Origin of the sequence: Streptomyces sp. T028, from assembly GCF_048159505.1 — a bacterium.
In the GTDB taxonomy this organism is placed as follows: domain Bacteria; phylum Actinomycetota; class Actinomycetes; order Streptomycetales; family Streptomycetaceae; genus Streptomyces.
Map to the genome: position 1 here is coordinate 270,180 of NZ_JBLRVZ010000012.1, position 56,876 is coordinate 327,055.

The 56,876-nt window shown below is 70.7% G+C and carries 48 protein-coding genes and 3 pseudogenes (1 of these 51 only partly in view); 32 read left to right on the top strand and 19 right to left on the bottom strand.

Translation table 11 applies throughout. The features are described from left to right. A protein-coding gene (pspAB, locus tag ACLZN2_RS13590) for a PspA-associated protein PspAB (protein WP_416978683.1) crosses the window boundary here: on the top strand, positions 1 to 125 show its final stretch. 460 nt of this gene lie to the left of the window's left edge; 125 of the gene's 585 nt are visible here — the last part of the coding sequence; the start codon falls outside the window, past its left edge; the stop codon is at positions 123 to 125. A 63-nt stretch (positions 126 to 188) separates the two neighbouring features. On the opposite strand, the gene ACLZN2_RS13595 is transcribed toward pspAB, so the two are convergent. The 3 genes from ACLZN2_RS13595 to ACLZN2_RS13605 form a co-directional block, all read right to left on the bottom strand. Next, positions 189 to 455 (bottom strand): hypothetical protein, encoded by a 267-nt coding sequence (locus ACLZN2_RS13595; protein ID WP_416978684.1) that lies wholly within the window; start codon positions 453 to 455, stop codon positions 189 to 191. Positions 456 to 569: 114 nt separating this feature from the next. Then, positions 570 to 1,946 (bottom strand): DUF2252 domain-containing protein, encoded by a 1,377-nt coding sequence (locus ACLZN2_RS13600; RefSeq protein WP_416978685.1) that lies wholly within the window; start codon positions 1,944 to 1,946, stop codon positions 570 to 572. Positions 1,947 to 2,126: 180 nt separating this feature from the next. Continuing rightward, a complete protein-coding gene (locus ACLZN2_RS13605) occupies positions 2,127 to 2,441 on the bottom strand; it encodes a hypothetical protein (protein ID WP_403817473.1) in 315 nt (104 codons plus the stop codon). A gap of 240 nt (positions 2,442 to 2,681) precedes the next feature. On the opposite strand from ACLZN2_RS13605, the gene ACLZN2_RS13610 reads away from it, so the two are divergent. From ACLZN2_RS13610 to ACLZN2_RS13620, 3 genes are all read left to right on the top strand, one after another. Further along, positions 2,682 to 3,041, top strand: a complete 360-nt coding sequence (locus ACLZN2_RS13610) for an arsenate reductase family protein (RefSeq protein ID WP_416978686.1) — start codon at positions 2,682 to 2,684, stop codon at positions 3,039 to 3,041. 66 nt (positions 3,042 to 3,107) lie between these two features. Continuing rightward, complete coding sequence (locus tag ACLZN2_RS13615) at positions 3,108 to 3,989, top strand: hypothetical protein (protein ID WP_416978687.1); 882 nt, start codon at positions 3,108 to 3,110, stop codon at positions 3,987 to 3,989. 122 nt (positions 3,990 to 4,111) lie between these two features. Next, positions 4,112 to 4,801 carry a hypothetical protein gene (locus tag ACLZN2_RS13620; protein ID WP_416978688.1) on the top strand — a complete coding sequence of 230 codons (690 nt, stop codon included), beginning with the start codon at positions 4,112 to 4,114 and terminating at the stop codon, positions 4,799 to 4,801. A gap of 3 nt (positions 4,802 to 4,804) precedes the next feature. Here ACLZN2_RS13620 and ACLZN2_RS13625 read toward each other — a convergent pair whose 3' ends face one another. Next, positions 4,805 to 5,659: an alpha/beta fold hydrolase gene (locus ACLZN2_RS13625; protein WP_416978689.1), complete on the bottom strand. Its 855-nt coding sequence runs from the start codon at positions 5,657 to 5,659 to the stop codon at positions 4,805 to 4,807. A gap of 178 nt (positions 5,660 to 5,837) precedes the next feature. Between ACLZN2_RS13625 and ACLZN2_RS13630 the strand changes: the two genes are divergently transcribed. The 6 genes from ACLZN2_RS13630 to ACLZN2_RS13655 all read left to right on the top strand — a co-directional run bounded on the left by ACLZN2_RS13630 (position 5,838) and on the right by ACLZN2_RS13655 (position 13,224). Continuing rightward, a complete protein-coding gene (locus ACLZN2_RS13630) occupies positions 5,838 to 6,305 on the top strand; it encodes a MarR family winged helix-turn-helix transcriptional regulator (protein WP_416978690.1) in 468 nt (155 codons plus the stop codon). Between the two features lie 237 nt (positions 6,306 to 6,542). After that, entirely contained in the window at positions 6,543 to 7,574 is a 1,032-nt protein-coding gene (glnII, locus tag ACLZN2_RS13635; protein WP_416978691.1) for a glutamine synthetase, read from the top strand. A gap of 71 nt (positions 7,575 to 7,645) precedes the next feature. Beyond that, entirely contained in the window at positions 7,646 to 9,484 is a 1,839-nt protein-coding gene (locus tag ACLZN2_RS13640) for a hypothetical protein (RefSeq protein WP_416978692.1), read from the top strand. 285 nt (positions 9,485 to 9,769) lie between these two features. Next, complete coding sequence (locus ACLZN2_RS13645; RefSeq protein WP_416978693.1) at positions 9,770 to 10,336, top strand: winged helix-turn-helix domain-containing protein; 567 nt, start codon at positions 9,770 to 9,772, stop codon at positions 10,334 to 10,336. 60 nt (positions 10,337 to 10,396) lie between these two features. Then, on the top strand, positions 10,397 to 11,416 hold the full coding sequence (locus ACLZN2_RS13650) for an NAD-dependent epimerase/dehydratase family protein (RefSeq protein ID WP_416978694.1): 1,020 nt from the start codon (positions 10,397 to 10,399) through the stop codon (positions 11,414 to 11,416). A 248-nt stretch (positions 11,417 to 11,664) separates the two neighbouring features. After that, positions 11,665 to 13,224 carry a DUF1996 domain-containing protein gene (locus ACLZN2_RS13655; protein ID WP_416978695.1) on the top strand — a complete coding sequence of 520 codons (1,560 nt, stop codon included), beginning with the start codon at positions 11,665 to 11,667 and terminating at the stop codon, positions 13,222 to 13,224. A 90-nt stretch (positions 13,225 to 13,314) separates the two neighbouring features. Here the strand turns inward: ACLZN2_RS13655 and ACLZN2_RS13660 are convergent, their stop codons facing one another. Beyond that, a complete protein-coding gene (locus ACLZN2_RS13660) occupies positions 13,315 to 13,764 on the bottom strand; it encodes a hypothetical protein (protein ID WP_416978696.1) in 450 nt (149 codons plus the stop codon). 98 nt (positions 13,765 to 13,862) lie between these two features. Between ACLZN2_RS13660 and ACLZN2_RS13665 the strand changes: the two genes are divergently transcribed. The 3 genes from ACLZN2_RS13665 to ACLZN2_RS13675 all read left to right on the top strand — a co-directional run bounded on the left by ACLZN2_RS13665 (position 13,863) and on the right by ACLZN2_RS13675 (position 17,130). Continuing rightward, entirely contained in the window at positions 13,863 to 14,357 is a 495-nt protein-coding gene (locus tag ACLZN2_RS13665; protein ID WP_416978697.1) for a tetratricopeptide repeat protein, read from the top strand. A 56-nt stretch (positions 14,358 to 14,413) separates the two neighbouring features. After that, complete coding sequence (locus ACLZN2_RS13670) at positions 14,414 to 16,360, top strand: hypothetical protein (RefSeq protein WP_416978698.1); 1,947 nt, start codon at positions 14,414 to 14,416, stop codon at positions 16,358 to 16,360. 80 nt (positions 16,361 to 16,440) lie between these two features. Continuing rightward, a complete protein-coding gene (locus ACLZN2_RS13675; protein ID WP_416978699.1) occupies positions 16,441 to 17,130 on the top strand; it encodes a TetR/AcrR family transcriptional regulator in 690 nt (229 codons plus the stop codon). 6 nt (positions 17,131 to 17,136) lie between these two features. Here the strand turns inward: ACLZN2_RS13675 and ACLZN2_RS13680 are convergent, their stop codons facing one another. From ACLZN2_RS13680 to pulA, 3 genes and pseudogenes are all read right to left on the bottom strand, one after another. After that, a complete protein-coding gene (locus ACLZN2_RS13680; protein WP_416978700.1) occupies positions 17,137 to 17,502 on the bottom strand; it encodes a 5-carboxymethyl-2-hydroxymuconate Delta-isomerase in 366 nt (121 codons plus the stop codon). 32 nt (positions 17,503 to 17,534) lie between these two features. Further along, positions 17,535 to 18,794 (bottom strand): annotated as a pseudogene (locus ACLZN2_RS13685) (PP2C family protein-serine/threonine phosphatase); the annotation flags it as partial. 98 nt (positions 18,795 to 18,892) lie between these two features. After that, the gene (gene pulA / locus ACLZN2_RS13690) at positions 18,893 to 24,253 is read right to left on the bottom strand and encodes a pullulanase-type alpha-1,6-glucosidase (RefSeq protein WP_416978701.1); all 5,361 of its coding nucleotides are present in this window, start codon (positions 24,251 to 24,253) and stop codon (positions 18,893 to 18,895) included. A gap of 190 nt (positions 24,254 to 24,443) precedes the next feature. Between pulA and ACLZN2_RS13695 the strand changes: the two genes are divergently transcribed. Continuing rightward, positions 24,444 to 26,510, top strand: a complete 2,067-nt coding sequence (locus ACLZN2_RS13695; protein ID WP_416978702.1) for a carbohydrate-binding module family 20 domain-containing protein — start codon at positions 24,444 to 24,446, stop codon at positions 26,508 to 26,510. 10 nt (positions 26,511 to 26,520) lie between these two features. Here ACLZN2_RS13695 and ACLZN2_RS13700 read toward each other — a convergent pair whose 3' ends face one another. The 5 genes and pseudogenes from ACLZN2_RS13700 to ACLZN2_RS13720 all read right to left on the bottom strand — a co-directional run bounded on the left by ACLZN2_RS13700 (position 26,521) and on the right by ACLZN2_RS13720 (position 33,448). Continuing rightward, entirely contained in the window at positions 26,521 to 27,900 is a 1,380-nt protein-coding gene (locus ACLZN2_RS13700) for an alpha-amylase (RefSeq protein ID WP_416978703.1), read from the bottom strand. Positions 27,901 to 28,121: 221 nt separating this feature from the next. Then, positions 28,122 to 29,868: pseudogene (locus ACLZN2_RS13705) on the bottom strand (glycoside hydrolase family 13 protein). Positions 29,869 to 30,107: 239 nt separating this feature from the next. Then, on the bottom strand, positions 30,108 to 31,031 hold the full coding sequence (locus ACLZN2_RS13710; RefSeq protein ID WP_416978704.1) for a sugar ABC transporter permease: 924 nt from the start codon (positions 31,029 to 31,031) through the stop codon (positions 30,108 to 30,110). Between the two features lie 14 nt (positions 31,032 to 31,045). Next, positions 31,046 to 32,050, bottom strand: coding sequence for a carbohydrate ABC transporter permease (locus tag ACLZN2_RS13715; RefSeq protein ID WP_416978705.1), 1,005 nt, complete (start codon positions 32,048 to 32,050; stop codon positions 31,046 to 31,048). Between the two features lie 123 nt (positions 32,051 to 32,173). Continuing rightward, a complete protein-coding gene (locus ACLZN2_RS13720) occupies positions 32,174 to 33,448 on the bottom strand; it encodes an extracellular solute-binding protein (RefSeq protein WP_416978706.1) in 1,275 nt (424 codons plus the stop codon). A 393-nt stretch (positions 33,449 to 33,841) separates the two neighbouring features. On the opposite strand from ACLZN2_RS13720, the gene ACLZN2_RS13725 reads away from it, so the two are divergent. Together ACLZN2_RS13725 and ACLZN2_RS13730 are read left to right on the top strand one after the other, a co-directional pair. Then, positions 33,842 to 34,876, top strand: coding sequence for a LacI family DNA-binding transcriptional regulator (locus ACLZN2_RS13725; protein ID WP_416978707.1), 1,035 nt, complete (start codon positions 33,842 to 33,844; stop codon positions 34,874 to 34,876). A gap of 148 nt (positions 34,877 to 35,024) precedes the next feature. Then, a complete protein-coding gene (locus ACLZN2_RS13730; RefSeq protein WP_416978708.1) occupies positions 35,025 to 35,885 on the top strand; it encodes a phosphatase PAP2 family protein in 861 nt (286 codons plus the stop codon). A 184-nt stretch (positions 35,886 to 36,069) separates the two neighbouring features. Here the strand turns inward: ACLZN2_RS13730 and ACLZN2_RS13735 are convergent, their stop codons facing one another. Continuing rightward, entirely contained in the window at positions 36,070 to 39,075 is a 3,006-nt protein-coding gene (locus tag ACLZN2_RS13735) for a bifunctional [glutamine synthetase] adenylyltransferase/[glutamine synthetase]-adenylyl-L-tyrosine phosphorylase (RefSeq protein WP_416978709.1), read from the bottom strand. Between the two features lie 141 nt (positions 39,076 to 39,216). On the opposite strand from ACLZN2_RS13735, the gene ACLZN2_RS13740 reads away from it, so the two are divergent. After that, a complete protein-coding gene (locus ACLZN2_RS13740) occupies positions 39,217 to 39,750 on the top strand; it encodes a pyridoxamine 5'-phosphate oxidase family protein (protein ID WP_416978710.1) in 534 nt (177 codons plus the stop codon). A gap of 36 nt (positions 39,751 to 39,786) precedes the next feature. Next, positions 39,787 to 40,233, top strand: coding sequence for a VOC family protein (locus ACLZN2_RS13745; RefSeq protein ID WP_416978711.1), 447 nt, complete (start codon positions 39,787 to 39,789; stop codon positions 40,231 to 40,233). A gap of 31 nt (positions 40,234 to 40,264) precedes the next feature. On the opposite strand, the gene ACLZN2_RS13750 is transcribed toward ACLZN2_RS13745, so the two are convergent. Beyond that, positions 40,265 to 41,347 (bottom strand): S8 family peptidase, encoded by a 1,083-nt coding sequence (locus ACLZN2_RS13750; RefSeq protein WP_416978712.1) that lies wholly within the window; start codon positions 41,345 to 41,347, stop codon positions 40,265 to 40,267. A 73-nt stretch (positions 41,348 to 41,420) separates the two neighbouring features. Then, positions 41,421 to 42,782: a type I glutamate--ammonia ligase gene (gene glnA, locus ACLZN2_RS13755; protein ID WP_416978713.1), complete on the bottom strand. Its 1,362-nt coding sequence runs from the start codon at positions 42,780 to 42,782 to the stop codon at positions 41,421 to 41,423. A gap of 381 nt (positions 42,783 to 43,163) precedes the next feature. On the opposite strand from glnA, the gene ACLZN2_RS13760 reads away from it, so the two are divergent. Both ACLZN2_RS13760 and ACLZN2_RS13765 read left to right on the top strand, forming a co-directional pair. Next, positions 43,164 to 44,354 (top strand): globin domain-containing protein, encoded by a 1,191-nt coding sequence (locus ACLZN2_RS13760; RefSeq protein WP_416978714.1) that lies wholly within the window; start codon positions 43,164 to 43,166, stop codon positions 44,352 to 44,354. A gap of 68 nt (positions 44,355 to 44,422) precedes the next feature. Then, complete coding sequence (locus tag ACLZN2_RS13765) at positions 44,423 to 44,947, top strand: GNAT family N-acetyltransferase (protein ID WP_416978715.1); 525 nt, start codon at positions 44,423 to 44,425, stop codon at positions 44,945 to 44,947. A 31-nt stretch (positions 44,948 to 44,978) separates the two neighbouring features. On the opposite strand, the gene ACLZN2_RS13770 is transcribed toward ACLZN2_RS13765, so the two are convergent. Then, positions 44,979 to 45,413, bottom strand: a complete 435-nt coding sequence (locus ACLZN2_RS13770) for an RrF2 family transcriptional regulator (protein WP_416978716.1) — start codon at positions 45,411 to 45,413, stop codon at positions 44,979 to 44,981. Between the two features lie 159 nt (positions 45,414 to 45,572). Between ACLZN2_RS13770 and ACLZN2_RS13775 the strand changes: the two genes are divergently transcribed. The 7 genes from ACLZN2_RS13775 to ACLZN2_RS13805 all read left to right on the top strand — a co-directional run bounded on the left by ACLZN2_RS13775 (position 45,573) and on the right by ACLZN2_RS13805 (position 53,307). Next, positions 45,573 to 46,238, top strand: a complete 666-nt coding sequence (locus ACLZN2_RS13775) for a DUF3105 domain-containing protein (protein ID WP_416978717.1) — start codon at positions 45,573 to 45,575, stop codon at positions 46,236 to 46,238. Further along, complete coding sequence (locus ACLZN2_RS13780; RefSeq protein ID WP_416978718.1) at positions 46,235 to 46,861, top strand: DUF305 domain-containing protein; 627 nt, start codon at positions 46,235 to 46,237, stop codon at positions 46,859 to 46,861. The genes ACLZN2_RS13775 and ACLZN2_RS13780 overlap by 4 nt, the downstream gene beginning before the upstream one ends. Before the next feature lie 32 nt (positions 46,862 to 46,893). Next, positions 46,894 to 47,871 (top strand): hypothetical protein, encoded by a 978-nt coding sequence (locus ACLZN2_RS13785; RefSeq protein WP_416978719.1) that lies wholly within the window; start codon positions 46,894 to 46,896, stop codon positions 47,869 to 47,871. A 110-nt stretch (positions 47,872 to 47,981) separates the two neighbouring features. Beyond that, positions 47,982 to 49,922 carry a S53 family peptidase gene (locus tag ACLZN2_RS13790; protein WP_416978720.1) on the top strand — a complete coding sequence of 647 codons (1,941 nt, stop codon included), beginning with the start codon at positions 47,982 to 47,984 and terminating at the stop codon, positions 49,920 to 49,922. 97 nt (positions 49,923 to 50,019) lie between these two features. Then, the gene (locus ACLZN2_RS13795; protein ID WP_416978825.1) at positions 50,020 to 52,050 is read left to right on the top strand and encodes an NAD(+) synthase; all 2,031 of its coding nucleotides are present in this window, start codon (positions 50,020 to 50,022) and stop codon (positions 52,048 to 52,050) included. 59 nt (positions 52,051 to 52,109) lie between these two features. Further along, on the top strand, positions 52,110 to 52,649 hold the full coding sequence (locus ACLZN2_RS13800; protein ID WP_416978721.1) for an AAA family ATPase: 540 nt from the start codon (positions 52,110 to 52,112) through the stop codon (positions 52,647 to 52,649). A 16-nt stretch (positions 52,650 to 52,665) separates the two neighbouring features. Further along, complete coding sequence (locus ACLZN2_RS13805) at positions 52,666 to 53,307, top strand: HAD family hydrolase (RefSeq protein ID WP_416978722.1); 642 nt, start codon at positions 52,666 to 52,668, stop codon at positions 53,305 to 53,307. A gap of 76 nt (positions 53,308 to 53,383) precedes the next feature. Here ACLZN2_RS13805 and ACLZN2_RS13810 read toward each other — a convergent pair whose 3' ends face one another. Together ACLZN2_RS13810 and ACLZN2_RS13815 are read right to left on the bottom strand one after the other, a co-directional pair. Beyond that, positions 53,384 to 53,851 carry an NUDIX hydrolase gene (locus ACLZN2_RS13810; protein ID WP_416978723.1) on the bottom strand — a complete coding sequence of 156 codons (468 nt, stop codon included), beginning with the start codon at positions 53,849 to 53,851 and terminating at the stop codon, positions 53,384 to 53,386. Then, a complete protein-coding gene (locus tag ACLZN2_RS13815) occupies positions 53,838 to 54,104 on the bottom strand; it encodes a hypothetical protein (RefSeq protein ID WP_416978724.1) in 267 nt (88 codons plus the stop codon). Before ACLZN2_RS13815 ends, ACLZN2_RS13810 begins: the two co-directional genes overlap by 14 nt. Between ACLZN2_RS13815 and ACLZN2_RS13820 the strand changes: the two are divergent. The 5 genes and pseudogenes from ACLZN2_RS13820 to tgmC all read left to right on the top strand — a co-directional run. Continuing rightward, positions 54,090 to 54,176, top strand: a pseudogene (locus ACLZN2_RS13820) (hypothetical protein); the annotation flags it as partial. The gene ACLZN2_RS13815 and the pseudogene ACLZN2_RS13820 overlap by 15 nt on opposite strands. Further along, the gene (locus tag ACLZN2_RS13825; RefSeq protein WP_416978725.1) at positions 54,173 to 54,370 is read left to right on the top strand and encodes a hypothetical protein; all 198 of its coding nucleotides are present in this window, start codon (positions 54,173 to 54,175) and stop codon (positions 54,368 to 54,370) included. The pseudogene ACLZN2_RS13820 and the gene ACLZN2_RS13825, both read left to right, overlap by 4 nt. Before the next feature lie 545 nt (positions 54,371 to 54,915). Beyond that, entirely contained in the window at positions 54,916 to 55,434 is a 519-nt protein-coding gene (locus ACLZN2_RS13830; RefSeq protein ID WP_416978826.1) for a hypothetical protein, read from the top strand. Next, positions 55,335 to 55,745, top strand: a complete 411-nt coding sequence (locus tag ACLZN2_RS13835) for a hypothetical protein (RefSeq protein WP_416978726.1) — start codon at positions 55,335 to 55,337, stop codon at positions 55,743 to 55,745. Before ACLZN2_RS13830 ends, ACLZN2_RS13835 begins: the two co-directional genes overlap by 100 nt. Continuing rightward, a complete protein-coding gene (gene tgmC / locus ACLZN2_RS13840; protein WP_416978727.1) occupies positions 55,742 to 56,869 on the top strand; it encodes an ATP-grasp peptide maturase system methyltransferase in 1,128 nt (375 codons plus the stop codon). The genes ACLZN2_RS13835 and tgmC overlap by 4 nt, the downstream gene beginning before the upstream one ends. Positions 56,870 to 56,876 lie beyond the last annotated feature (7 nt).

Below are 56,876 nucleotides of genomic sequence, written 5' to 3' on the forward strand. Positions count from 1 at the left end.
GGGGGGGGGGCCCCCCCCGCGACAACGGGCTCGAACTCCAGGTGAAGGCGGCCCTGACGAACGATCTGCGGATCGAGCAGGATCTGGGCCGCTGGTTCCCGGTGTGGGGGGCGCCCGGCCTGTGATCAGGGCGGCCGGACCGTGCACCGGTCGGTCCATGAACCGGCTGGACCGTGAACCGGCCGGTCCTACTTGCCGCGCTCGCGTTCGTAGCGGCGTTCCCACTTGGTCTGGAGGTCTCGGCGGGCCCGGTAGGCCTTGTAGGTGGTCGGGGCGGGGCCCGGGGCCGGGGTGGAGGACGAGGTGGACGAGGTCGACGAGGTCGACGAGGAGGTCGCGCCTCGGCCGTACTGGACGTAGACGTAGAGCAGGGCCACGGCGGCGAGCCAGTAGAGGGGGTTTCCGAATCCCAGGACGACCAGGACGAAGGTCCCGGTGATGACTATGGTGCCCATGTCGTCCAGCGTAGGGAGACGGTCACTCACCGTGCATCTCCTTTTCCCCACGGGACGTTTCCGCACGGGCCGTTTCCGCACGGGCCGTTTCCGCACGGGACGCGGTGCCGGTCCTCACACGTCGGGTGCCGCGGTGATCACCCCCGCCGCGATCGCCGCGCGCAACGCCGCGTGGTCGGCGGTGGTCTGGTCGGCGTAGGCCTGGGCGAAGTCGGCGATCGCGTGGTCGAAGGTGTCGCCGGAGCCGAGGTATCCGGCGATGGCGATCCGGTCGCCGGAGCGGGCGTGGGCGCGGGCCAGGGCGGTACCGCAGAGCCGGGCGTACGCCGTGAGGTCGGTGGGGGTCATGCCGGCGACGTCGGCGGAGCCCTTCATGTCGCGCAGCCGGCGCCAGTAGTAGGCGCGGCCCTGGGGGCCGGTCATCCAGCCGAGGAAGATGTCGCTTGCGGCCTGGAGAAGGCGCTGTCCGGCGACGACCCGGTGGCCGGGGTGGGCGTACGGCCCGGTCGGCAGATGGGCCTCCAGGACGGAGGCGCGGGCCTCCTTGATCTGCAGGAACAGCGGGTCGTCGGCGTCGCGCCCGTTGAGCAGCACGATGAAGCAGCGCAGGCCGACGCTGCCGACGCCGACGACCTTGCGGGCGGCGTCGACGTAGCGGTAGCGGTCGAGGAGCAGCCGACGCTCCTCGGAGAGGGTGGAACGGTAGTCGCTGAAGATCTTGCGCAGGGCGGCGGAGTCGGAGACACCGGCGGGTTCGAGGAGCGGCGGGTCGTGGATGATGCGGTGGCGTCCGTCGACGACTTCGGTGAGTTTGCCGAGGGCCTGGAGGCTGGTGCGGCGGCGGGCCCGGGTGAGGCTGGCCTCGGCGCGCCGGCGGTGGCGGGCGGAGCGCAGCAGGGGCAGCAGCCGCTCGGCGTCGATGTGCTCGTACCAGACGGCCAGCTCGCCGAGCCTGGCCAGCCTCAGCATCGCGTTGCGGTAGGCGGCGACGGCCTCCACGGTGGCGGTGCGTGCCCTGGGCTCGGCGTGGCCGTTCTCGCGGGCGGCCACGGCGACGGAGGCGGCGAGCCGTTGCACGTCCCATTCGAAGGGCCCGGGGAACGTCTCGTCGAAGTCGTTCAGATCGAACAGCAGCGCCCGCTCGGGGGAGGCGTACAGCCCGAAGTTGAGCAGATGGGCGTCGCCGCAGAGCTGGACGGTCAGTCCGGTGTGCGGCCGGCCGGCCAGGTCGGCGGCCATCACGGCGGCGCCGCCGCGCAGGAAGGCGAAGGGCGAGGCGGCCATCCGGCCGTAGCGTACGGGCAGCAGTTCGGTCAGCCGGTCCCTGCCCTGCCGTTCCAGTACGGCGACGGGATCGGCCCGGTCGACCGGCGGCAGCCAGCCGGCGTGCGAGGACCGGGGGGCGCGCTTACGGGCCTCCTTGCCACGCCGGGCCCGCTCCTCGGGGGAGCCGGGTGCGCCGGATGCGCCGGGAGCCCCGGGGGTGCTCATCCGCCTCGTCTCCGCATCACGCCGGCCTCCCGCCTCGAACGCACCGCCGTCAAGCCCTTGTTCGCAGTCAAGGACGGGTGGCGGAGGTGTGCACGCCGAATCCGGCGAACGGGTGACACGCGGGGCGGGGCCAGGGGACGCGCCGGGTGCCGTCCGCGCGGACGGCACCCGGCATCCCGCTCAGCGGTTGTAGCGCAGGAACGCCCTGACCATGTGGCACGTCGTGTCCGACGGCGGGTGGACACCGATCAGCTCCGCCGTGCTGCGGATCTTCTCGTTGCGGGCCTGGTTAGGCAGGTAGACGCCGAGGTCGAGCAGCGCTATGGCGAGGCGCATCGCCTTGAGCCGGCGGTTGTGCGCCACGTACCACTCCCGGGGCCGTCCGGCCGGCAACGGCCGCTTGGCCACGGGCACATAGGGCAGGTCGAGCTGAACGGATCGCTTCGCGGTGGACTGGGTCGGCAACGGCTTCGGCTTCAGTGCGGCAGCGGGCACGGGCATCCTCCTGTCGCGGTCGGAACCCCACCGGAATCTCCGGCGGAACTCTCGAACACTGCATCCATTCTACGGCCCCCCACTGACAATCAGGAGGGCGCACAGCCAGGCAAATGCCCAGGTGGGCAACGAAATTGGCGCTGTGTCACAGCAGGTTCAAGAGGTACGCGCGAGGCGCCATGTATTCGAACAGAGCCACGGCTCCGGGCGCCTCTCCCAAGGGCCACTACCGTGGGAGCCATGGAGATCTGGATCAACCCGGCCTGCTCGAAGTGCCGCAGCGCGCTGACGCTGCTCGACGCCGAGGGCGCCGACTACACCGTCCGCCGTTATCTGGAGGACGTGCCGAGCGAGGACGAGATCAGGGACGTACTGGACCGGCTCGGGCTCGAACCGTGGGACATCACTCGGACCCAGGAGGCCGAGGCCAAGGAGCTGGGGCTGAAGGAGTGGGCGCGGGACTCCGCGTCGCGCGAGCGCTGGATCGCGGCGCTCGCCGGGCATCCCCGGCTGATCCAGCGGCCGATCATCACCGCCGAGGACGGTACGGCCGTGGTGGCGCGCACGGACGAGGCCGTACGGGACGCTCTGTCCCGTTAGTCGGCTGGGCAGCGGTTCGTCCGGTGGCGGGAGTCGGGGCGCGTACCGCTGTTACCCTCCGCGGCCATGACCTCCGGTGATCAAGGAAACCCGCACGCGCAGCAGGGGCCGTACGCCCAGCAGCCCCCGTACGCCCAGGCGCCATACGCCCAGCAGGTCCCGTACGTCCAACCCGGCCCGTACGTCCAACCCGGCCCGTACGCCCAGCCGGGGCGTCGGCGGACGCGGCGGGCGGTGGGTGCCGGGGTGGCTGTCGTGCTCGTCGGTGCGATCGCGGCCGGTGCGGCGATGGTCGGGGGCGGCGACGACGAGCGGCCCTCGGCGGCCTCGGGCACGGCCGTCTCGGACACCTCGACTCCGGGCGTTCCCTCCGTCGACGTCACCCTCCCCTCCGACGCGCCCAGTTCCCTCCCCTCCCTGCTCGCCCGACCGGTGATCCGGCCGGAGCAGGCGTTCCCCGCCACGAGCGTCCGGCTCTCGGACGGTTCCCGGTACTCCCGCGTGGACCTGGCCACCACCACCGACTGCGCCCGGGGCATGTCCCCGGAGCTGGCCCACCTGATCGAACAGGGCGGGGAGTGCTCCCGGCTGACGGCGGCCCTGTTCACGGACGTCGACCGGCTCTCGCAGATCACGGTCACCGTGCTGAGCTTCGCGCGGGTCGAGGACGCCTCGCGGGTGTTCATGATGGCCTCGATGGACCCGGTGACGTACCAGGTCATCTCCCTCGACCCGCCCCCGGAGGCGGGACTGCCGACCGTGCCGCCGGGTTCGGCCGGGGTCTTCCGCCGGGTGATGACGGTCCGCTCGGTGGTGTTCGCGAGCGGGCAGTGGGGCGACGGCAAGGAGACCCCGGAGGCCGAACTCACCGCCCAGACCGAGGGGTTGCTCCGGCACGTCAACGACACGGTCGTGGCGTACGAGGAGGGGAGGGCGGGGAACCGCTGAGCCGCCCCCGAGCCGGAGTGTGACGCGCGCCACTCCAGCCGACTCCTGCGACCCCTGAGTAACTTCGTTCGGGATCTCGTACATAGCGGCGTACGCTCCCCTACCTCTTTCAGGAGGCGCGCATGTCGCGCAGGAGAACCTTCGGCACGAAGAAGAAGATCGCGCTGCTCGTCAGCGCGGCGGCGGTGGCGGGCGGTGGTGCCTTCGCCATGGCGAGCAGCTCGAACGCCTCGCAGACGCCCCAGAAGGCGCAGACGCTGTCCGCCGCGAACTCGACGGTCTGTCAGGGGCTCGCCACCGCCCTCGGCAACAACCAGAAGTTCATCGACGGCCAACGGGCCACTCCGGACGCGCAGTCGGCGGCCCGGATCGCCAACCGCGAGGCGGTCATCGCGCAGATCAAGGTCCAGCAGCAGGCGTCGGGGTGCGTCGTTGGGGAGTCGGCTCAGGACTCCCAGTCGACGCAGCCCACCCAGCAGACCCAGCCGGCCCAGCCTTCGCAGGCGGCCTCGACCCCCGCAGCCGGCAACGGGAACACGGGCAACGGCGGTGCCGCCGCCTCCGGTCAGCAGGTCTGCAACGGCTCGACCGTCACCCTCTCCGGCGAGGCCGGCGCCCCGGCGGCGTCCAGCAACCAGTTCCCGGCGGGTACGAAGCTGAAGGTCACCAACCTGGACAACAACAAGTCCATCACCGTCGAGGTGACCTCGGTCTCCGGCAGCTGTGCGCTGCTGAACAACGCGGCCTTCGAGCAGGTCCGTGAGCCCGGCAAGTTCCTGATCCGCCGGGCCGTCATCGAGAAGGTGGGGTGAGGTTCAGACGCCGAGAAACGAGATGAGGCGGCGGCCCATTCCGGAGGGCGCGGCGACCGGCAGCTGATGGTGGGACACGTCCGGCAGGACGACGGTCTCCACGTGCGGCAGCCACTCGTCCGCCCGGGCCGCCACTTCGCACGGGTCATGGGTCCTGCTGTTCGCGGCCACGAACAGCAGGACCCGCGCACGCAGACCCCGCAGCGCCTCCGGTGTCGGGCGCGGACCGGTCACCGGCCGTCCCGCGGGGAAGCCGGCGGCCGTCTCCTGGAGCCGCAGCCAGTCGGGGTCGAGGCCCGCTCCCCCGCTCTCCCAGTCCAGGAAGGCCCACACCCGGCGTGGGGTGGGCCGCAGCAGCATCGGCAGGGCGCGCAGCAGATACGCCGTCTCGAACCCGGCGAAGCACTGGGTCGGGTCGAGGAGGAACAGACGGCTTACACGATCGGGGGCGCGCAGGGCGTGATGCAGGGCGATCCACGCGCCGTAGGAGTGTCCGCCCAGGTCCACGGGCGCCGTCGGCTCGATCCCCAGCCCCGCCAGCACCGCGTCCAGCCAGTCCCCCAGGTCTCCCACGGTCCGCACCCCGCGCGCTTCGGTACGTCCCGCGGCCCCGACCAGGTCGACGGCGTACACCCGCCGGACCCGGGCGAGGTCGGCCGCCTGCGCGAACCAGGAAGCCGAGGTCGCGCCGCCGCCCCCGGGCAGGAGCAGCAGCGGGGGCGCGTCGCGCGGGCCGCAGACATTGACGTACGTCCCGCCGAACGGCGTGGGGACGGTGACCGCCTCCCGGTCTGCGGGCCACTTGGCCATGACCTTGTCGTAGGCGGCCTGGAAGGCTCCGTCGTCGTATGTGCCCATGCGCTCCCCCTGTTTTGCAGGGTGCCGCTGCGCCCACCCTCCCCCACTCTCGGCTTCGCTCGAGCGGGGGGACCCCCATCGCCCCAGCGGCACGACTGCCCGCAGCTGCGCCTTGCCCCACTATTATCTCGCTCAGCAAGATACTTGGCGGGCGAGACGAAAACCGCAAGGGGGCGGCATGCCGACGAAGGAACAGGAACCGGAACCGGAAAGCGAGCTGGAGACCGTCCATCTGCTGCGCGCGGTGGCCGTCGGGCTCGGGCTGCACAGCGCGCGGTTCGCGAGCCGCAACGGTATGCACCCGACGGACGTACGGGCCCTGATCGTCCTCATGGACGCGCGACGGGCGGCCGAGGAGATGACGGCGGGGCGGCTCGGGGCCGCGCTCGGGCTGAACTCGGCGGGGGCCACGGCCCTGGTGGACCGGCTGGAGCGGGCCGGGCATGTCCGCCGGGTGCGCGGCGCCACCGACCGCCGCAAGGTCGTCATCGAGGTGGACGAACGCGCGGTCGCCCTGGGCCAGGCGTTCTTCGGCCCGCTCATCGGCCGGGTGGTGGAGCTGCTGCGGGAGTACGACGAGCGGGAGCGGGCCGCGATCCGGGGGTTCCTGGAGGGGGTGCGCAGGGCGGCGGAGGAGGCCGGATGACGGCGGGGTGACGGCCGGCGTGCCCGCCGCGGCGTGTCTCACAGGGTGAGCCGTCGTGCCTCACACCGTGAGCCGTGCCACAGAACCACCAGGTAACACGGGGTTCACATTTGAGCAATGACCGGGAAATCGCCTGTTGACAAGCTGCCGGTCAACACCGACGGCGCCCCAGTGCCGCAGCGCCGCAGCGTCAAAGCACCCGCAAGTGCGTCAGACACACCCCGGAGGAAGTGGCCCGTGACCTTCAAGGCTGAGTACATCTGGATCGACGGCACCCAGCCGACGGCGAAGCTCCGTTCCAAGACGAAGATCATCACGGGTGAGCCCGTCGGTCTGGACGCGCTGCCGATCTGGGGCTTCGACGGGTCCTCCACGAACCAGGCCGAGGGCCACGCCTCGGACCGCGTCCTCAAGCCGGTCTTCACCTGCCCCGACCCGATCCGCGGCGGCGACGACATCCTCGTCCTGTGCGAGGTCCTCAACATCGACATGACGCCGCACGAGTCCAACACCCGTGCCGCGCTCACCGAGGTCGCCACCAAGTTCGCCGCGCAGGAGCCGATCTTCGGCATCGAGCAGGAGTACACGTTCTTCCAGGACGGCTACCCGCTGGGCTTCCCCAAGGGCGGCTTCCCGGCCCCGCAGGGCGGCTACTACTGCGGTGTCGGCGCCGACGAGATCTTCGGCCGTGAGGTCGTCGAGGCCCACCTGGAGAACTGCCTGGCCGCCGGTCTCGGCATCTCCGGCATCAACGCCGAGGTCATGCCCGGCCAGTGGGAGTTCCAGGTCGGCCCGCTCGCCCCGCTCGAGGTCGCGGACCAGCTGTGGGTCGCCCGCTGGCTGCTCTACCGCACCGCCGAGGACTTCGGCGTCTCCGCCACCCTGGACCCGAAGCCGGTCAAGGGCGACTGGAACGGCGCCGGCGCGCACACCAACTTCTCCACCAAGGCGATGCGCGAGGGCTACGACGCGATCATCACCGCGTGCGAGTCGCTCGGTGAGGGCTCCAAGCCGCTCGAGCACGTCAAGAACTACGGCGCCGGCATCGACGACCGCCTGACCGGTCTGCACGAGACCGCCCCGTGGAACGAGTACTCCTACGGTGTCTCCAACCGTGGCGCCTCGGTCCGTATCCCGTGGCAGGTCGAGGTGGACGGCAAGGGCTACATCGAGGACCGCCGTCCGAACGCCAACGTCGACCCGTACCTGGTGACCCGCCTGATCGTGGACACCTGCTGCTCCGCGCTGGAGAAGGCCGGCCAGGTCTGATCCGTCCCGCAGCTCCCTGAAGGGGCGCCCACCGTTCTGGTGGGCGTCCCTTCTGCGTATCGTGCGCCCTCATGGGGACCGAGAACGACTCGACGGCGTGGGTGCACGCGTACGGCTCGGCGGGTGACGTACCCGGGCTGCTGCGGGCGATGGAGTCCACCGACGAGGCGGTGCGCAGAAGGGCGATGGCCTGGCTGGGCTCCCTCCTGTGCCACCGGGACAACGTGCGCACCTCACCCGCGGTGCCGCAGCTGGCCCGGCTCGCCGTGTCGGGGCCCGGCCACCGGGCCCCCCTCCTACGGCTGCTCGGTGACCTCGTGAACTGGGCCGGGCCGTCCGACGAACAGGAGCGGTGCCGGCGGGCCGTGGCGGTGGCGATGCCGTCCCTGCTGCCCCTGGTCGAGCACGCCGACACGGCCGTACGCGGGGCGATGGTGCAACTGATCGCCGCGTGCGGCCGGGAGAGCGACCTGCCACTGCCGTCCGTGCTGCGCGGGCGGCTGGCCGAGGAGACCGACCCCATGGTGCGCGCCAGGATCGTGACGGCGCTCGGCCTGCTGGACACGGGCGACGGCGCCTGGCGGCACGGTCTGCTGGCCGACCCCGAGCCCCGGGTCGCGCTCGCCGCCGCCGAGGACCTGCTGCGCACCGCCGAGCTGCCCCTGCCGGACACACTGGTCGACGCCTGCGCACGGGCGTACACCGCCGAGCCGCGGGAGGCGCAGGAGCCGGAGGCGCAGGAGGTCTCCCGCTGGCCGGAGCCCTACCGGCCGTTCACCGGACGGCTTCTGGAGGACCCCCAAGCCGCGCTGCGGGCGCTGGGCGGGGGCATACCGCTCGCCTTCGAGATCACCGAGCGCTGGCGGGACCGCGAGACCGATGTGTTCCCCTGGGCGCTGCGCGAGACGGAGGCCGATACCCGGCACCTCTACCGCCTGGCGCGGCTGACCTGCGCGCTGCCGGCGGAGCTGCACGGGGCCGTGCGGGAGCATGTGCTGCCGTTCCTCGCCGACGAGAACCCGGCGCTGCGGGCGGCGGCGGTCACCGTGCTGGCACGCGCGCGGGTGCCGGAGGCGGTCGAGGAGGCGGTGCGGCTGGTCGAGGAGGCGCCCGGTGCCTACGACAGCTGCCGGGCTGTCGCCGCGGTGGCCGACGAGTTCGGCGCCGAGGCGCTGCCCGTCGCGCGGGCGGTGGCAGAGCGGCTGGGCGAGGGCCACTCGGAGCTGGTCAAGGTGCTGACCCGGTTCCCCGGGGTGGCGGCGGAGGCCGTCGAGCAGCTCGCCGGGCTGCTGACCCGCCACCGCACCGGGTACCCGCCGGCCGCGATCGCCGTGCTGGCCGCTCTGGGCCGCGACGCGGGTGACGTGGGCGAGCGGGCGCTGCGGGTCTGCGTGGCCGAGGGCGTCCACTCCACGGTGTCGGCGGAGGCCGCGGTGGCGCTCTGGCCGGTGAGCGGGGACCCCGAGCCGGCGCTGTCCCTCCTCCGGCAGGACATGAACGCCGCGCCGAACTCGTCCTGGGCGACGATCCTCGCGGCCAGACTCGGCACCGCCGCCGCCCCGCTGCTGCCGCTCATCGAACCGATGCTGGCACCCACGGCACCGGCCGGTGTCCGGGCCACGGCGGCGCGCGCCGTCTGGCTCATCGCCGGCCGGACCGAGGGCACCGCCGAACCGCTGGCCCGGCAGGCGGTCAAGTGGGAGCGGCCGAACGCGGCCTTCACCGAGCCCGTGGTGACACTGACCGAGATGGGGCTCCTCCCCCGCTTCGCCGTGGAGCCGTTGCGACGCGGCGCCGAGGCCCCGCAGCGGGCCTTCCGGGACCTCATGTACGGAGACGCCCTGCACCCGGACTATGTGCTCAGGTCCGCCGTCCGCAGGCTGCTCGCCACGGCCCGGGTGGTCGACTGACGTCAACTTCCCGCGGGAGAACCGTCCGAGCAGTGAGAGAGGGCTCCTGTCACGGGCGGGTGTCTGCTTCAATGGGGTCATGGCCGGCTTCCAGAAGTACACCGCGACGGGTCGCCATGACCTCGAGCCCTTCTGGCCTTCCCGTCAGCACCACGACTACGACCGGGTGTGTTGCCGCGCGAAGAACGCGCCGGCCCTCTAACGCCGTACACCCCGGCCTTCGGCCGACGCGAGACACCGTACGTCCCTTCCGACGAACCTCTCGCGCGAAAGAGCTGACCTCTCATGGCGACCACCCGTTCCCTCCCCACCGCCACGCTCACCACCCCCGTCGTCCAGAACACCCCCCGGCACCGGCTGCGGGCCGTCGGCCCCGACGAGGTGGCCGACGTGGCGGACCTCCTGCCGCCCGGCGCCACCTGGCTGCCCGCCCCGCAGCACAGTCTGCCCGACCTGCCCGGCCGGCCCGCGATGGTCGGCTACCTCGTGCTGATCCCGGCGGACCAGCGGCAGCCGTTCCCGCCGGTCCCGGTTCCGGCGACGGAGACCGGCCCGGGCAACCCGCTCGTGCGCGTCGACACCGTACGGCGCACCGCCGAGGTGGACGGGCGTGAACTCGACCTCACCTACCTGGAGTTCGAGCTGCTCGCCCACCTCGTGGCGCATCCGAACCGGGTGCACACGCGCGACCAGCTCGTCACCACGGTGTGGGGGTACGGCCATGTCGGTGACGGTCGTACGGTCGACGTCCATGTCGCCCGGCTGCGCCGCAAGCTGGGCGCCGAGCACCGCGGCACCATCCAGACGGTGCGCCGCGTCGGCTACAAGTACACACCGCCGGCCGGCCGTTGACGCTCTGCCCTGAGCAGACGGCGGTTCCCTCCCGCGACCCGGCCGGGCACAGTCACCGGCATGAGACTTCTGGTGCTGGGTGGTACGGAGTTCGTGGGACGGGCCGTCGTGGAGGCGGCCCTCGGACGCGGCTGGGACGTGACCGTCCTGAACCGGGGGCGGCACATCCCCGCCCCCGGAGTGCGGGCGCTGACCGGTGACCGCACCGCGCCCGGCGGGCTGGACGCCCTCGGCGCGCACGACGGGGACCACGCGGGGGAATGGGACGCCGTCGTGGACACCTGGTCGTCGGCGCCGCGCCCGGTGCACGAGGCGGCGCGGCTGCTGCGGGGCCGCGCCGGCCGGTACGTGTACGTGTCGAGCTGCTCGGTGTACACCTGGGCCCCGCCCGCCGGGTACACGGAGGACGCGCCCGTGGTCGAGGGCGCCGCGCCCGACGCCGACTCGACCGACTACTACCGCGACAAGCGGGGCGGCGAGCTGGCCGCCGTCGACGCCTTCGGCGCGGAGGACTCCGTTCTCGTACGGGCCGGGCTGATCCTCGGCCCGTACGAGAACGTCGGCCGGCTGCCGTGGTGGCTGGACCGGATCGCGCGCGGCGGCCCGGTCCTCGCCCCCGGGCCCCGGGACCTTCCCCTGCAGTACGTCGACGCCCGCGACCTCGCCGCGTGGATCCTCGGGGCGGTCGAGCGTGAGCTGAGCGGGCCGTACAACCTGATGAGCCCCCAAGGACACACCACCATGGGCGAGTTCCTCGACGCCTGTGTGCACGCCACCGGCTCCGATGCCCAACTACGCTGGGCCGCACCGGAGATCGTCCTCGCCGCGGGCATCGAGCCCTGGGTGCAGCTGCCGGTGTGGGTGCCGCCGGGCACCGACCTGCACGACGCCCTGCACGCCGCCGACGTCTCACGGGCGGTGGCGACGGGGCTGTCCTGCCGTCCGGTCGAGGAGACCGTCGCCGACACCTGGGCCTGGCTGCGGTCGATCGGCGGCACTGCACCGCATCGCTCCGACCGCGCGGTGAAGGGGCTGGACCCGGAGGTGGAGGCGAGGGTGCTGGCCAGAATATTTTCCTGAGGCCCGGTTTGGAGGTCCCGGACGACGACAACCGCAGGTTACCGGCGGTGCCGGTCCTTCCGGGCCGGGACCGGCAGGTGTTCAACTAGCGTGAAATGTGGGGGCGTTGGGGACGGTTTGTCGTACGGACCTCTCATCAATTTCTGAGACCGCTGAACACCTCTGGGACGGGATGCGTAAAGGAGGGAGCAGCTTCACTCCTGTCGGGCGCCTCGATGCGACCCCGCCAAGGAAGTCAGAGGAGTTCCATGGGACGCAACATTCGTAAACGCCGTTCGTCGATGGCCACGAAGGCCGTGGCAGCATCGGCGGCCCTAGCGCTCGGCGGGGGCGGGCTGATCTGGGCGAACTTCTACGCTTCGGCGCACGAGTCGAACAGCTCGGGTCAGAACACGACCAAGGCCGCCACCGCGGCAGCGCAGGTCGCCACCATTTCCTGCCCGGACGTGGGGCAGAAGCTGACGAACGTGCCGGAGAAGGCCAAGCAGGGCGTCGCCACCGAGCTGGCGAACCTCGACAAGCAGATCACCGAGGCCTACGCCCGGCTCGCCTCCACTCGTCAGGCGCAGGCGAACGACTCCGGGTTCGTGCAGAACGCGATCGTCGGCCCCCTCAAGGAGAAGCGGGCTGCCACGATCGACCGGATCCGCATCGACATCCAGCGCGTCGGCGGCCAGTTCAACACCCAGCTCAGCCAGCTCGCGGCCTGCACCACGCAGGCGGCGCAGACCAACGCCGGCCAGGGTGGCAACCAGCAGAACGGCGGCCAGCAGCAGAACGGCGGCAACCAGCAGAACGGCGGCCAGAACAACAACCAGAACGGCGGCCAGCAGAACGGCGGCCAGCAGCAGGCCGGCGCCAACGGCCAGGGCGGCAACGGCCCGACCGCGGCCGACTTCGTGGACATCACGAAGGTCCAGGCCAACGCGCAGCTGGGTGTGGGCCAGAACGGTCTCGCCGCGAACGGCAACTCGGGTTCGCGCGGCACCTTCACCACCAAGTGCGGCACCAACGGCAACGACAACCACAACACGGACAACGTGATCGTGGCCCCCGGTGTCTCCAACGGTGCCCACCACCTGCACGACTACGTCGGCAACCAGTCCAACGACGCGTTCGCGAGCGACCAGGAGCTGGCGGCGGCCCAGACCAGCTGCCAGAACCAGGGCGACAAGTCGTCCTACTTCTGGCCGGTGCTCCGCGTCCAGGACGGTTCGCAGGACTTCGACCAGAACAACGACGGCGGTGGCAAGGAAGGCAACGTCGGCAAGATCCTTCAGCCCGCCCAGGCGCAGCTGAAGTTCGTCGGCAACAAGAAGGGCAACGTCGTCGCGATGCCGACGGCCCTGCGCATCATCACCGGTGACGCGAAGGCCTTCGTCAACGGCAACGCCAACGCCAACGTGAACTGGTCCTGCACCGGCTTCGAGAACAAGGTGCAGCTGGAGACCCAGTACCCGATCTGCCCGCAGGGCAGCCAGGTGGTGCGTACGACCAACTTCCAGAGCTGCTGGGACGGTCAGAACATCGACTCCGCCAACCACCGTACGCACGTGGCCTTCGCCCAGGCGGACGGCTCCTGCGCCAACGGCTTCAAGGCGATCCCGCAGCTCCAGGTCCGGCTGGTCTACAACGTTCCGCAGCCGAAGATCCAGAACGGCGTCGTGACGAACGCGTACGCGGTGGACTCCTTCCCGGAGAACCTGCACAAGCCGATCACCGACCACAACGACTTCATCAACTTCTTCTCCGCGAACACGATGAACCAGATGGTCAACTGCATCAACACCGGCAAGAAGTGCCAGTAATCAGTAGCCAGTAGGCGCTGGCTGAGAAGACCGGCAACTGAGAAGGCCGGCGGTGAGGATTCCTCACCGCCGGCCTTCTTGTGTGATGAGTCAGTGACCGGAGTGCGTCGCGCTGCTCGACGCCTCGCCCGACTCGTGCGCGGAGTGGTCCGTGCCCTCCTCGATGTCACCGCCGAGCGTCTTGCGCAGCGTCGTCACGACGCTGGTCTCCTCGCCCACGGCGACCCACTTGCGGCCGACCAGATAGTGGCCGCCGTAGTCCTTGGCGCCGTTGAGCCACTCACGCTGGCCACGGTCGGTGGCGAAGGTCAGCAGCAGGAACTTGCCCGCGGAGGTCTTGCAGATGGCCTGGCGGAGTTCGTCGGCGTCGGTCTGCATGTTGGGCTTGCAGTCCACCTCGGCGGCCAGGTGCTCCAGGCTGCCGGTCGCCGCCGTGGGCACGGCCACCTCGGCCTTCCCCGAGCTGCTGGACGCGCACCCCGCCAGCACCAGCGCCGCCGCGGCGGTCGCCGCCGCGAGGATCGGTCGGGTCACCTTCATCAGTCCTCCCTGCGTGAGCCTCGTCCTGGATACGGCTCCCGCGTACGGTCCGCTCAAAATACGGTGCCGACCTGGCACACGCGTGCGAGAGTGGGCCGGTGAACCACGACTGGGAAGCGCGCGTGACGGCCGCCTGGGCCACCTTCGACCACTATCCGCAGGCGCGGGCCGCCGACTTCCGGGCCGTGATCGACCAACTCGTCGCCGAACTGCCCGAGAACAGCCCCTTGCGCCCCTTCGAGCGCGCCTGCGCCTGGGACTCCACCGGCCACAGCGACCGTGCCGTACCGCTCTACCGTGAGGCGCTCGCGCTGGGGCTGACCGGCTACCAGGCCCGCCGGGCCAAGATCCAGCTCTCCAGCTCCCTACGCAACACCGGCCAGGCCGAGGAGGGTGTCGAGCTGCTCACGCCCGAACTGGACGCCCCTTCCGACGAGCTGGACGACGCCGTACGCGCCACACTCGCCCTGTGTCTGTCGAGCCTCGGCCGCGACCGCGAGGGCCTGTCACTCGTCCTCGGCGCGCTCGCCCCGCATCTGCCGCGCTACCAGCGGTCGATGGCGAACTACGCGCGGGCGCTCGTCGAGCAGTAGGGCGGGCGCACCCCGTACGGCGGTGACCATCGACCGCCCCGCTCGTTGCGCTGTGCGTGCAGTCACAGGATGTCGCCCCGAGCCCCGCACCCGCCCCCGGTTCCGTCACCGACGGGGCCGTCGACGTCGAGCAGGCCGAGGCCGCGCTCGTCGAGCACTATCCGCGTCTCGTCCGGCTCGCCTACCTGGTGCTGCCGCCGGGACTCGGCCGGGGCCGCCGGGTCCTGACCGCCCACGCCCTCGTCCAGCGCGCCCTGCCCCGCGGCCGCACCATGGCCCCCGTGATCCCGGCCCAGGCCGGCGGCCGCGACGGCGACGGCGACGGCGACGGCGACCCCGGATACGCCTACATCCGCCTCCAGGTGGTGCGTACGGCGCTGGAGGCGGGCCTGCCGCTCCTGCGCCGGGCGTGGCCGAAGCGGGCGCAACTGCCGCCGCTGCTCCCGCAGGTGCGGGGCCTCAGGCTGTTCCCGCGCTCCGGCGGCGCCGACGAACTCGCCCTGGCCCAGCGGCTGTCCGCCCTGACCGGCCCGGCCCGCGCCGTCTATGTGCTGCGCGGTCTGGAGCAGCTGTCCGACGCCGAGGTGCGCAAGGTCCTCGCCGAGGCCCGCGTCGAGGACACCGACGCGGCGCTGGCCGAGGCCGACGCGGTCCCCGCCCGGTACGCCCTGCTCGACTCCCCCGAGTTCGACCCCTGCTCGCTGCAGGCCCGGCCCACCGATCTGATGCAGCGCCGTCGGCACACCCGGGCCGCGCTCGCCGCGGTCGCCGCTCTCGCGGTGTGCGGCGCGCTGGTCGCCCTGCCCGGCGACGGCTGGGGCCCGGACGGCGCGGCCGCGCCGCTGTACGCGCGGAACCCGGCCGCCGAGGCCGCGCTCGACCCGGGCCGGCTGCTGCGGGTCTCCCCCGTCGCCTGGAAGACGTCCGCGCGCACCGACTTCTCCGTCTGGCCGGCCCGCGGCGCCCTGGTCCGCGACAGCGCGTTGTTGCGCCGCGCGCTCGCCGTCTGGGCCCGCCCCGGCGCCACGGTCCAGGTCTCGGCGACCCCCGACACCCCCGCCGGCGGCCCGTCCGGCCCGCCCCAGCTCCTGTACGCGGGTGACGTCGGCAACGCACGCGTGGTGATCTTCTACGACGGTCTGCGCGTCGCCCGTTACGCCGAGCCGAAGGACGGCACGGCCGGGGCCGCCCTGGACTTCGCGCGGGTCGACGGCGCGACCGGCGCCGAGGCGTCCGCGATCGTCCTGGACCGGGCCGACGGCAACGTCCGCTGGCTGACGGCGCCCTGGGTGACCGCGGCGGGCGAGCGGGACCTCGGCAAGCCGGGCGCCGGGGTGATGGCCCTGACACTCACCGACGGCATCACCTCACCACTGGCCAGCCCCGCGACCCGGACCGGCACCTGCACCGGCTGGAACGTCCTGCAGCTCACCGACGCCTCCGGCACCCATCTCCTCACCGACCTCGGCGAGTTGGTCCCCGCCCGGCTCACCGGCGGCCGGCCCACCGCGCCGAAGGAGGCCACGGGAGCGGAGGCCCTCGGCACCTGGGCGCCGTACGCCTGCTCGCTGGCCGATGTGCGCGGGCAGGGCGTGCGGACGGTCAACGCCTGGTCGTACGCGCGTCAGGTGCTGCCCGACGGGAGCGGCTCGGCGGAATGGGTGTGCACCCGGGCGGAGACCTGGCGCGGTGACGGAAGCCGGGTGCTGGCTCAGTTCCGTACGCCGGGCGGGCTGTTCGGGGCTGCCGTGGCGAAAGCCGGGGACGTCCCGGCGTGCGGGCCGCGTGATCCGCATGTGCTCGCCGGGGTGCTGTGGAAGTCGCGGGGTGGCCACTGGTATCTCCTCGCGGCCGGTGACTCCGGGACGCGCGACGTCCGGGCGACCGGCGGCGTGCGGGACTCCGCACCGGGCAATCTGCTCACCGCGGCGGCGAGGAAGGGAGCGAAGGCGGATCTGAAGGGCACGCTGGCGAACGGACGGTCGGTCAACGGGCTCAACTGATCACGGCCGGCGCTCGATATGTGAACGACCTAGGCCGATCCGGTCCGTTCGAGGCCGGATTCGGTCGGTAAGGTGTGCGCATGACTACCGGGGTTCGTCGAAGAATGGGAGTCGAGGAGCGTCGGCAGCAGTTGATCGGCGTCGCCCTCGACCTGTTCGCCCAGCGCTCGCCCGACGAGGTCTCCATCGACGAGATAGCGGCCGCCGCCGGTATCTCGCGCCCCCTCGTCTACCACTACTTCCCCGGCAAACTCAGCCTGTACGAGGCCGCGTTGAAACGGGCCTCGCAGGATCTCGCCGCCCGCTTCGTCGAACCCGCCGAAGGGCCGCTCGGCGCACGGCTGCTGCGGGTGATGCGCCGCTACTTCGACTTCGTCGACGAGCACGGCCCGGGTTTCTCCGCCCTCATGCGCGGCGGCCCGGCCGTCGGCTCGTCCACGACCAACGCGCTGATCGACTCCGTACGCCAGGCCGCCTACGAGCAGATCCTGTCCCACCTGGGCATCACCGATCCGCCGCCCCGGCTGGAGCTGGTGGTGCGGTCCTGGATCTCGCTCGCCGAGTCGACCGCGCTGATCTGGCTGGACGGGCGGCGCATCCCGCGCGCGGAACTGGAGGTGCAGCTCGTGCACGACTTCGCCGCGCTCACCGCGGTCAGCGCGGCCTACGACGAGGAGATGCGCACCCTGCTGCACCCCATGCTGGCCGGCGAGCCGGCCGACGGCCCCTTCGGAAACCTGGCGGCCCGGCTCATCGCGCTGGCGTCGTAGCGGCCACTACTCCCGCTCGAACTTGCGGTACGACGGGTCCAGGTCGCGGACCTCGGCGGAGGCGTGCAACGTGATCCCCTCGTCCTCGATGTGCTCGCGCAGCAGCTCCAGGACCGCCTCGGTCAGCTTCGCCTTGGTCTCGTCGGTGCGGCCGGCGAGCAGGCCGAGGGTGACGTGGACGATCGCGTGCTGGTACTCCAGCGGGTCCTCGTACCCGTACGCGGTGAGGTCGGCCTTGCGGAACAGTGTCTTGCACGCCTCCGGCTTGGCGGCCGCGATCTCGACGACCGACGTGTGCAGGGCCTGCGCGAAGGCTTGCTGGTCGAAGGCGTGGGTCACGGCGGCCGAGTAGTCCACGGTGATGTTCGGCATGAGCACTCCTGTTCCAGGACGACAGCGTCACGTCACCCTAACCGCAGCGCCAGCATCGCGATGTCGTCCTCCTGGTCGGGGCCGAAGCGGCGGAGCAGCAGGTCGCAGAGGGCGTCCAGGCCGGGCGGGGCGTCCGCGGCGGCCGTGCGCAGGCGTTCCAGGCTGACGCCGAGGTCGGTGCCGCGGGTCTCGATCAGACCGTCGGTGATCATGAGCAGCCGGTCGTCGGGGCCCAGCACCAGTTCGGCGGGGGCCGGACGCTCCAGGCCGAGGCCGAGCAGCGGCCCGTCCACGTCGACGTACGCGGCGGTTCCGGCGCCGGAGACGACCAGCGGCGGAATATGCCCGGCGTTGGCCACCCGCAGCCGCCCGGTGGCGGGGTCCAGCAGGGCCAGGCAGGCGGTCGCCGTGACGTCGGGGTGGTAGTGCTGGAGCATCCGGTCGAGCCGGGCGGCGAGCACCGCCGGGTCGGGGTCCTCGACGCAGTAGGCGCGCAGCGCGTGCCGGATCTCCACCATCACCGTGGCGGCCTCCAGCGAGTGCCCGACGACGTCCCCGACGGCGGTGAGCACCCGGCCGCCGGTGGACACGGCCGCGTAGAAGTCGCCGCCGATCTCGGTCTCCCGGGACACGGGCACGTACCGCACGACCAGGTCCACGCCGGGCAGCCGGGGCGGCCGCTCCGGGCGGGGCAGGAAGCTGTGCTGCAGGGTGAGCGCGACATGCCGTTCGACCTGGTACATCAGCAGCGGCTCGGCGGCGAGTGCGGTGACCTGGGCGAGGCGGGAGAGCAGTCCGTCGTCGACGACGGGCGCGGCGGCCGGGACCGCCACGCAGACGGGCGTACGGCGGCCCGGGGCCACGGCCGGTACCAGCCGGGCGGCCTCCCGCAGCCCCGGCCGGAAGAACCCGGCCGGCCACACCGTCGCCGGTGCGACCACGCCCCGCTGTCCGCCGTGGCCCGCCGCGACCCGGGACACCAGCCGGGCCACCGTCTCGTGCGCGGCGGCGTCCGGGAGTCCGAGGGTGCCGCGGTCGGGGGAGGTGCCCCGATGCAGTCCGCCGTCCGGGCCGACCACGAAGACCACCGCGGGCGCCCCGGCGAGCCGGGCGGCGCCCTCCGCGGCGGCCTCGGCCAGCTCGCCCGGGCAGCGCGCGGTCTGCACGGCGACGGTCGCCTCCGCGAGCAGCGTCAGCCGGCGTGCCCGTGCCTCCGCGTCGCCCCTGCGGCGCGCCCCGCGCACGGCGGCCCGTACGACGGACTGCAGCTGCAGCGGATCGGCGGGCACCGTCTGACTACCGGCTCTCTCGGAAACGACTGGGGAACGACTGGGGAACGACGTGGTGGGGCGGCCCCGCGCCGGGACCGCCCCACCAGGCTAGCCCTGTATCAGGAGACCCGGGAGAATACCGCGACAGTGCGACCCGGAACGGCGAACGTGCCCGATTCCCGCACATAGGAGGCGGTCTTGACGGTAGAGTCCGCGCCCGATGCCTGCACCGGGTGCAGCCGGTAGTCCTTCCCGGCGAGAGAAACGATCCGCTGCTGCTGCGCGTCCGGGGTCGCGTTGAAGACGACGACCAGGTCGCCCAGCTCCATGGTGATCACACCGGGCGTCTCGTCCGTGCCGGACAGCGGGAAGGACAGCGCCGACTGCACCTGCGCGGCCGTGCCGAGCGAGAACGCCTTCTCTGTCGTACGGATCCTCAGCAGGTCCTGGTAGGCGGCGGAGGCGGCGGTGATCTGCGGGCAGCCCACCTCGACGCTCGTCAACAGGGGCTTGGCGTAGGTCCACTTGGAGGCGTTGTCGGCGGCCGGGGGCAGCCCGCGGCCGAAGCCGTTGCCGTCGGCGCAGTTCCAGTGGATCGCGTTGAACCAGTCGCCGCTGTCGTAGGAGTTGCGGTCCAGGGACTTGGAGCGCAGCAGGTCGGAGCCGGCCTGGGAGAGCGACGGGCCCTGCGAGAGGGCGGCCGTGGCCATCGCGAGGACCTGCATGCGGGCCCGGTCGGAGGCGCTGGTCGACGCCGGCAGCTTGTAGGCGAGGGCGTCGAACAGGGACTCGTTGTCGTGCGCGTCGGCGTAGGCGAGGGCGTCGCCGGGCGCGTCCGCGTATCCGGCGGGCTGCCCGTTGTAGTCGACCTCGGCGGCGGTGACCTCCTTGCCGTCGGTGTCGGTGAACCGGTAGGCGGCGAGGTTCCCGGACAGTCCGACCTTGATCAGGTCCTGGTAGTGCAGCAGGCGGGCCCTCTGCTCGGCCTCCGTGCCGTTGGCCGTGGAGGAGTTGGGGTCGGTGTACAGGCCGGACGCGAAGCCCTGGATACCGGGGTCGGAGTCGAAGGGACCGCCACCGCGTACGGCGTCCCGCGCCCGGTCGGAGAAGGTCGCGATGCCGGTGCCGGCCATGTTCTGCTGCGTGGCCTGCGTGAACCGGGCGTCGTCGGCGACCTCGCCGAAGTTCCAGCCCTCGCCGTACAGGATGATCTTCTTGCCGTCCACGCCGTCCCTGGCGAGGGTCAGCGCGTCCAGGGCCTTCCTGACCGCCAGGATGTTGGCCTTCGGGTGGTGGCCCATCAGGTCGAAGCGGAACCCGTCGACCTTGTACTCCCTGGCCCAGGTGACGATCGAGTCCACGACCAGCTTGCCCATCATGGCGTTCTCGGTCGCGGTGTTGGCGCAGCAGGTGCTGTTGGCCACCGTTCCGTCGGCGAGGAGGCGCTGGTAGTAGCCGGGGACGATCCGGTCCAGGACGGAGGTGTCCGCCTGACCGCTCGCCGCGGTGTGGTTGTAGACGACATCCATGACGACCCTGAGGCCGTCCTCGTTCAGGGACTTGACCATCTCGCGGAACTCGACCGTACGGCCGGCACCGTCCGGGTCGGTGGCGTACGAACCCTCGGGGACCGTGTAGTGGTACGGGTCGTAGCCCCAGTTGTAGGCGTCCTTCGCGGCGGTCTTCGCCACGCACTCCTGCTGCTGGTCGGAGTCGGCCGCGTAGGAGGCCAGATCGCAGTCGGGGGTGGCCTGGCCGGCCTTCGTCTCGGGGATGGTGGCGATGTCGAAGGCGGGCAGGAGGTGGACGTACGACGTGCCCGCCTTCGCCAGCTGCCGCAGGTGCCGGGAGCCGTCGCTGTCCTTGTCGGCGAAGGCGAGGTAGGTGCCCGGGTTGCGCGCCGTGCTGTCGGCGACGGAGAAGTCCCGGATGTGCAGCTCCTGGATCTCGGCGTCCTTCAGCGGCACGGCCCGGGGCTTGGTGTACGAGGACCAGCCGCCCGGCGCCAGCGACCTGTCGTCGAGGTCGACGATCAGGCTGCGCCCGGAGTTCGCGGTGAGGGCGACCGAGTAGGGGTCGGTGACCTTGTTGGTGACGACCTCGCGGACACTGGGCGCCCAGACCTTCACGACGTACCGATACGCCTTGCCCTTCCAGGACTTGGGGCCGGTGACGGACCAGACGCCGGTGCCGGCGTCACGCCTCATCCGCACGAGGGAGCCGTCGAGCTCCAGGGACACCTTCTGCGCGGTCGGCGCCCAGACGGCCAGCGTGGGGCGCCCGTTGTGGAAGGTCGGGCCCAACTCCGCCTTGGTGGCGGTGGGGTACAGATCGTCCAGCACTCCGGCGATCTGTACGCCCGTCGCCACCAGGACCGCCCCGTTCACGGCCCGCTGGGAGGCGACGAGCTGACCGCTGAGCGCCTCACGCACGCGGTCGCGGTCACGCGGGTCGACGGACCAGGCCGTGTAGTCCTTCAGATGCGGGAACTTGGCCTTCTGCGCGTCGGTGAGCGTGGTCTTCGTCAGCCGCAGCCAGCGCTCGTCGTCGCTGGTCAGCGTGGAGTTGTCGACGGTGATCGAGCCGTTGTGGGAGTACAGCAGCTGGGTGGAGGCGGCGGCCTCGGAGCCGTTCCAGGCGAGGGTGTTCCGGTCGATCCAGACCGCCTTGGAGGTGGTGAGGTCGAGCGCGGCGGCGGACCCGGCGGGCTGCGGGAGCAGGTACTTCTCCTGGCCGTTCAGCAGCCACACCTCGTGGCCGTTCGCCGTGAGGTCGAGGGACTGGTCGGCGGGCAGGTCCTTGTCGTCGCCCTTGTGGAGGATGTAGCTGAGGCTGGTGGCCCCGTCGGTGAGCGGCACCTCGAAGACCGCGCCGTAGGCATCGGTCCTCACCGGCTTCAGCGGGTCGGACCACTCGGTGGGGTTCGCGGCGCCCGTCCAGACGTGCAGTCCCCAGCCGTCGTAGTCGCCGTCGGCCCGGTGATAGTGGATGACCGCCTTGGTCTTGTCCTGCTCCGGGTAGTCCGGCTTCTCGGTCAGGACGTCCGTCTTGCCCTGCTCGACCCAGACCTCGCCGGTCTGGGTGACGTCGATCGTGCGGTCGGCGGAGACGTCCTTGTCGCCGTCCTTGTCGATGACGAGGAAGCCGATGTTCGAGGCGCCGGGCTTCAGCTTGACGTAGGCGAAGGCGCCGTACGCGTCACGGCCGGCGAAGGGGTGACTGTCCGGCCAGTTCGTCGACTCGCCGTCGGCCAGGTCGCCCCAGGCGTACAGGCCCCAGTCGTCGTAGTCGCCGTCGGGGCGCTGGTAGTGGACGACCGCATAGTCGCGGGAGGAGGCGGTGGGGATCTCCTCGGCGGGCGGGGTGCCGGTGGTGCTTGTGGCGGTCGCTGAAGCCGTGCGGCCCGCCGAGTCGATGACAACGGCCTTGTAGCGCAGGGTCGTTCCGGCCGGTACGTCCTCGGCGATGCTCTGGGTCACCTTGTAGGGGGCGTGGTCGGCGGAACCGAGCGTCCGCCACTTGCCGTTGCCGACCTGCGCGGCGAAGACGACCCGGTTGAGCTGTCCGCCGTCGACGTCCGCGCTGAGCTCGACGGTGCCGGTGGCACCGGTCGCCGGGGCCTTGAGGGTGATCGTCGGCTTGGTGGCGGGCCTGGTGAGCGGGCCCGCGGCCCTGAGGACGATCGTGGAGCCGGCCGGGACGGTGACGGTGATCTTCCGGTCGGCGCCGGAGGCCGCGGTGTCCTTTGTGCCGTAGATCCCACGGAAGGTCATCCGGGAAGAACCCGTGGCGAAGGTCGCCGTCTTCGCCGTGTCCGCGTTGTTGAAGGCGACGACGTACTCGGTGCCCGTCTTCGCGTCGGTGCGGGAGACGGCATAGACGCCGGCCCCGTCGGCCGCGTACCGCTCGGTCTGGACGCCGTCCGTCAAGGCCGGGTTGGCCTTGCGGAGCTTGGCGAGAGCCGCGATCTGCCGGTAGAGGGGCGCGCTCGTGTCGTAGGCGTCGCTCGCGTGGGTGCGGTCGGTGCCGATCTCGTCGTCGTCGAGGTAGTCGGCCGTGCGGGACGCGAACATGGTCTGACGGGCGTCCTTGTCGCCGCCGGAGCCGGTGAAGCCCTGCTCGTCGCCGTAGTAGACGACCGGGTTGCCGCGGCTGAGGAACATCAGCTCGTTGGCGAGCCTGTCCTTGGCGAGCAGTTCGGCGTCGGTGGCCTTCGGGTTGTCCTGGTTCAGGAAGTACCCGATACGGCCCATGTCGTGGTTGCCGAGGAAGGTGACCTGCTCGTACGCGTTGGCCTTGTCAGTCGTGTACTTGTAGTCGTCGCCGAAGACCTTGGACAGCGTCTGCGCGCCGCCGCCCTGGGAGGCGTACTGGCGGGCCGCCTCCTGGAAGGGGAAGTCGAGTGTGGCGTCGAGGCGGCCCTGGGTGACGTACGGGGACGTGATGTCCGTGTCGGCGGAGTAGACCTCGCCGAACATGAAGAAGTCGTCCCGCCCCTGCCTGGCCGCGTACGCGTCGAGCGCGGTGGCCCACTGGGTCCAGAACTCCATGTTGACGTGCTTCACGGTGTCGATCCGGAAGCCGTCGATGTCGAAGTCCCGCACCCAGCGCTGGTAGATCCTCTCCATGCCGCCGACGACCTCGGGACGCTCGGTCCACAGGTCGTCGAGGCCGGAGAAGTCGCCGTAGGTCGTGGACTCGCCGGCGTAGGTGGAGTCGCCCCGGTTGTGGTACATCGTCGGGTCGTTGAGCCAGGACGGGACCTTGACGTCGGAGGTGACCTTCGGGGTGCGCGGGAAGGAGTCCGCGTCGACGTCCGGGAAGTCCTGCGTACCGGCCGCGTAGTCGGCGTCGTCGAAGGGCTCGCCGTCCTTGGTCAGATAGGGGAAGGCGCCCTTGGAGAGGTAGCCGTAGGACTTCTCCTCGTAGTCGACGACGTCGGCGGTGTGGTTGGTGATGACGTCGAAGAACACCTTCATGCCCTTGGCGTGCGCCTTGGCGATGAGGGTCTCGAGGTCCTTGTTCGTGCCGAAGTGCGGGTCGACCTGGGTGAAGTCCGTGATCCAGTAACCGTGATAACCGGCGGAGGCGTTGGCGCCCGTCCCCTGCACGGGACGGTTCTTGAAGATCGGGGCCATCCAGATGGCGGTGGTGCCGAGGCCCTTGATGTAGTCGAGCCTCTTGGTCAGGCCCTTGAGGTCGCCGCCCTGGTAGAAGCCCTTGTCGGTGGGGTCGTAGCCGGTGGTCAGGCGTGAACCGGTCAGACCGCCCTGGTCGTTGGCGGTGTCCCCGTTGGCGAATCGGTCCGGCAGGACGAAGTAGAACTGCTCGCGGGTGTCGTCGTGCCGGGCGGGCTCGGCGGCGAGCCTCGCGTCGGAGGGCGGCGGGGGCGGGGAGGCGGCGTGCGCCGCGAGCGGCTGCACCAGGGCTGCGGCGAGGGCGGCGACGGTGACGGCCGCGACCCGTCTGACGTGTATCACCGGTGTGAACTCCTAGCGATGGCGGCTCTCTTGGGTCCGACCCCGCGCGACCGTATCGCCACCGAAAGGCTTACAGCAAGAGTCTTGCAAGTCACAGCAAGAACTTTCACCGGGGACCTTGACGTGCCCTTCTCAACTGCCGCACTGTCACGGGTTGTTGAATCCAGAACCCCCGTTTCCGGAGCCGCACATGACCATCAGACACCATCCGCCGGGTGTCCTGCGGCGCGCCGCCACCGCCGCGGCCGCCGCCACCCTGGCCCTCGCCGGCGCCGTCGCGCTGCCGGCCACCGCCGCCCACGCGGACGCCACGACCTCCGGCGATGTGATCGCCAACCTCTGGTCCTACAACTGGGACTCGGTGGCCTCCGAGTGCACGAACGTGCTCGGTCCGAACGGCTACGGCGCGGTGTGGGTCGCCCCGCCCGCCGAGTCCCTGAAGCAGACCAACTACTACTGGTGGGACGTCTACCAGCCGTACTCGTACAACCTCAACGGCCGCTTCGGTACGGCGGCCGAGTTCGCGTCGATGGTGAGCGCCTGCCACACCGCCGGTGTGAAGGTCTACACGGACGCCGTGATCAACCACACGGCCGCGCAGACCGGCACGGGATACGACGGCACGACCCTGACGAACAAGTACGACACCCCGGACTGGGACCCGGACGACTTCCACACCTCGACGGAGTGCAGCGACTCCGACCTGATCATCGACGACTGGTCGAACCTGACCGAGATCCAGAACTGCGAGCTGCTGGGCCTGCCGGACCTGGAGACCGAGGACGACGACGTCCGCTCCGGCATCGCGGCCTACCTGAACAAGCAGATCGCGCTGGGCGTCGACGGCTTCCGGATCGACGCGGCCAAGCACATCCCGGTGGCCGACCTGAACGCGATCCGGGCGAAGCTCACCAGCACGACGTCGGGTTCGACGCCGTACGTCTTCCAGGAGGTGTACCCGGGCTCGACGCCCGCCGCCTCGGACTACTACGCCTCGGGTGACGTCCTCGACTTCACCTACGCGAGCAAGCTGAAGTCGGCGTTCCAGGGGAACGTCTCGGACCTGGAGTCCCTGTCCTCGTCCGGGGTCCTGACCCCCGCGGGCTCGGTGTCCTTCGTGACGAACCACGACACCGAGCGCAACGGCCTGCACATGAGCTACAAGGACGGCGACACCTATCGCCTCGCCAACGTCTTCCAGCTCGCCTACAAGTGGTCGACGCCGACGGTCTACTCCGGCTTCGAGTTCTCCACCTCGGACCAGGCCCCGCCGAACTCCAGCGGCTTCGTGACCGACACGGACTGCTCCAACGGCTGGTACTGCCTCCAGCGCGACACCGCGATCACCGGCATGGTGAAGTGGCACAACGCGGTGGGCTCCGAGTCGGTGACCAACTGGTCGACGAAGTCGTCCAGCGTGATCGGTTTCGCCCGCGGCACCGCGGGCTACGTGGCCCTCAACAACGGCTCGTCCTCCGCGACGTACACCTTCGCGACGGGCATGGCCGACGGCACGTACGCCAACGTCACGGACAACGGCTCGACCACGGTCACGGTCTCGGGCGGCAACGCGACCCTCACCATCCCGGCGAAGAGCGCGATCGCCTTCTACGACGGCGAGTTCACACCCTGCACGACCTGCGAGGACCCGGACGACGGCACCTCGACGGTCACGGCCACCTTCAACGAGTACGCCGCGACGGCCTCCGGTACCAACGTCTACGTCGTCGGCTCCATCGCGGCCCTCGGCTCCTGGGACACCTCGCAGGCGATCCAGCTGTCGTCGACGGGGTACCCGATCTGGTCGGGGGAAGTGAGCGTGCCGATCAACACGTCCTTCGAGTTCAAGTACATCAAGAAGGACAGCTCAGGCAATGTGACCTGGGAGTCCAACGCCAACAGGACGGCGACCACGACGACTTCGGCGATCACGGTCGACAGTTCCTGGAACGTGGCCACCGCGAGCGCCACCGACGTCACCTTCAACGTCAACGCGACGACGACCTGGGGCACCAACGTCTACGTCGTCGGCTCCATCGCCTCCCTGGGCTCGTGGAACACCGCCGACGCGATCCCGCTGTCCTCGGCGTCGTACCCGACGTGGAGCAGGACGGTGATCGTCCCGAAGAGCACGGCGTTCGAGTACAAGTTCATCAAGAAGGACAGCTCCGGGACCGTGACCTGGGAGTCCGGGACGAACCGCTCGTACACGACGGGCAGTTCGTCCGGATACACCACGAGCGACACCTGGAAGTAGTGCGCCCCGCTCAGCAGCTCGACTTGCCCGCGTAGACGGCGAGCGCCGTGCCCGCACCCAAGGTGGCGGTGAACTGTCCGTTGGAGTTCACCGCCACCGTCGTGTTGTTCTGCACGTTGCAGTACGTCCCCGCCGCGAGGGAGGTCTGGTACGTCCGGGTCAGGGAGCCGCTCTCGTGGTTGATGGCGACGTACCCCTTGCCGCCCCGGCCGAAGGCGATGGCGTCGCCGCCGTTGTCCCACCAGTCGCTGACGGCCTCGCCGCGGGTGGCGTTGCGGAAGGCGACCATGCGGATGATCTCCGGCCAGGCGTGCTGGCACTTCCAGCCGTCCTGCCAGCAGGCGTTGACCGTACCGCCGTTGGGCGGGCCCGCGTCCACGTCCGACCACTCGTAGGCGGAGTTGATGTCCGGGGCGCCGTAGGGGTAGGCCAGCATGAAGACGTTGGCCAGGGTGTAGTTGGCGCCGTCCTTGTAGTTGAGGGTGGAGCCGTTGCGCTCGGTGTCGTGGTTGTCGACGAAGACACCGGCGACGGAGCTGCTCATGTAGCCCCAGCCCTCGCCGTAGTTCTTCAGGTAGGCGAGGTTCTCGTAGTTGAAGACCCGCTTGAGGTCGTAGGCGTAACGGAACTCCTGCACATCCCCGTTGCCGGTGTACTCGGTGGGCTGGACGGCCTCGCCGGAGCCGTAGATGACCTCCTGCTTCCAGTACGCGCTCGGGTTCGTCAGCCGGGACTTGATGTTCGCCAGGTCGGCGGTGTCGATGTGCTTGGCCGCGTCGATGCGGAAGCCGTCGACGCCGAGGGTGAGCAGGTCGTTCATATAACCGGCGATGGCCTTGCGGACGTACTCCTCGCCGGTGTCCAGGTCGGCGAGGTTCACGAGTTCGCAGTGCTGGACGTTCCAGCGGTCGGTGTAGTTGGTCACCGGGGAGGTGCAGTCGTCGAAGTCGTAGGAGGAGTACAGGCCCGGGTAGTCGTACTTCGTGTACGAGGAGCCGCCGGTGCCGGTGCCGCTGCCCGCCGACATGTGGTTGACGACCGTGTCGACCACGACCTTCACACCTGCCGCGTGGCAGGTGTCGACCATGTTCTGGAACGCGGTGCGGTCGCCGAGCCGCCCGGCGATCTTGTAGCTGACCGGCTGGTACGACGTCCACCACTGCGAGCCCTGTATGTGCTCGGCGGGCGGGGAGACCTGGACGTATCCGTAGCCGGCCGGACCGAGGGCGTTGGTGCACTCCTTCGCGACGGAGGCGAAGTTCCACTCGAACAGGACGGCGGTGACGTCCTTGGTGCCGGGCGGGGTGGCGTGGGCGGCGGTCGCGGGGGCCATGAGGGCCGCTCCGGCGGCAAGGGCGACGGCGCCCGAAAGGGTTCTGCTGCTGACCATGTGGGGGTTCCTTCTCCGTTGAAGGTTCTTGCTGCAATCTTTCAGAAACCTTGCGGTGGCGCGATGTTAAGGGTGCGATGGCCGAGAACGGCAGGGGGCGGCGTGAAAGAAATGCGAGAAGTCATGGATTGACGCACCGTCAGTCAGGCGCTGTCCCCGTCGGCGGGAACGACGAAGGCCCGCCGCTCCCCCAAGAGCGGCGGGCCCGGTGCAGGGGGCCGTCAGGCCGTCGTCCACCACACGGTCGTGTCGGCGGGGAGTTTGGCCTCGCCGTCCGTTTCGGCCAGCTCGCCGCTGGTGAGGAGGACGCGGCCGTAGGACGGGATGCGGACCGATTCGGTGGAGGTGTTCGCCACGCAGACGAACTCGCCGCGGCGGAAGGCGAGGACGCCCTCGGGGGCCTTCAGCCACTCCACCGCGTCGCCCGCGCCCAGGTCGGGCTGGGTGCGGCGCAGGTGCAGGGCGGAGCGGTAGAGCTCCAGGGTGGAGCCGGGCACGCCCTGCTGGGCCTCGACGCTCAGTTCCGCCCACTCCGCCGGCTGGGGCAGCCAGCTGCCGCCCGAGCCGAAGCCGTACGACGTACCCTCCCGCGTCCACGGGATCGGCACCCGGCAGCCGTCGCGGAAGCCGTCCTGGCCGGCGCCGCGGAAGTAGGCCGGGTCCTGGCGGACCTCGTCGGCGAGGTCGACGACGTCGGGCAGGCCGAGTTCCTCGCCCTGGTAGACGTAGGCCGAGCCGGGCAGGGCCAGCATCAGGAGGGTCGCGGCCCTCGCCCGCCGGAGCCCCAGTTCCCTGTCGCCCGCGGTGCGGATCTGGGTGCCGAGGCCGGGCGGGTTGGCGAAGCGTGTGGCGTGGCGGGTCACGTCGTGGTTGGACAGGACCCAGGTCGCCGGGGCGCCGACGGGGCGCATGGCCTCCAGGGTGCGGTCGACGACCGTACGGAGTTCCTCCGCGTCCCATTCCGTCGACAGGTACTGGAAGTTGAAGGCCTGGTGGAGCTCGTCCGGGCGGACGTAGTTCGCGGTGCGCTCGACGGTCGGCGTCCAGGCCTCGGCGACGAACATGCGCTCGCCGGAGTACTCGTCGAGGATCAGCCGCCACTGGCGGTAGATGTCGTGGACGCCGTCCTGGTCGAAGAACGGCATGACATCGTTGCCCAGCAGTTTGAGCTGGTCGTGGGCGCCCAGGTCGGGGAGTCCGGCCGCCTTGACCAGGCCGTGGGCGACGTCGATACGGAAGCCGTCGACTCCCATGTCCAGCCAGAAGCGCAGGATCGAGCGGAACTCGTCGCCGACCGCCGGGTGTTCCCAGTTGAAGTCGGGCTGCTCGGGTGCGAAGAGATGCAGGTACCACTCACCGTCGTCGAGACGTGTCCACGCCGGGCCGCCGAAGATGGACTCCCAGTCGTTGGGCGGGAGTTCGCCGTTCTTCCCCTTGCCGGGGCGGAAGTGGTAGCGGTCGCGGAGGGGGGAACCCGGCCCCTCCGCGACCGCCCGCTTGAACCACTCGTGCTGGTCGGANGGGGGGGGGGGGGGGGCCCCCCGCCCCCCCCCCCCCCGCCCGCTTGAACCACTCGTGCTGGTCGGAGGAGTGGTTGGGGACCAGGTCGACGATGATGCGCAGGCCGAGTTCACGGGCGTAGCGGATCAGGGCGTCGGCGTCGAGCAGGTTGCCGAACATCGGGTCGACGGCGCGGTAGTCGGCGACGTCGTAGCCGGCGTCGGCCTGCGGGGAGGCGTAGAAGGGGCTGAGCCACACGGCGTCCACGCCGAGGTCGCGCAGGTACGTCAGGCGGGAGCGTACGCCTTCCAGGTCGCCCATTCCGTCGCCGTTGCTGTCGGCGAAACTGCGCGGGTACACCTGGTAGATCACCGCGTCCCGCCACCAGTCACGGCGCTTGCCGACGGTGGCGACGGCCGCTGCGGAGGTGGGGTTCGGGGCCGGGGCTGCGGAGTGCTGCTGGCTCATGGCGTCCTTGGTACGTAACGGGGTCATTGGGTCAGAGATTCAGACGGCGGCGGGGGAATGAGGCGGCCGCGGGGTCAGCGGGGTCTGGGGGTCCCCCCTCTGGGGGAGGACCCCACGGCCGCCACCCGCGCGGCTTGACGCACGGGAGTCTGCAGCGCCCCAAAGGGGCGCGGGGAACTGCGCGACCAGCCACAACGGCGCCGCAGACACACGACGGCACATGGCGGCCAAACCGGCGGTCACCCCTTCGTGCCGCCCGCCGTCAGGCCGGTAACCAGGTTCTTCTGGACGAGATAGAAGAACGCGGCGGCCGGTATCGCGATCAGCACCGCGGTCGCGGCCATGAGATTGCGCTGGGCGTCGTGCTCGCTGACGAAGGACTGCAGACCGACGGCAAGGGTGTACTTGTCGTCGCTGAGCATGAACGTCGAGGCGAAGGCGACCTCGCTGAAGGCGGTGAGGAAGTTGTAGAACGCGGCCACCGCGAGGCCGGGCTTGGCGAGCGGCAGGATCAGCCGGAAGAAGGTGCCGAACGGGGTGAGCCCGTCGACGCGTCCCGCCTCGTCGATCTCGAAGGGGATGGTGTCGAAGTACCCCTTGAGCAGCCATGCGCTGTACGGGATGACCGTCGTGCAGTAGACCAGGATCAGGCCGAAGTAGTTGTCGATGAGCTTGAGGTCCGAGAGGATCTGGTACATCGGCACCATCAGGACGGCGACCGGGAACATCTGGGTGACCAGCAGCACCCACATGAACTTCTTGTAGCCGGGGAAGCGCATGCGGGAGACGGCGTAGCCGGTGGTGGCGGCGATGAGCACGCCGATCGCCGTGGTGCCGAGGGTGACGATGAGCGAGCTCTTCAGCCAGTCGAAGAACTTGGTGTGTTCGAGGACGAACGTGTAGTTGTCGAACGTCATCTTGTCCCAGATGCCGCCCGGGTGCAGGTAGTCGTCCTTGTCCGGGCCGAGGGACAGGTAGGTCAGCCAGAGGATCGGGAACAGCGCGATCAGGCTGGCGACGGTGAGAAGGCCGTGGGAGACGAGGGAGCCGGCGAGGCCGGTCTCTCCGCGGCGGCGGGCCCGGCGCGGTGTCTTCGATGCCTTCACGGGGCTCTCCTTGCTCACCGGGGCCGAGGCGGGGGTGGGAGCGGTGGTCGTACTCATGATGAACTCCTGCCTCAGATCGCGAGCTGCTGCTCGTTGCGGCCCAGCCAGCGGCGGTAGAAGGAGGTGAAGACGATCAGGATCGCCAGCAGCAGGATGCCGTAGGCGGCGGACTGGGCGAAGTCACGCGGCTGCTGTCCGAAGCCGAGGTAGTACGCCCAGGTGACGAGGATCTGCGCGTCGGGGGCGGTGTTGCCGAACAGCAGGAAGATCACGGCGAACTGGTTGAAGGTCCAGATGATGCCGAGCAGGACGACGGTGGAGCTGACGGTCCTCAGGCCGGGGAGGGTGACGTAGCGGAACCGCTGCCAGGCGCTCGCGCCGTCCATCTCGGCCGCCTCGTAGAGGGAGGCGTCGATGGACTGCAGTCCGCCGAGCAGGGAGACCATCATGAACGGCACACCGCACCAGGTGTTGACCATGATCGCGGCGAACCGCTGCCAGAAGGTGTCCTCCAGCCACGAGGGCGTCGGCAGGTGGAGGGCGTCCAGGGCGGAGTTGATGATCCCGCCGTCGGCGAGCATGAAGCGCCAGCCGAAGACGGTGACGAAGGTGGGCACCGCCCAGGGCAGGACCAGGATCAGCCGGTACAGGGTGCGGCCGCGCAGCTTCTGGTTGAGCAGCAGCGCGAGGCCGAGGCCGATGGTGTAGTGCAGGGTGACGCAGAGGGCGGTCCAGACGATCGTCCAGATGAAGTGCGACCAGAAGCGGTCGTACGCCGTGGGGCCCCAGAGGATGTCGGCGTAGTTGTCGAGGCCGATGAACTTGTAGGTGGCGTCGATGTGGTTGACGCCGATCGTGCGCGCGGTGTTGAGGCTGTTGGCGTCGGTGAGGGTGAGGTAGAGGCCGTACGCCAGGGGGTAGAGCACGAGGACGCCGAGGACGACCGCCACCGGGGCGATCATGGCGTAGGCGTACCAGTGCTTGTGGAAGCCCCGCCTCAGGCGCCCGCCCAGGCCGGGCCCTGGCTCACGGTCACCGCGGCGCTTGCCGGTCGCGCGGTCGATGGCGACGGTCATGGTTCGACAACCTTCTCGAAGCTTGCAGATCAGGAGCTGCGGATCAGGGGCGGGTACGGGGCACAGGCCGGTGGCCGCCGGATCCCTCCCCCATGCTGCAGGGATCCGGCGGCCACGCGGGGCTCACTTGCTGAAGTCCGGCACCAGCTTGGCGATGGCGGTCTCAGCGGTGCTCAGGCCCTTGTCGAGGGTCTCCTTGCCGCCCGCGATCTTGGGCAGTTCGGTGTCGAGCGGGCCCCACAGGGAGCTGTACTCCGGCAGCGCGGGGCGCGGCTGGGCGGCGGCGAGGACCGTGCCGTAGCCGGCGATGCCCGGGTCGGCCTTGACCTCGGTGGTGTAGGCGTCGTCGCGCGTCGGCAGGGTGGAGTTCTTCAGCGCGATGGTCGACTGGGACTTCGCGGACGTCATGAAGTTGACGAACTTCAGCGCGGCGGCCTGGTGGGCCTTGTCCGAGCCGGCGTAGACCGAGAGGTTGTGGCCGCCGGTCGGGGCGCCCGCCTTGCCGGTGGAGCCGGCCGGGACGGTGGCGATGCCCAGGTTGGCCTTGTCCGTGAAGGCGGTGCCCTTGTAGAAGTTCGTGATCTCCCAGGGGCCCTGGATGATCGCGGCGACCTTGCCGTTGACGAAGGCGTCCTGGATGTGGGAGTAGGCGTCGGCGGTGACGTCGGCCTTGTGCAGGCCCTTGCCGTCGAACAGGCCGAGCCAGGTGCCGTACGCCTTCTTGGCCTCCGCCGAGTTGACGGTGATCTTCTCGGCGTCGGCGTCGACGGTGTCGGTGCCCTCGCCGTAGAGGAAGGTCTGGGCGTAGTAGGCCTGGGTGGAGCCCCAGTAGCCGTCGACGCCGGTCTTCGCCTTGATGGTGGCGGCGGCGGTCTTGAGGTCGTCCCAGGTCTTCGGGGCCTCGGTGATGCCGGCCTTCTCGAAGAGCGCCTTGTTGTAGACGAGCGCGAGGGTATCGGTGACGAACGGCACACCGTACGTCTTGCCCTCGTACTTGGCCTGCTCGACCAGGTTGGACTTGAACTTGGCCTGGTCGGTGAGGGCCTCGGTGCCGTCCAGCGGCAGGAAGTAGCCCTTCTTGGCGAAGGCGGGGGTCCAGCCGACCTCGGAGCGCAGCACGTCCGGGGCGCCGGAGGCACCGGCGGCGGTGTCGAACTTGTTCTGTGCCTGGCTGAAGGGCACGTTGACGTACTTGACCTTGATGTCCTTGTTGGCGGCCTCGAACTCCTTGACCAAGGCCTGGTACGTCGGCGCCTCATTGGTGGCGTTGGAGGTGTCCCACCAGGTGATGGTGACCGGCCCGCTCGAGTTGTCGCTGCCGCTGTCGTCTCCGCCGCAGGCCGTCGCCGCGAGGGCGAGGGACGCCACCAGCGCGGTGGCCGCTATGCCACGCCGCATGAGTTCTCCTTGAGGGTGAATGCCCGTGTAGCCACAGGGGGCGGTCCCGTCCACCGTCCCTGCCGCTTCGCCGAGGGCGCCGATGCCGCCGTCGGGCGTGGCCGAACGTAACAGCGTTGCAAGCGGCGCGAAAGTCCTTGCAGCAAAAATTTGCAAGACGGCCGGGAAGTTATCCGGGCGTGACCGGACGGCGACCGCCGTGAGACGCTTGTTTACGCCCGTCGAGCACGGCAGGGCGGCCTGTGCAAGACTCTGCAAGCTCTTGCCATCAACTTTCATGAAGGACCACGAGGGAGCGCGATGACGCAGCAGCCCGGACGAGGCAGGCCCACAGGTCGGCCGCGGCGTCCGATTGGTGTGCAAGGCGACACCTGGCCGGTACAGTCCACGTCTGTGACCACACGGCTTGCCGACATCGCCGCGCAGGCGGGGGTGAGCGAAGCGACCGTCAGCCGCGTCCTCAACGGCAAGCCTGGCGTCGCCGCCACCACCCGCCAGTCCGTGCTCGCCGCACTGGACGTGCTGGGCTACGAACGTCCGGTCCGGCTGCGGCAGCGCAGCGCGGGTCTCGTCGGCCTCATCACACCGGAGCTGGAGAACCCGATATTCCCGGCCCTGGCCCAGGTCATCGGGCAGGCGCTGACCCGCCAGGGCTACACACCGGTGCTCGCCACCCAGACGCCGGGCGGCTCCACGGAGGACGAGCTGACCGAGATGCTGGTGGACCGCGGGGTCGCCGGCATCATCTACGTCTCGGGGCTGCACGCGGACACCACGGCCGACATGCAGCGCTACGAGCAGCTGCGCGCGCAGGGCGTGCCCTTCGTGCTGGTCGACGGTTTCTCCCCGAAGGTCCAGGCGCCCTTCATCTCCCCCGACGACCGGGCGGCGATGACGCTCGCGGTCACCCACCTCGTCTCCCTCGGCCACACCCGTATAGGACTCGCCCTCGGTCCGAAGCGGTTCGTGCCCGTGCAGCGCAAGATCGAGGGGTTCGTCCGCGCGATGCAGGACCAGCTGAACCTGACCCCGCAGGCGATCGAGGAGGAGCTGGTCCAGCACTCCCTCTACACCCTGGAGGGCGGCCAGGCCGCGACCACGGCCCTGATCGACCGGGGCTGTACGGCGATCGTCTGCGCCAGCGACATGATGGCGCTCGGCGCGATAAGGGCGGCCCGGCAGAAGGGCCTCGCGGTCCCCCAGGACATCTCCGTGGTCGGGTTCGACGACTCCCCCCTGATCGCCTTCACCGACCCGCCCCTCACCACGATCCGCAAGCCGGTCCCCGCGATGGGCCAGGCCGCGGTCCGTACGCTGCTGGAGGAGATCGGCGGGACGCCCGCGCCGCACAGCGAGTTCGTGTTCATGCCGGAACTGGTGGTGCGCGGTTCGACCGCTTCGGCCCCTGGGGAACGGAATCGCCCCTAGGACCGGATCGTCCCCAGGGTGGAGGAAAGGGGGGTTTCCTCACCTGCGCCGGTAGGAGACGATGGGTTCGTCCGCCGTAGAACATGCGGGGGCAACCCGACCGGAGGATGATCGGGCCAAGAAGGCTTTTCTGGCAGACTTTGTGTCCATGGGTGACTCGACCGTGACGCCGCTGGAAGGCCGTGACCAGGCCGTTCCACAGCCCGTCGCGGCCGGGACCCGGCGACGCCGTCTCGACGGGCTGCGCGCCCCGCGCCGGCCCCGCCTCTGGTTCGAGATCCTGCTCATCGCGGTGAGCTACTGGACGTACTCACTGATCCGCAACGCCGTCCCCGAGCAGCGCTCCGAGGCCCTGCGCAACGCGGACTGGATCTGGCGCATGGAGCACCACCTCGGGCTCGCCTTCGAGCAGTCGGTCAACCACGCCGTGAACTCGATGACGTGGCTGATCGTGGGCATGAACTACTACTACGCGACGCTGCACTTCATCATCACGCTGGCCGTCCTGGTCTGGCTCTACCGCAGCCATCCCGGCCGCTACGCCGCGACGCGCCTGGTCCTCTTCGCCACCACCGCGGTCGCCCTGGTCGGCTACTACTTCTATCCGCTGGCACCCCCGCGGCTGATGACCGACGGCCACTTCGTCGACACGGTCATGGTCCACCAGACCTGGGGCTCGATGGCCTCCGGCGACCTCAAGCACATGTCGAACCAGTACGCCGCGATGCCGTCCATGCACATCGGCTGGTCCCTGTGGTGCGGCCTGACGATCTTCGCCCTGGCCAAGCTGCCCTGGGTACGGATCCTCGGCCTGCTCTACCCGGCGGCCACCCTCGTGGTCATCGTGGCCACCGCCAACCACTTCTGGCTCGACGCGGTCGGCGGCGTCATCTGCCTCACCTTCGGCTTCACGGTGGCGGGCCTGTGGTACGGCAGCCTGCCGTACACCCTGCCGAGGCGAGCACCCGCGAGGAACCGGACCATAAGCCTCCTGCCCACCAAGGCGTAGCCCTGCGGACGGCCCTGCGGGCGGCGGGGCCGGTGACGTCAGTGGCGGACGGCGGTTCGGCACCGCCGAAGACCGCCGTCATGGCTGAGCACCGTCGCGGCGCGGCCGCGTTCGCCGCGCGCGGACGGCAGACGAGGGGGCGCCGCCGGCTCGGTACCGCACCGGCGTCGGCCGTCACACCCCGTCACACCCCGTAGAACAACTGGTCCACGACTCCCCGGGCCCGCCGGGCCGTGCGCCGATAGCCGTCCAGCAGCTCCCCCACACGCCCCGGTCCGTACCCCAGGTAGCGCCCCACGGCGGTGAGCTCGCGGCTCTCCGAGGGGAACGTGTCCCCCGCGCGCCCCCGGACCAGCATCACGGCGTTCCGCACGCGTGTGGCCAGCACCCACGCCTCGTCGAGGGTCTCCGCGTCCTCCGCCGAGATGAGCCCGGCCGCGCAGGCGGCGCCCAGGGCCTGCCGGGTCCGTGTGGTCCGCAGCCCCGGCTCCGCCCAGCCGTGCCGCAGCTGCAGCAACTGCACGGTCCACTCCACGTCGGACAGCCCGCCCGGCCCGAGCTTGGTGTGCAGCTTGGGGTCGGCGCCGCGCGGCATCCGCTCCGACTCCATCCGGGCCTTCAGCCGCCGGATCTCCCGTACGGCGTCCTCCCCGAGCCCCTCCGCCGGGTACCGCAGCGGATCGACCAGCTCGATGAACCGCCGCCCCAGCTCCTCGTCGCCCGCGACGGGTTCGGCCCGCAGCAGCGCCTGCGACTCCCATACGAGCGACCAGCGCCGGTAGTAGGCCTCGTACGACTTCAGCGTCCGCACCAGCGGCCCGGACTTCCCCTCGGGCCGCAGATCGGCGTCGACCAGCAGCGGCGGATCCGCGCTCGGGATCTGCAGCAGCCGGCGCATCTCGGCGACGACCCGGCTGGCGGTTTCGGAGGCCTCCCGCTCGTCGACGCCCTCCCTCGGCTCGTGCACGAACAGGACGTCCGCGTCCGATCCGTAGCCGAGTTCGTGGCCCCCGAACCGGCCCATGCCGATCACGGCGAACCGGGTGGGCAGGGTGTCCCCCCAACCCTCCCGCACCACGGCCCGCAGCGTCCCCGCGAGGGTGGCCGCCGTCAGATCGGACACGGCGGCGCCGACCCGGTCCACGAGCGCCCCCTGGTCGGGCTCGGCAGGCTGCGTCTCGGTGCCGTACGAGCTGACGATGTCCCCCGCCGCCGTACGGAACAGCTCCCGCCGACGCACCCCGCGGGCCGCGGTGACCGCCTGCTCGGCGTTCTCCGCGCGCCCCACCGTGGCCAGGATCTCCTGCTCCAGCTGGGCCCGCCCGCGCGGCTGGAGCCCGCCCCCGTCGCCGTCGCCGTCACCGAGCAGCGCGACCGCCTCGGGGGCGCGCAGCAGCAGGTCGGGGGCGAGGCGCCCGGCCGACAGCACCCGGGCGAGGTTCTCGGCGGCGGCCCCCTCGTCCCGCAACAGCCGTAGATACCAAGGAGTCTTGCCCAGCGCGTCGGACACCTTGCGGAAGTTGAGCAGACCGGCGTCCGGGTCCGCGGAGTCGGCGAACCAGGCGAGCAGCACGGGCAGCAGGGTGCGCTGGATGGCGGCCTTGCGGGTGACGCCCGAGGCGAGCGCCTCCAGGTGCCGCAGCGCGGAGGCGGGGTCCGCGTAGCCGAGGGCGACGAGCCGCTCGCGGGCCGCCTCCAGGCTCAACCGGGCCTCGCCGGTGGCAAGCTGGGCGACGGCGTCGAGCAGCGGCCGGTAGAAGATCTTCTCGTGGAGGCGCCGGACGACGGCCGCGTGCCGCTTCCACTCCCGGTTCAGCTCCGCCACGGGATCGGTCCGCAGCCCCAGCGACCGCCCGATCCGCCGCTGATCGTCCTCGGCCTCGGGCACGAGATGGGTGCGGCGCAGCCGGTACAGCTGGATCCGGTGCTCCATGGACCGCAGGAACCGGTAGGCGTCGTCGAGCTGGACGGCGTCGGCGCGCCCGACGTACCCGCCCGCGGCCAGCGCCTGAAGAGCGTCCAGGGTGGTCCCGCTCCTGAGCGAGGCGTCGGACCGGCCGTGCACCAGCTGCAGCAGCTGTACGGCGAACTCGACGTCCCGGAGTCCCCCGGGCCCGAGCTTCAGCTCGCGCTCGACCTCGGCGGCCGGGATGTTCTCGACGACCCTGCGCCGCATCTTCTGCACGTCGACGACGAAGTTCTCCCGCTCGGCGGCCTTCCACACCAGCGGCTCGACGGCGGCGACGTACTCGGTGCCGAGGGCCAGGTCGCCCGCCACGGGCCGGGCCTTGAGCAGGGCCTGGAACTCCCAGGTCTTGGCCCATCGCTGGTAGTAGGCGAGATGGCTGCTGAGCGTCCGCACGAGCGGCCCGTTGCGGCCCTCGGGGCGCAGATTGGCGTCGACGGGCCAGATGGAGCCTTCCACGGTGGTCTCGGAGCAGATCCGCATCATGTGCGAGGCCAGTTTGGTGGCGGCGCGCAGCGCCTTGCCCTCGTCGGCCCCTTCGACGGCTTCCCCCACGAAGATGACGTCGACGTCGGAGACGTAGTTCAGCTCGTGCCCGCCGCACTTCCCCATGGCGATGACGGCGAGCCGGCACAGCGCGGCGTCCTGCGGGGCGGCCGCCATCGCGATCCGCAGCGCCGCCCGCAGGGTGGCGGTGGCGAGGTCGGCGAGCTCGGCGGCGGTCTCGGCGACGTCCGTGGTCCCGCAGACGTCCCGGGCGGCGATCGAGAGCAGACAGCGCCGGTAGGCGACCCGCAGCGCCACCGGATCGTCGGCCTCCGCGAGCCCGCGTTCGAACTCCTCCACCCCGGGATGCAGGTCCCGGGGCTCATAGGTGACCAGCGCCTCCCAGTCCCGTGGGTGCCGGGCCAGATGCTCCCCGAGCGCGGCGGACGCCCCCAGCACCCCGAGCAGCCGGTCCCGCAGCGGCTTGGCCGCTATCAGCGTGTCCAGCAGTCCCCGCAGAGCCGTGTGATCGGACTGCGCCTCCAGCAGCCGTACGAGACCGCGCAGCGCGAGATCCGGGTCGGCGGTCGCGCCCAGCGCCTCCAGCAGGATGGGATCACTGCGCACCGGCGACAGCTCGGGCCCCTCCAGCAGCCGCTCGGCGGCGGAGATGTCCGTGAATCCGTGCCGCAGCAGCCGCGTGAAGGTACTGCTCCTGCGCCCCGGCGCCGCCGTCATCCCCGGCCTCCTCGACTCCGATCAAGGTCGTACGCACTTGAGCGTAACCGGAGAGTCCGGGGGAAGCGCCGGGGTGAGGAGCGATGAGTTCCGGCGGCGCGGCGGGTCTCTCCTGGAGAGGGACGACTTCAGGAGGCCCCCATGAGCGACCTGCGCACCACGACACCCCCGCCACCGCCCCGGACCCGGCTGGACGAGCGCTACAGCGATCCGGCGGCCACCGCGACACCCTGGCCTCGCGCACAGGCGCTCCTCGCGGCGGCGGAGCTGTTCTGGATCTCGACGGTACGGCCCGACGGACGGCCGCATGTCACCCCGCTGCCGGCGGTCTGGTCGGCCGGGTGCCTGTACTTCTGCACGGGCCCCGAGGAGCGCAAGGCGAGAAACCTCGCGCACAATCCGCACGTCACGCTGACCACCGGCACACCCGCCTGGGACGAGGGATACGACCTGGTGGTCGAGGGCGAGGCCGCCCGGGTCACCGACGACGGACGGCTGCGTGAGCTGGCGGCGGCCTGGGAGGCGAAGTACGGCAGCTTCTGGCACTTCGAGGTGCGGGACGGCTTCTTCCACCACGGGGGCGGGCACGCCCTGGTCTTCGGGGTGGCGCCGCGGACGGTTTTCGGCTTCGGTAAGGGGGAGCCGTTCAGCCAGACGCGGTGGCGGTTCGGCTGAGGCTTCCGACTGAGGCTGACGCTTGGGAGGACGAGGATGCAGTACACGCTCGAAGTGATCCCGCTGCCCGTCAGTGACATCGACCGGGCCCGTGACTTCTACCGCGACAAGGCCGGCTTCCACGTGGACATCGACCAGGAGGTCATGCCCGGCATGCGGATCGTGCAGCTGACGCCGCCGGGCTCGGGCTGCTCGATCGCGCTGGGCGACACCATCTGGGAGGCGGTGAAGGGTCCGCGCCCCGAACCCGGCTCCTACCAGGGCCTCCAGCTGTGCGTGGCCGACATCGACGCCGCCCGCGCGGAACTGCTGGAGCGGGGCCTGGAGGTCTCCGAGCCGGTCCGCTTCACCCCCGACGACGGCGCCACCTTCATGTACTTCACCGACCCGGACGGCAACGGCTGGTCGATCCAGGAGTACCGCCGCCGCGCGACGGAACCCCTGCACCAGGTCCTGACGGACCTGGCCCGGCAGACCACCTGACCCGGCCGCCCCCTTCGGCAGCCGGGGCGGGTCAGATGCCGCCGGTGTTGAGGAGCCGGTTGGGGGTGCCGGAGCGGACACCGCGTACGACACCCCGGGTGGCCGTGCGGTCGAGCCAGACGTGGGCCTCGCGGGCCGTGGCGTGGGGGTGTGCGGACAGGTACAGCGCGAGCACGCCGGTCGCGTGCGGCGCGGCCCAGGACGTCGCGCCGCCGTTCTCCGTGTAGGTGCCGCCGCCGGCGAGGGCGGCGGTCACCTTCTGGCCGGGGGCGTACAGGTCCACGCACCGTCCGTAGCCCGACCCGTAGGAGCCGCCGTCGCTCCAGGCGCGGTCGTTGGAGGTGGACGCCGCCACGACGATCGTGCCGGGGACACCGGCCGGGGAGTGCTTGCAGGCGTCGTCGTTGAAGTTGCCGGCCGACACCACCGTCGGGATCCCCGCGTCGACCATCTTCTTCACGGCGGACTCCAGGGCCGCCGAGCGGTGGTCGAGGTTGAGCGACATGTTCACCACGGCGGGCTTCTTCGCGTGCGCGGTGACCCACTTGACCGACTTCACCAGGGCCGCCTCGGCCGCCGCCGACGAACCGCCGCCCCCGCTCTCGCACAGGACGCCCTGGACCCGTACGAGCTCCGCCTTGGGCGCCACCCCGTACTTCGCCCCGCCGATGACGCCCGCGACGAACGTGCCGTGGCCGGTCCCCTCTTCGCTGAAGCAGTCACCGGAGTCCTTCGGGCCCACGAAGTCGGCGCCGAGGCGGGCGCGTCCGCCGAACTCCTTGTGGGCGATGTCCATCCCGGTGTCGATCACATAGACGTGCACGCCCTTGCCCGTGGCGGTGGTGGTGAGCTTCCCGTTCAGGGGCCGCGACCGCTGGTCCAGGATGTCCAGGTTCCACGGCACGTTCCGGGTGACGCGCGCGGCTGCGGCCGGTGCGGCCAGCTTCTCCAGGCCACCGTCGGACGCCGCCGCCGAGCCGGACGCCGCCGCCGAGCCGGACGGCACCCCGCCCCCGGTGGCCGCCGCCCCGGCTTCCCCACCGCAGGCCGAGGCCGCGAGCACCATCGCCATGGCCACCACCGCAAGCCCGGCCTTCGTCACGTTCCGTGTCACGACGTCCCCCGATGTCCTGTCTCGCACACAGTCAGCGCACAAGACGTCCACCGGGGGTGGCCGGTTCCCGCCGCTACAGCACCGGCAGGTTCTTCCGCAGCTCGAACGCGGTGACCTCGGAGCGGTACTCGTACCACTCCTGCTTCTTGTTGCGCAGGAAGAAGTCGAAGACGTGCTCGCCGAGGGTCTCGGCGACGAGGTCGCTGCGCTCCATCAGGGCGAGGGCCTCGCCGAGGTTCTGCGGGAGGGGCTCGATGCCCATCGCGCGGCGCTCGGCGTCGGAGAGGGCCCAGACGTCGTCCTCGGCGCCCGGCGGAAGCTCGTAGCCCTCCTCGACGCCCTTGAGGCCGGCGGCGAGGAGCATGGCGTACGCCAGGTAGGGGTTGGCGCCGGAGTCGAGGGAGCGGACCTCGATGCGGGCGGAGCCGGTCTTGCCGGGCTTGTACATCGGGACGCGGACCAGGGCCGAGCGGTTGTTGTGGCCCCAGCAGATGTAGGACGGGGCCTCGCCGCCGGCGCCCGCCGTGCGCTCGGAGCCGCCCCAGATGCGCTTGTAGGAGTTGACCCACTGGTTGGTGACGGCGGCGATCTCGGCGGCGTGCTTCAGCAGGCCCGCGATGAAGGAGCGGCCGACCTTGGACAGCTGGTACTCGGCGCCCGACTCGTAGAACGCGTTGCGGTCGCCCTCGAAGAGGGAGAGGTGGGTGTGCATGCCGGAGCCGGGGTGCTCGGAGAACGGCTTGGGCATGAAGGTCGCCTGGACGCCCTGCTCCAGCGCGACCTGCTTCATGACCAGGCGGAACGTCATGATGTTGTCGGCGGTGGAGAGCGCGTCGGCGTAGCGCAGGTCGATCTCCTGCTGGCCGGGGGCGCCCTCGTGGTGGGAGAACTCGACCGAGATGCCCATCGACTCCAGCATGGTGATCGCCTGGCGGCGGAAGTCCATGCCGATGTTCTGCGGGGTGTGGTCGAAGTAGCCGGAGTTGTCGGCGGGCGTCGGGCGCGAGCCGTCCAGCGGGCGGTCCTTCAGCAGGAAGAACTCGATCTCCGGGTGGGTGTAGAAGGTGAAGCCCAGGTCGGAGGCGCGGGCGAGGGCGCGCTTGAGGACATAGCGCGGGTCGGCGAAGGACGGGGAGCCGTCCGGCATGAGGATGTCGCAGAACATCCGCGCGGTGCCGGGGGCCTCGGCGCGCCAGGGCAGCACCTGGAAGGTGGAGGGGTCCGGCTTGGCGATCATGTCGGACTCGTATACCCGGGCGAAGCCCTCGATCGCGGAGCCGTCGAAGCCGATGCCCTCGTCGAAGGCCTGTTCCAGCTCGGCCGGGGCCACGGCGACGGACTTGAGGAAGCCCAGCACGTCCGTGAACCACAGGCGTACGAACCGGATGTCGCGCTCCTCGAGCGTCCGGAGCACGAACTCCTGCTGCTTGTCCATCTTCCGCTTCCCCATCCTTGCTGGTCAGGCCGCCTGTTCCTCGTCCCGTGAGAGGCGGTCGGGCACCTGGGCATCACACCACAACAGCATTTCACGCACGTTGCGGACCCTGATCTCGCCGGCGTCCTCGGCCTGAACGGCTCTCGTACGCCAGGTGTACTGCTCTGGCGTCCATCTTGCCTGTTCGCACCGACATCCGTAATGGCCGGTTCGACCCCTGAGTGCTCCTGAGTGCTCCTGAGTGACGGACACCACGGCCGTTAAATTTGAATCTCAGATGCAAGTTTCACTAGCGTTTCCCATGGTCGATCCGATCCACCGGGCCCGGGGATCCGGCCGTTCCGTCCACCGAGTCGTTCGGTCGAGCCACAAGGAGCCCCGATGCTGTCCGAGTCGTCCGCAGCCACCGTCCGCGCCACCCTCCCCGTCGTCGGCGCGGCCATCGGCGAGATCACCGAGCGTTTCTACGCCCGTCTCTTCGCCGCCCGCCCCGAGCTGCTGCGGGATCTCTTCAACCGCGGCAACCAGGCCGCCGGAACCCAGCGGCAGGCCCTCGCCGGCTCCATCGCCGCGTTCGCCACGCACCTGGTGGACAACCCGGACCAGCGCCCCGACGCGATGCTGAGCCGTATCGCCCACAAACACGCCTCGCTCGGCGTGGCTCCGGAGCAGTACCCGGTGGTCCACGAACACCTCTTCGCCGCCATCGTCGAGGTGCTCGGCGATGCCGTCACGCCCGAGGTCGCGGCGGCCTGGGACGAGGTCTACTGGCTGATGGCGAACGCGCTCATCGCCGTCGAGAAGCGGCTGTACGAGGAGAGCGGCGACGCCGGACTGCGGCCCTGGGAGGTCGTCGAGCGGATCGTGGAGACCGACGACGTCGTGACCTTCCGGGTGCGCCCGGTCGACGGCGGGACGGTGCGCGGTTTCCGCGCCGGGCAGTACGTCTCCGTGGGCGTCACGCTCCCCGACGGCGCCCGCCAGATACGCCAGTACAGCCTGTCGGGCGCGCCGGACTCCGCCGTACGGCAGTTCAGCGTCAAGCGGGTCGCCGGTGCGGACACGGACCCGGAGGGCGAGGTCTCGAACCACCTCCACGCGCGCGTGCGCGAGGGTGACGTACTCGAACTGTCGGAGCCGTACGGCGACCTGGTCCTCGACGAGGCCGCCGCCGGCACGCCCCTGCTGCTGGCCTCGGCCGGTATCGGTGTGACCCCGATGGTCGCGATGCTGGCGGACCTGGCGGCGGGCGGCCACCGCGCCCCGGTCACCGTCGTCCACGCGGACCGCTCCCCCACGACCCACGCCCTGCGCGCCGACCACGAGGCGTACGCGGCGAAGCTCCCGGAGGCGTCCGTGCACCTCTGGTACGAGCGGGAGGCCCCGGAGGGCGCCGGCCAGGGCCTGGTCGACCTCACGGACGTCTCCGTCGCGGCGGGCACGCGCGCGTACCTGTGCGGCCCGCTCCCCTTCATGCGCGCGGTCCGCTCCCAGCTGATCGAGAAGGGGGTCGCGCCGTCGGACATCCACTACGAGGTGTTCGGCCCGGACCTGTGGCTGGCGGCGGCCTGAGCGCATCGGCCGCCCCGGCCGGGGGAAGCTCCACCGAAACGGCCCTCACCATCCGGAGGATCCCCACCGTGCCGATCGACTGGGTCAGGCTGGAGCTCGACGTCACCGCATTCGATGCCGCGCGATTCGAACCGTACGTGCGGCGCTGCCGGGACGCCGGGCTCCACCTGACCACCCTGGCCGAGCTCGGCGACACCCCGCGCCACCGGCGCGCCCTCTACGACCTCAACAAGGAGTGCTCGGCCGACATCCCGGAGCGCGGCGAGTTCCACACGTACGACGAATACGTCAGCCGCAGGTTGGAGGTCCCCTCCTTCGACCCGCACGGTGTCGTGCTCGCGCTCGACGGCGACACCTGGTGCGGGCTGGCCGCGTCCTCGGACCACCGCGCCCGGGGTTTCGTCGTCAACGAGATGACCGGTGTCCGGGCCGGCCACCGCGGCCGGGGGCTCTCCATCGCCATGAAGATCCTCGGCATCGGCTTCGCCGTCCGCTGCGGCGTGCCCCGCGTCCGCACCGTCCACCACCCCGCCAACCACGCGGCCATCGAGATGAACCGCCGCCTCGGCTACGTCGACGCCACCTGGGACTGACCCCGGTCCCCGCGGACGCCGCGGGCGGGTGTCACACCGGCCCCGGGATCCCCAGCAGCAGCGGTCCCGTCGGTTCCGCGACGATGTCCGCCACCGTGATCGGGTCGAGGGTGGCGAAGAATGCCTCCTGGGCCCGGCGGAGGGCTCCGCGCAGGCGGCAGGCCCTGTTCAGGGGGCAGGGGGTGGAGCCCTCGCAGTCGACGACGTCGCCGTCGCCCTCGAAGGTGCGGACGACGCCGCCCACGGACGCCGTACGGCCCTTCTCGGTCAGCGCGAGGCCGCCACCCCTGCCCCGGCGGGCCTCCAGGAGGCCCAGGTGCTGGAGCTCGGCCACGACCTTGGCCGCGTGGGTGTAGGGGACCTGCATCGCGGCGGCCACCTCGCGGGTCGTCGGGGTGGTCTCACCCGCGACCGCCAGACGCATCAGCACGCGCAGGGCCAGGTCGGTGGATCGCAGCAGCCGCATGGGAGAAGCGTAGATAATGCGTATCTCGGCTTCAAATTATTGAGCGGCTGGCGGGTGCCTACGCCATTCCCTCTCCTCCCCCTTACGATCAGTGGACCCGCTGGACACCACCCGCAACACCCCTACCGTCCGCCCCTTTCCCCCAGAAGGACAGGTCTCATGGGTTCCGCCGACCAGACCGGCAGCACCGCGCGCAAGGCGCGCATAGAAGAGATGCGGCGGGCCCAGCAGGCCCGCGAGCGGCGCAACCGGATCCTCGTGATCACCGGCAGCGTCGTCGCCGTCGCCGCGCTCGTCGTCGGCGGGGTGTTCGTCGTGAAGTCGCAGTCCGGCGACGACTCCTCCACCGCGTCCGACTCCAAGGCCTCCGGGCACTGGGTCACCGGCTCGGACGGTGTGAAGACCTGGAAGGGCACGCTGGGGCGCACCCATGTCGCCAAGACCGTGAAGTACCCGATGGAACCCCCGGTCGGCGGTGACCACGACCCGGTCTGGCTGAACTGCAACGGCGACGTCTACACCGAGGCCGTGAACAACATGAACGCCGTGCACGCGCTGGAGCACGGCGCGGTCTGGGTGACGTACACGAGCAAGGCGGACAAGGCCGACGTGGACGCGCTCGCGGCGAAGGTGAAGAAGACGCCGTACACGTTCATGAGCCCGGACGACAAGCAGGCCGATCCGATCATGCTCAGCGCCTGGGGCAAGCAGCGCACGGTGACCGGCGCGGACGACCCGGCCGTCGACGCGTTCCTCGAGAAGTTCGTGCAGGGCGAGCAGACGCCGGAGCCGGGTGCCTCCTGCACGGGCGGGACGATGAAGTGAGGAAGGCGCCCTGGATCGCCTCGGCCGCGGCGGCGGTGCTCGTCGCGGCCGGCGCGATCACCTACGCCGTCGCCGCGGACGACGGGGGCACGGGCACCGTCCCGGTCCCGTCCGCGGACTCCGCCGACGCCGGGTTCGCCCGGGACATGGCCGTCCATCACCAGCAGGCCGTCGAGATGTCGTACATCGTGCGCGACCGGACGACGGACGAGGAGGTGCGACGGCTCGCCTACGACATCGCCCAGACGCAGGCCAACCAGCGCGGGATGCTGCTCGGCTGGCTCGATCTGTGGGCGCTGCCGAAGGTGTCGTCCGACGGGCCCATGACCTGGATGGGCATGGGTGACATGGCCGACGGCGAGGACGGCGCGCTCATGCCGGGCATGGCCACCGACACCGAGCTGAAGAAGCTGGGCACGCTGAACGGCAAGCAGGCCGAGGTGTTCTACCTCCAGCTGATGACCGATCACCACAAGGGCGGCATCCACATGGCCGAGGGGTGCGTCGCCAAGTGCACCGTAGGGGTGGAGAAGCGGCTCGCGCAGGGCATGGTCGACGCGCAGGAGTCGGAGATCCGGCTGATGGCCGACATGTTGAAGGAACGGGGAGCGAAGGCCCGGTAGACGGGCCCGGGAAAACATCCGAGAGGACGGCGGTGCGCGCGCACGACTTACCGGGCGACCGACAGGACAGGGCGGCACAGGCGGGGCGGGCCACGGCCCCCTCCGGGGCGGCCGGCCGGATGCTGGCGCTGCAACGCGCCGCCGGCAACGCCGCCGTGGCGCGCGCGATCGCGGAACGGACCCAGGACACCCAGGACACCCAGGACACCCAGGTCTCCTGGGGCGACGCGGCCCGCTACGCCGAGCGTCCCGTCGAGCACCCCGAATGGCCGCTGTTCCAGATCCTCATGCGGCAGGCGGGATTCGGCCGGGACACCCTGGAAGCCGTGTGGCAGCTCCTCATGGGCGGCATACGGCAGCAGGAGGCGGTGGAGAACTCCCTGAGCGACGCCGGGCTTTCACGATCCGAACGGCGTGAGCGGCGCTCCGGCAACGACTGGTACCGGCAGGTCGTCGACCTGGTCGGGGACCATCTGCGCATCGACACGCCCACCATGGGGCTGTGGTCGGGCGGGCTCGACGTCAACGACTACGCGAGCGCCAAGGGCCATACGACGCTGGAACACTCCAACCTCGGACAGGTGATCAACAGCCTCCGACTGCACCCGAACTTCTCGCTCATCGGGCCCCTGTGGAACCTGCTGTCGGTGGCGTTCGTGCAGCGGGCGACCGGCCCCGTGCACATCTTCATCCGGGCGCACGATCCCGACAGCGTCCTGCAGGACCAGGAGATCCCGCAGTTGCGGCGGATGCGGGAACTGCACGAACAGGCCGGGCGGGAGATCAGCCTGGTCTGGCATCCGCTGTACACGACCGCCGAGGGCACCATCCGGGAGGTCTCGCCCGACCTCAGGCTCGTCGACGACGCGCCGTACCGGCAGCGGGACTTGTGCGTCGCGGCCCTCTACTCCTATCTGCTGTGGATGCACGACCCCGGCAATCCGCACTCCGCCCGCGCCCACGACGAGATGCGCGCACGGCTCGAAGCCAACCACAATCCGCACCCCTGAACGTGACTTGGCGTCTTCTTGGGCTTCGCATTCCCCTGGCATGAACGGTTCAGGGACAGAGTGGCCGGGGCGAGTGATCTACTCGCGTCGAACCACCTACAGGGGGTCCCATGAGATCCAAACGTGCCGCGCTGCGCGCCGGGGTGAGCATGGCGGCGACACTGCCCATGATCGCCGGTGCGCTCGCGCTCGGCATACCCGCGGCGCACGCCGCGGACGGTCCGGCCCGTGACACGCTGGCCGGGACCAGGCCCGCGTGGGCGACGGCCAAGGCGGACCAGGGCTCTACCTCGAACAGCGCCCGGCTCAACGCCCGTGTCTACCTCGCGGGCCGGAACGCGGACGGCCTCGCCGCCTACGCGAAGGCGGTGTCGGAGCCGAGCTCCCCCGCGTACGGCAAGTACCTCTCCGCCCGGCAGGCGCAGGCCCGCTTCGGGGCGACCAAGGCCCAGGTGGCCGCGGTCAAGGCGTGGCTGACGGCGGCCGGTCTGAAGGTCACCGGCACCACGCAGCACTACGTCTCCGTGAGTGGTGATGTCGCCGCCGCCGAGAAGGCGTTCGGCACCCAGCTGCACAACTACACCAAGGGCTCGAAGACTTACCGCGCGCCCTCGAAGTCGGCCTCGGCGCCCGCGAGCCTCGACGGTGCCGTCCTGACCGTCACCGGCCTGGACAACGCGCCGCACAGGGCGAGCAGCAAGGACCAGCTCCCGCCGCCGGACGCGGTGTTCAAGAACTCCGGGCCGTTCTCCTCGTACTACGGCTCGAACATCGCGAGCACCCTCCCGGACGCGTACGGCACGAAGATCCCGTACGCCGTCGAGGGCTACACCGGCAAGCAGCTGCGCGCCGCCTACGGCGCGGGCGGCTACACCGGCCAGGGGGTGCGCATCGCCATCACCGACGCGTACGCCTCGCCGACGATCGCCTTCGACGCGGCTACTTACGCGAAGAAGCACGGCGACGCGGCCTGGAGGACGGGCCAGCTGACCCAGGTCCTGCCGAAGAACTACACCAGGACCGAGGAGTGCGGGGCGGCCGGCTGGTACGGCGAGGAGACCCTCGACGTCGAGGCCGTGCACGCGGTCGCGCCGGCCGCGAACGTCACGTACGTGGGCGCCGCGTCCTGCTACGACGACGACTTCCTCGACGCGCTCAGCAAGATCGTCGACAACCATCTGGCCGACATCGTCTCCAACTCCTGGGGCGACATCGAGGCCAACCAGACGCCGGACCTGGCGGCCGCCTACGACCAGGTCTTCCAGTTCGGCGCGGTCGAGGGCATCGGCTTCTACTTCTCCTCCGGCGACAGCGGCGACGAGGTCGCGAACACCGGCACGAAGCAGGTCGACACCCCGGCCAACTCGGCCTGGGTGACGGCGGTCGGCGGCACCTCGCTGGCGGTCGGCAAGGGCGACAAGTACCTGTGGGAGACCGGCTGGGGCACCGAGAAGGCGATGCTGTCGGACGACGGCAAGAGCTGGACGAACTTCCCGGGCGCGTTCACCTCGGGCGCGGGCGGCGGCACCAGCAGGACCGTCGCCGAGCCGTACTACCAGAAGAACGTCGTCCCGAACGCGCTGGCCACCGCCAACAACGCGGCCGGCAACCGGGTCGTCCCGGACATCTCGGCGATCGCCGACCCGAACACCGGCTTCAAGGTCGGCCAGACCCAGACCTTCCCGGACGGGTCCGCGCAGTACAGCGAGTACCGCATCGGCGGCACCTCGCTGGCCGCGCCGGTCATCGCGGCCGTCCAGGCCCTGGCCCAGGAGGCGCGCGGCGGCAAGGCGATCGGCTTCGCCAACCCGTCGATCTACGCCAAGTACGGGTCGAAGGCGTACCACGACGTGACGGACAACCCGACGGGGTCGGGCCTGGCCGTGGCCCGCGTCGACTTCGCCAACGGCTACGACGCCGCCGACGGCCTGCTGACCTCCGTCCGCAGCCTCGGCAAGGACAGCTCGCTGTCCGCGGTGAAGGGCTACGACGACGTCACCGGCGTGGGCACGCCCGCGAACGGCTACGTCGAGTCGTACCGCAGGCGCTGACGAGTGCCGGGGGCGTGGGGTGGACGACACCTCACGCCCCCATCGCGTCGCTCTGACGATTAAACCGATTACACTGATCCGCGTGCCTCCGTCTCCGTTGAACTTCTGGTCGATCTATCAGCACGGCTTCGCACGCGTCGCCGCATGCACGGGCCACACCGTCATCGCGGACCCGCCCGCCAACGCCGAGGCGGTCCTGCGCCACGCCCGCCGGTGCGCGGAGGAGGGCGTCGCCGTCGCCGTCTTCCCGGAGATGGGTCTGTGCGGCTACTCCATCGAGGACCTGCTCCTCCAGGACGCGCTGCTCGACGAGGTCGAGGAGGCGCTCCGGGAGGTGGTGGCCGGTTCGGCGGGTCTGCTGCCGGTGCTGGTCGTCGGCGCCCCGCTGCGCCACCGCAACCGGATCTACAACTGCGCGGTGATCGTGCACCGGGGCCGGATCCTCGGTGTCGTACCGAAGTCGTACCCGCCGAACTACCGGGAGTTCTACGAGCGCCGGCAGATCGGCGACGGCGCCGACGAACGCGGCGGTTCGATCCGTGTCGGCGGCGAGGCAGTCCCCTTCGGCGTGGACCTGCTGTTCACCGCCGAGGACGTCCCCGGTCTCGTCCTGCACGCGGAGATCTGCGAGGACATGTGGGTGCCGGTGCCGCCCAGCGCGGAGGCGGCCCTCGCCGGTGCGACCGTCCTGGTCAACCTCTCCGGCAGCCCGATCACGGTCGGGCGGGCCGAGGACCGCAAGCTGCTGTGCCGCTCGGCGTCCTCCCGCTGCCTCGCCGCGTACGTCTACGCGGCGGCCGGCCTCGGCGAGTCGACCACCGACCTGTCCTGGGACGGACAGGCCATGATCTACGAGAACGGCGCGCTGCTGGCGGAGACCGAGCGCTTCCCGCTCGGCGACGAGTACGCGGTGGCCGACGTGGACCTCGATCTGCTGCGGCAGGAGCGGCAGCGGATGGGCACATTCGACGACAACCGCCGTACGCACCACGCACGCACCGGCGACTTCCGCACGGTCCCCTTCGAGCTCGACCCGCCGCTCACCGACCTGGGCCTGCGGCGCCGCCTGGAGCGCTTCCCGTTCGTGCCGGCCGACGCCGACCGGCTCGCCCTGGACTGCTTCGAGGCGTACAACATCCAGGTCGAAGGCCTGCAGCAGCGCCTCGCCTCGATCGGCGGCCCGAAGGTGGTCATCGGCGTATCCGGCGGCCTGGACTCCACGCACGCGCTGATCGTCGCGGCCCGCGCGATGGACCGCGCCGGCCGCCCGCGCAGCGACATCCTGGCCTGGACCCTGCCCGGCTTCGCCACCAGCGACCACACCAAGGACAACGCCCACAAGCTGATGAACTCGCTCGGCGTCACCGCGGCCGAGCTGGACATCACGCCGACGGCGCGGCTGATGCTGCGGGAGATGGACCACCCGTTCGCCTCGGGCGAGCCGGTGTACGACGTCACCTTCGAGAACGTCCAGGCGGGCCTGCGCACCGACTACCTCTTCCGCCTCGCCAACCAGCGCGGCGGCATCGTCCTCGGCACCGGCGACCTGTCGGAACTCGCCCTCGGCTGGTCCACGTACGGCGTGGGCGACCAGATGAGCCACTACAACGTCAACTCGGGTGTGCCGAAGACGCTGATGCAGCATCTGATCCGGTGGGTCATCAGCAGCGGCCAGTTCGACGACGAGACCGGCAAGACGCTCGCCGCGATCCTCGACACCGAGATCAGCCCGGAGCTGGTGCCGGGCGAGGAGATGCAGTCGACGGAGTCGAAGATCGGCCCGTACGCGCTGCACGACTTCACGCTGTTCCACGTCCTGCGCTACGGCTTCCGCCCGTCGAAGATCGCCTTCCTGGCCTGGCACGCCTGGCACGACGCGGAGGCCGGCGCCTGGCCGCCGAACTTCCCCGAGGCCAAGCGGGTCGCGTACGACCTGCCGGAGATCCGCCACTGGCTGGAGATCTTCTGCCGCCGCTTCTTCGCGTTCGCCCAGTTCAAGCGCTCGGCGATGCCGAACGGGCCGAAGGTGTCGGCGGGGGGTTCACTCTCCCCGCGCGGCGACTGGCGCGCACCGTCGGACAGCTCGGCACGGGCATGGCTGCGCGACCTGGCCCGCTTCGACGAGTAGCCCTTCGCCCACCTGATATCGGATCGCGCGCGGCGGGTCCCTACTGACAGGCTGCCTTCATGGATCGCCCGGAAGTACTGCTCATCGGAGGACGGGCCGGCGTCGGCAAGACGACGGTGGGATGGGAGGTCTCGGCGCAACTGCGCGCCGCGGAGATCGCCCACGCGATCATCGAGGGTGACTTCATGGGGCAGGTGCATCCGGCTCCCGAGGGGGACCCGCACCGCGCGGAGATCACCGAGAGCAATCTGACCGCGGTCTGGGCCAACTTCGCCCGGCGTGGCTACCGACGCCTGATCTACACGAACACCGTGAGCGTGCTGCCGGAGGCGACAGGCATGTTCGAGCGCGCCATGGGCGCCGGCGTCAGAATCGTACGAGTCCTGCTCACCGCCTCCGACACCACCACGCGCGAGCGGCTCACGGGACGCGAACTCGGCTCGGAACTGGAGCACGAGTGGGAAGGCAGCGTCCGCAAGGCCCGGCTCCTCGAACAACGGTCCCCGGCAGGCACGGTGCGGGTGACGACCGACGGACGCCCGGTCGTGGACATCGCGCGGGAGGTGGTGACGGCGACGGGTTGGGCCGGACGTCACTGACCCATACCCTCGGAGGGTGCTGGAGACCATCGTGCTGGACATCGGCGAGACGCTCGTCCGCGATGACCGCTACTGGGCTTCCTGGGCAGACTGGCTCGGCATCCCCCGCCACACCCTGTCCGCCCTCGTCGGCGCAGTCGTGGCTCAGGGCCGGGACAACGCCGACGCCCTACGGCTCGCGCGGCCCGGCTGCGACGTGGCTGCCGAGTACCGCGCCCGTGAAGCGGCGGGACGCGGCGAGCACCTCGAAGAGAGCGACCTCTACGACGATGTACGCCCTGCCCTGTCCGCACTGCGTGACCGTGGTGTGCGGGTCGTCATCGCGGGCAATCAGACCACGCGTGCAGGTGAACTTCTGCGCGGCCTGGCACTTCCTGCGGACCTGATCGTGACATCCGGGGAGTGGGGAGTCGCAAAACCTCAGCCGCCGTTCTTCGCACGGGTCCTGGAGGTCGCACAGGCCCCGGCGGACAGAACCCTGTACGTGGGAGATCACCCGGCCAACGACGTCTTCCCGGCGAAGGCGGCCGGGCTGCGGGTGGCGCACCTTCGCCGGGGGCCGTGGGGGCATCTGTGGGCCGAGGATCCGGAGGTCGTGGCGGCGGCGCACTGGCGGATCGACAGTCTCAGCGAGCTGATCGACATCCTCGACGGCTGACAGAGAGCGGCCGACGCGGGCGCCATGACGTCCGCGGTGTCGGAGGCGGACGGAGCTACTGGGCCGAGGATGCGAGTCAGCGCAGGGCAGGCATGGTTCCGTTCCGCCAGTCGTTCACTCGCTTACGGATACTCGGGACCATGGGGAGTGCGGCCACCTCCGATGGCCTGAACCAGCGGGCGTCCGTGGATTCCTCCGAAAGGGTCAACTCGCCTGCCACAGGGCGGGCCAGAAAGCAGATGGAAAACTCCTGCCGTACCTCGCCGTCGTCGTAGGCGAAGACGTGGCGGGGGTTGGTGTAGGTGCCGACGATGCCGATGACTTCGACTTCGATGCCGGTCTCTTCAAGGGTCTCCCGAGCAGCGCAGTCAGGGAGTGACTCACCGATGTGCATGGCACCGCCCGGCAGGGCCCACATGCCATTGTCACTGCGGCGTTGGAGCAGAATGCGTCCCGAGTCGTCGACTACAACGGCGGAGGCCGCTGGGACGAGGCTGTTCGCCTTCGGGGCGTTCGGGTCGTCTTCGTAGTCACGCCTGCTCATGAGTCTGCCTTTCCCACACCGGGGTACCCCGGTTCCACAGTTCCTCGACATGCGAGGCAAAGCGGTCGAACATGCCGTCGTCCTGGTGTCGGTGAAGGTGCAGTGTCGGCGCGTCGTGCCCCACCCTGTGCGTCAGAAGCGGTGTCACGATCATGTCGTCATCGAAGCGGAAGACCGACAGGCCTGAGTCGGAGAGGCGCGCGGGAAGCTCCGCGCCGGGCCGACCCCGCGATTCGGCGGGGACATCGGCCACGCCCGGCGTCTGGCCCGTGTCCTGAAAGCCCTGTGCGACCGCTACGAGAGCTTCGGCGGCGACCGCCCGTGACGACGGCGACCGCAGCCGACCCCGAGGCACTGTCCGTCGAGTGCACACTGGGCCGAAAGCCCGGCTACGAGGACGTACACGCCCAGTGCCGCCAGCTCAGGGACGTGCCGCTGCCGCACTCCACGGGCGTACTGCTCATCCACCGCTGCCGCTGCTCGTGCCACCGACAGTCGCCCGTGAGGGATCCCTCGTGAGAGCGATGCCGGCTTGGACGGCGCACTGACGCACCCCCACGGCGGCCGCTCGGGTCAGGGCCGCACCCGAATCCCCGTCGTGCCGTGGACCCCGCAGGCCACTGCACGACGGGCCTGCCCATGCATCAACTCGTGGAGGAGTCCCATGCAGACGACACCGCCGAACGACCGGCTCACCCCCTGGGGAATCGGGCGCATGAAGCCTTTCCCCCGGCCGTCGTCCTCCCCGCCCCTTGCCGTACTCGATCCCGAGACCCAGACCGCCGCATGGCTCGACCCCGACGGCAGCCTGGTACCGGCATTGGACCCGGCACAAGCGCTCCGAGACGTCGAAGGAGACCAGGACGAAGACCAGTCTCGACGGCACACCGGACCAGGGCAGCGATCAGCAGGGAGACTCCGACTGATGGCCGGGGGCGGGCCACCCGTCCTCGTCGTCACGTGCCTGGACGACGCCACGGCCGACGAGGTGATCACGGAGCTGAAGCGGCGGGCGGTGCCGGTGGTCCGCGTGGACCCCGGGGAACTTCCCCACGGCGGTCACCCTGAACGCGACCTTCGGCGGCAGCGGGCCCGGTGGCACTCTCTCCACCGAGACCCGCGTCCTCCGCCTCGACGACGTGCGCTCGGTGTACTGGCGGCGGCCCACCCCGTATACGGCCGATGTCGCCATGCCAGAGCAGGCCGCCCGCTGGGCCGTGGAGGAGACCCGGTACGGACTCGGAGGCGTGCTCGCCAGTCTGCCCGGTGCCCACTATGTGAATCATCCCTGGCGCAACCGGGACGCGGAGTACAAGCCCGCGCAACTGGCGACGGCGGAAGGCTGCGGGTTCACCGTGCCTCCGACCCTGATCACCAACGACCCCGGACAGGCCCGCGCCTTCGCGGCCGACCAAGAACGGGTGATCTACAAGCCGCTCCGCGAGACCGAGTACACCGGCGCGAACGGCAGCGCGCTCACTGTGTGGATGACGACGTCCCACCTGAACTCATCGACAGCCGCCTGTGCCACACCGCTCACCTCTTCCAGCAGCGGGTGGCCAAGGCGGCCGATGTCCGCCTGACCGCGGTGGGGGATCTTCTCTTCGCGGTCCGCATCGACGGATCGCCCGGGGTGGACTGGCGCCGCCACTACGACGACCTCACCTACACGCCCATCCCCACCCCGCCCGAGATCGCCGAAGGCGTCCGCGCCTACCTCGATGCCTTCGGCCTCGTCTTCGGGGCCTTCGATTTCGGCCTGGGAACGGATGGACGCTGGTACTGGTACGAGTGCAACCCCAACGGCCAGTGGGCCTGGTTCCCCGATCGCATCACCGCACCGATCACCGCCGCTCTCGCCGATCAGCTCCAACACTCTGGAGAACCCGTATGACAGCCGACCCCGCCGAACTCCGCCACAGCCTGGCCGCCCCCCTCGACCTGACCGAACCGGCATGGCGGGCCGCAGTCGAAGCCGTCCCCCGCGAACTCTTCCTCGGTGACTGCCTGTTCCGGCCGTCAGGCTCCCGATGGGAGCCCGTACAGCGTGACCGGACCGGCGAAGACGCCTGGCTGCGCCTCGTGTACCAGGACACCACCTGGGTGACCCAGGTCGACGGCGTCAGCGCCGCGGACGCCCCCGGCCCCCTCGCCGGCCGTCCCACGTCGTCCAGCACGCTGCCTTCCCTGATCGTGCGCATGGTCGAACTCGCAGGCCTCCAACAGGGCGAGAAAGTGCTGGAGATCGGAACCGGAACCGGCTACTCCACCGCCATCCTGTCCCACCGCCTCGGCGACCAGCACGTGTACTCCGTCGAGTACGACCCCCGGCTGGCCGCCCTCGCGGCGGGCCGCATCCACGCCGCCGGGTACTTCCCGAACCTCGTCACCGGAGACGGCCTCGACGGGCACAGGGAGGCAGCCGAATACGACGCGATCGTCGCCACCTGCGCCGTGAGACACATCCCGCCGGCCTGGCTCCACCAGGTCCGTTCCGGCGGGACCATCACCACGACCCTCAGCGGGTGGATGCTCGCCTCCGGGCTCATCCGGCTCACTGTCCACGACGACGGCACCGCCACGGGTCGGTTCACCGGGGAACGGATCGGCTACATGCTCGCCCGCCCACACGAACGCCCGCCCCGCCCCACCTACTTCCAGCGGCAGGGCCAGACCCGTCCCACCCGGCTGGACCCGGGCCTCCTCGAAGACTGGACGGGGCAGTTCGTCGCCCAGCTCGCCGCTCCCTCCGCCGAGCTGATGACGACGAGCGAGGGGGTGATCCTTGTGGATGTCGCGACCGGCTCACAGGCCTGGACGGAGCCGGTCGAGGGCGGCTGGCAGGTTCACCAGCACGGGCCTCTGCGCCTGTGGAACGCCGTGGAAGACGCCCTCGCGGAATGGCAGGACGCGGGATCCCCTCCGCAGTCCGACTTCGGCATGACCGTGGACATCGACGGCACCCAACGCGTCTGGGCCGGGACCCCCGACGGTCCCTCATGGCGCCTGCCGGTATAGCTGCGCA

What these genes read in the sequence shown, in the direction of transcription:
- ACLZN2_RS13610 (WP_416978686.1), top strand. Translation starts at nt 2,682, where the DNA reads ATGGAGATCTGGATCAACCCGGCCTGCTCGAAGTGCCGCAGCGCGCTG.
- ACLZN2_RS13655 (WP_416978695.1), top strand. Translation starts at nt 11,665, where the DNA reads ATGGGACGCAACATTCGTAAACGCCGTTCGTCGATGGCCACGAAGGCC.
- ACLZN2_RS13740 (WP_416978710.1), top strand. Translation starts at nt 39,217, where the DNA reads ATGAGCGACCTGCGCACCACGACACCCCCGCCACCGCCCCGGACCCGG.
- ACLZN2_RS13800 (WP_416978721.1), top strand. Translation starts at nt 52,110, where the DNA reads ATGGATCGCCCGGAAGTACTGCTCATCGGAGGACGGGCCGGCGTCGGC.
- glnA (WP_416978713.1), bottom strand. Translation starts at nt 42,782, where the DNA reads ATGGACAAGCAGCAGGAGTTCGTGCTCCGGACGCTCGAGGAGCGCGAC.
- ACLZN2_RS13720 (WP_416978706.1), bottom strand. Translation starts at nt 33,448, where the DNA reads ATGCGGCGTGGCATAGCGGCCACCGCGCTGGTGGCGTCCCTCGCCCTC.
- ACLZN2_RS13735 (WP_416978709.1), bottom strand. Translation starts at nt 39,075, where the DNA reads ATGACGGCGGCGCCGGGGCGCAGGAGCAGTACCTTCACGCGGCTGCTG.
- ACLZN2_RS13680 (WP_416978700.1), bottom strand. Translation starts at nt 17,502, where the DNA reads ATGCCGAACATCACCGTGGACTACTCGGCCGCCGTGACCCACGCCTTC.
- ACLZN2_RS13695 (WP_416978702.1), top strand. Translation starts at nt 24,444, where the DNA reads ATGACCATCAGACACCATCCGCCGGGTGTCCTGCGGCGCGCCGCCACC.
- ACLZN2_RS13640 (WP_416978692.1), top strand. Translation starts at nt 7,646, where the DNA reads ATGGGGACCGAGAACGACTCGACGGCGTGGGTGCACGCGTACGGCTCG.
- ACLZN2_RS13615 (WP_416978687.1), top strand. Translation starts at nt 3,108, where the DNA reads ATGACCTCCGGTGATCAAGGAAACCCGCACGCGCAGCAGGGGCCGTAC.
- ACLZN2_RS13645 (WP_416978693.1), top strand. Translation starts at nt 9,770, where the DNA reads ATGGCGACCACCCGTTCCCTCCCCACCGCCACGCTCACCACCCCCGTC.
- ACLZN2_RS13745 (WP_416978711.1), top strand. Translation starts at nt 39,787, where the DNA reads ATGCAGTACACGCTCGAAGTGATCCCGCTGCCCGTCAGTGACATCGAC.
- ACLZN2_RS13710 (WP_416978704.1), bottom strand. Translation starts at nt 31,031, where the DNA reads ATGAGTACGACCACCGCTCCCACCCCCGCCTCGGCCCCGGTGAGCAAG.
- ACLZN2_RS13650 (WP_416978694.1), top strand. Translation starts at nt 10,397, where the DNA reads ATGAGACTTCTGGTGCTGGGTGGTACGGAGTTCGTGGGACGGGCCGTC.
- tgmC (WP_416978727.1), top strand. Translation starts at nt 55,742, where the DNA reads ATGACAGCCGACCCCGCCGAACTCCGCCACAGCCTGGCCGCCCCCCTC.
- ACLZN2_RS13625 (WP_416978689.1), bottom strand. Translation starts at nt 5,659, where the DNA reads ATGGGCACATACGACGACGGAGCCTTCCAGGCCGCCTACGACAAGGTC.
- ACLZN2_RS13600 (WP_416978685.1), bottom strand. Translation starts at nt 1,946, where the DNA reads ATGAGCACCCCCGGGGCTCCCGGCGCATCCGGCGCACCCGGCTCCCCC.
- ACLZN2_RS13760 (WP_416978714.1), top strand. Translation starts at nt 43,164, where the DNA reads ATGCTGTCCGAGTCGTCCGCAGCCACCGTCCGCGCCACCCTCCCCGTC.
- ACLZN2_RS13770 (WP_416978716.1), bottom strand. Translation starts at nt 45,413, where the DNA reads ATGCGGCTGCTGCGATCCACCGACCTGGCCCTGCGCGTGCTGATGCGT.
- ACLZN2_RS13675 (WP_416978699.1), top strand. Translation starts at nt 16,441, where the DNA reads ATGACTACCGGGGTTCGTCGAAGAATGGGAGTCGAGGAGCGTCGGCAG.
- ACLZN2_RS13715 (WP_416978705.1), bottom strand. Translation starts at nt 32,050, where the DNA reads ATGACCGTCGCCATCGACCGCGCGACCGGCAAGCGCCGCGGTGACCGT.
- ACLZN2_RS13630 (WP_416978690.1), top strand. Translation starts at nt 5,838, where the DNA reads ATGCCGACGAAGGAACAGGAACCGGAACCGGAAAGCGAGCTGGAGACC.
- ACLZN2_RS13700 (WP_416978703.1), bottom strand. Translation starts at nt 27,900, where the DNA reads ATGGTCAGCAGCAGAACCCTTTCGGGCGCCGTCGCCCTTGCCGCCGGA.
- ACLZN2_RS13730 (WP_416978708.1), top strand. Translation starts at nt 35,025, where the DNA reads ATGGGTGACTCGACCGTGACGCCGCTGGAAGGCCGTGACCAGGCCGTT.
- ACLZN2_RS13660 (WP_416978696.1), bottom strand. Translation starts at nt 13,764, where the DNA reads ATGAAGGTGACCCGACCGATCCTCGCGGCGGCGACCGCCGCGGCGGCG.
- ACLZN2_RS13810 (WP_416978723.1), bottom strand. Translation starts at nt 53,851, where the DNA reads ATGAGCAGGCGTGACTACGAAGACGACCCGAACGCCCCGAAGGCGAAC.
- ACLZN2_RS13790 (WP_416978720.1), top strand. Translation starts at nt 47,982, where the DNA reads ATGAGATCCAAACGTGCCGCGCTGCGCGCCGGGGTGAGCATGGCGGCG.
- ACLZN2_RS13595 (WP_416978684.1), bottom strand. Translation starts at nt 455, where the DNA reads ATGGGCACCATAGTCATCACCGGGACCTTCGTCCTGGTCGTCCTGGGA.
- ACLZN2_RS13620 (WP_416978688.1), top strand. Translation starts at nt 4,112, where the DNA reads ATGTCGCGCAGGAGAACCTTCGGCACGAAGAAGAAGATCGCGCTGCTC.
- ACLZN2_RS13775 (WP_416978717.1), top strand. Translation starts at nt 45,573, where the DNA reads ATGGGTTCCGCCGACCAGACCGGCAGCACCGCGCGCAAGGCGCGCATA.